Raw genomic sequence first — 57,671 nt, 5'->3', positions numbered from 1 at the left:
TTAGGTATTCATTACAGTACGTATATGTCTGAGGTTTATCGCTCTGGCATCGAGGCAGTTCCCAAGGGACAATGGGAGGCTTCAACTGCGCTAAACTTTAGCAAAGCAAAAACATGGTTTCGCATCATACTTCCTCAATCTATACCACCAACGATACCGGTGATGGGGAATTATCTCATCGTCATGTTCAAGGAAACCCCCGTGTTATCAGCCATTACACTCGTTGAACTACTTATGACAGCTAAGGAATTAGGTTCATCCTCCTTTAGATACCTTGAAGAGTTTACGCTGGTAGGGATCATATTCTTTGCACTTAGCTATCCATCCGCGCTGCTCGTGCGGGCTTTAGAGAAACGAATGCAAGGAAGGGAAAGGAGTGCAGCAACAAAATGAGTCAGAATATTTCGACAAATAACCATGCTGAAGCTACAGATTCAACAACTTCAACGGACCATACAACAACTGAACATACCGCAACGGATCATGCAACTACGGATTATGCAACAACTGATCATATCACAACGGATCACGACGCAAATGAACTTACCACAACAGATCATGCAACAACGGATCATACCGCAACAGATCATGTGTCCGAAAATAATCGTTCACCCATTAAAGATACAACCCAGGTTACGGCCATTCAGATTACAACCGAAGATACAGCTCAAGCTGCAGATATCCGGAATACAACCGAAGGTACATCTCAAGCTGCAGCCGTTCGAAGTACAACCGAAAGTCCATCTCAAGCTGCAGCCAATATGAATACAACAGAAAGTACACCCCAAGCTACACCTGTTCAAGCTTCACCAGATCAAATGAATAACCACTCTTCAGATACATCAATAGTGCAGCCTATTGTCCGCTATCGTAACGTTACGAAAGCATTTGGCGATCATGTTGTACTAAAGGAATTGAACCTAGACATTATGCCTGGTGAAAAAATCGCTCTTATCGGTCCGAGTGGTTCTGGTAAAACGACCATTGCTCGTTTATTGATGACGCTGGAACGACCAACCTCAGGAACGATCGAGGTTAACGGCGAAATGCTGTGGCATATGAAGCATAAAGGAAAGCTAGTTGCAGCCAATGAAAAGCATCTGCATCGGATGCGGGGCAGTATCGGGATGGTATTCCAGCACTTTAATCTATTTCCGCATATGACCATATTGCAAAACGTAATGGAGGGCTTAGTTCAAGTGCGTAAAATGCCCAAAGCACAGGCAGAGGAGCGAGCGCTCGAGCTATTAAGTCAAGTTGGTCTACAAGATCATACGAAGCATTATCCCGCTCAGCTGTCTGGCGGCCAAAAACAAAGGGTAGCCATCGCAAGAGCGCTTGTGATGCAGCCACAAATTTTGCTGTTTGATGAAGTCACCTCTGCACTAGATCCTGAGCTTGTTGGTGAAGTGCTTGATGTAATAAAAGGAATTGCAGCGAAAAAAGATACAGCGATGATGTTGATTACCCATGAGATGGACTTCGCAAGAGATATTGCAGATCGCGTCCTGTTCACAGATGGAGGAGTCATCGTTGAAGAAGGTCCTCCTGAGCAAATTTTTGGGAATCCGCAAAGCCCAAGACTGCAAAGCTTCTTAACGCGTTTTCTTAGTGATCGGCAGTATCAGCTGGCCGAAGAGCATGTCGCTACAGGTGTAGAATCATGAAGCAAATGATAAGCAGTCTACTTCGGTACCGAACGCCTAGCAAACGTGATGGTGCAAAACTATGGAAGCTAGTGAAAGACAGCGGCAAGCTTGATGTTAATAGTCCATATTTTTATATAACGATGAGTCATTGGTTCTCTAACAGCTGTATGATCGTAGAGGACATCAACAATGATCGAATAATCGGAGCCGTTATAGGCTTCAGACAACCTGAATATCGCAATCGACTTTTTATTTGGCAAATAACAGTTCACGAGGATTATAGAGGGCAAGGGATTGCGTTAAAGCTATTGGATGAACTGGCAAGTCAGTCTGGTACGGAGTATGTCGAGGCAACGATTTCTCCATCTAACGCAGCATCCCGTCGTTTATTTGAAAAGTGGTCAGCTATGATAAAGGCAGACATGATAAAAAGTGAAAGTGATGGCTTTGGTATAGAGTTGTTTCCCGAGCAAGCGCATGAACAGGAGGACTTATATATAATCGGTCCCCTGAAAAATATAGAGAGCAAAAAGGAGAGAAACGATAGATGACAAATTTTAACGTTCAAAACAACGACCTGCACGTTTTTGAATCACTAGAATCAGAGGTTAGAAGCTATTGTCGCTCGTTTCCAACAAAGTTTCAAAAAGCATCTGGCTACCAATTATGGGATGCCAATGGTCGATGCTATACTGATTTTTTCGCTGGCGCCGGAGCTTTGAATTACGGGCACAACGAGCCTCGTATGAAGGAGCAGCTGCTTCAATATTTAACTGGCGATGGCGTAACGCATAGCTTAGATATGGCAACAGAGGCAAAAGAAAAGTTCTTATCTGCCTTCCACGATATTATTCTGAAGCCGAGAAAGTTGAAGTATAAGGTGATGTTTCCAGGACCAACGGGTACCAATTCTGTAGAAAGTGCATTGAAGCTTGCAAGAAAGATTACTGGACGAGAGACAATCATGAGCTTCACAAACGCATTTCATGGGATGACGCTTGGAGCATTAGCGGTTACTGGCAACAAATTCAAGCGTAATGGCGCGGGTGTTCCACTAAATCATACCGTATCGATGCCATATGACGGCTATATGGGGAAGGATATCGATTCGTTGCAATTTATCGAAAATTATTTGCAGGATAGCGGTAGTGGCATGTCACTGCCAGCAGCTGTGATCGTGGAGACGATTCAAGGCGAAGGCGGCATCAATGTGGCGAGCACGGAATGGCTGCAGGGGCTGGAGCGCTTATGCCGAAGCTATGGCATGCTGCTAATCGTCGATGATGTGCAGATGGGCTGCGGCAGAACCGGAACGTTCTTTAGCTTTGAACGCAGCGGCATCGAGCCGGATATTGTATGTATGTCCAAATCCATAAGCGGCTATGGTCTGCCGATGGCGATTACGCTATTGAAGCCTGAGCTTGATAAGTGGACCCCTGGCGAGCATAACGGTACCTTCCGTGGCAACAATCTTGCATTCATCACGGCAACAGAGGCACTGCAATATTGGAAAACAGACAAATTTTCAACAGAAATCGCTGTAAAGGCAGAGAAGGTAGCGCAAGCTTTAGCAAGGTTGGTCAAGAAGTATCCCGAGCTTAAGGGCGAGTACAGAGGTCTTGGCTTGATGCAGGGCATCGCGCTAGAGCCAGGTATTGCTGATCAGCTCTCGAAGCTAGCTTTCGAAAGAGGATTGATCATGGAAACCTCTGGAACAGACAGTGAGGTAATTAAAATTATGCCGCCATTAACAATCGACATGTCAGCATTAGAAGCAGGTCTGCAAATTTTAGACGAATGTATGCAAGAGGTATTAGTTGAAGCAAACAATGAAGCACAGGTTGTAAATAGCTAACTTGGGATGGAGGAAAATGCCATGATCGTAAAACATTTAGAGGATGTTATTGGTACAGAATTTGATATTGATACACCTACGTGGAACAGTCGAAGATTAATTCTTAAGAAGGATGATGTCGGATTCTCTCTGCACGATACGATTATTAAAGCAGGTACAGAGACGATGATTTGGTATAAGCATCATATTGAAGCGGTTTATTGCGTTGAAGGGGAAGGCGAGATCGAGCTGATCGATACGCGAGAAACCTATAGCATTCGCCCAGGCACGTTATATGTGCTGAATGGGCATGAAAAGCACTGGCTGCGAGGAACGACAGATATGAGGATGATATGTGTATTCAATCCGCCATGCACAGGGCAAGAGGTTCATGATGAAGAAGGAGCCTACGTGGCAGCGGAATAATAGACTCCTGCGAGCGGTATACGTAGCAGCAGATTGGTAGGTTTTGCGTAGTGTATGTGTCAGCAGATTAGTTGGTTCTTGTGGAAAGTCTACGAGTCAGCAGATTAATGCATTATTACAGAACATCTACGTAGTTGCAGGATAATGCGCTTTTGCAGAAAGTCTACGAATCACAGAATAATGCGTTATTGCGGATCGTCTACGTAGTTGCAGGATAATGCGCTTTTGCAGAACGTCTACGTAGTAGCAGAATAATGCGTTTTTACAGAACATCTACGTAGTAGCAGAATAATGCGCTTTTGCAAAAAGTCTACGAGTCAGCAGAATAATGCGCTTTTGCAGATCGTCTACGTAGTTGCAGGATAATGCGCTTTTGCAGAACATCTACGAGTCAACAGATTAATTGCTCTTGTATGCAGTCTGTGGTGCAGGCAGATCGTTAGTATGCGATCTACAGAGTGCTGGATGAAGCTTCGTTATGAAGTTTGTGAGGGCTAACGAAACTCAATCATGACCGATTGTATATTGTACAGTTCGAATGAAGCTCGTGAGGAACCTAGTAAGTCTGCCAATCATTCCGTTTCAACTGTAATCGCGAAAGATCAAGTGTAAATAAATCCCGCATGATTAATTCGATTAATTTAATTAAAAGGAGTAATGTCGATATGAAGCAATTAGTTGATGTGTATCCTACACGTAAGTCAAGTGAACCAGCACTATTGGAGCGAAAGGACCCAGTCGTTTATCAATCGACGTTGAATCAAAGTGAAATTGGAACTGATGAGCTTAGCTTCTATGAGCAGAACGGCTACTTATTTCTAGAATCCTTCTTCCAAGAGGAAGAGGTCGAGGAGTTCAAGCAAGAGACAAAACGATTACTTACAGAGTCTAGAGGGGCCGACCGTCCAGAGGTTATATTAGAGCCTGAAGGTGAAGAGGTACGAAGCGTATTCGCCGTTCATAAAGATGATGTATTCTTTCAAAAATTAGCTAACTCACCACGCTTGATAGCGATTGTTAAGCAAATACTCGGAAGTGATGTGTACATACATCAATCAAGAATAAACTTTAAACCCGGCTTCACAGGTAAAGAGTTTTATTGGCATTCTGATTTTGAAACATGGCATGCGGAGGATGGGATGCCGCGTATGCGCGCACTAAGCTGCTCGATCGCGCTTGAAGATAACAACGTGTATAATGGCGCACTTATGATTATCCCAGGTTCTCATAAATGGTTCGTAAGCTGTGTAGGGGAAACGCCTGAGGATCATTTCAAAGATTCACTGCGCCGCCAAGAATATGGAGTACCTGATCAAGAGAGCCTAACGAAGCTCGTACAACAAGGTGGAATTAATATGCCAACTGGCAAAGCTGGATCTGTGCTTCTGTTCGACTGTAATGTCATGCATGGATCGAGCGCCAACATCTCACCGTATCCGCGCAGCAATGCATTTTTCGTATACAACAGTGTCGAGAATAAGCTGGAGGATCCGTTCGCAAGTCAAAAGCCTAGACCAGATTATATTGCAACAAGATAAGGTACGGCGCGGCAGGATGACAATAAAAGTCCACCATCCTTCTGGATTAAACGAATGCAGACTTGCTTAATAAGCGTAATGTAGGTTTGCTTAATAAAAGTAATACCTGCTAGTTTAATAGGAGTAATACAAACTTGCTTAATAGTCGTGGACTAATGTATCCATAACATTGAATAAGGAGCTGCTATAGGTACTGCACCCCAAAAGTTAGAATGAGAACCTAAAAATAAGCTAGAACATCATTAGCTCATTTTTTTATATTATACTTGGTGAATGAGTGGATCCAGAAGTCATTGAGAATTGACGTCTGGATCCACTTTACTTCGTGCTAGTGCGTGAAGATACGTTTGCACACATCCCGGTGTTCAGCCACTTTATATGAAAAACCACCTAAACCGCTCCCAAATGCTCGTGACTCAGCCGAATTGTATGAAAAATCACCTAAACCGCCGCAAAATGCTCGTTATTCGGCCCAGTTGTATGAAAAACCACCCAAACTACCGCAAAATGCTCGTTATTCAGCCGAATTGTATGAAAAACCACCCAAACTGCCGCAAAATGCTCGTGACTTAGCCGAATTGTATGAAAAACCACCTAAACTGCCGCAAAATGCTCGTGATTCAGCCGAATTGTATGAAAAACCACCTAAACTGCCGCAAAATGCTCGTGATTTGGCCGAATTGTATGAAAAACCACCTAAACTGCCGCAAAATGCTCGTGATTCGGCCCAGTTGTATGAAAAACCACCCAAACGGCGCCCCAAATGCCCCTGACTCAGCCGAATTGTATGAAAAACCACCTAAACTGCCGCAAAATGCTCATTTGTCGGCCCAGTTGTATGAAAAATCACCCAAACCGCACCACTATTGCCACAACACAGCCATTTCATGCAGCAAGCGAGGCTGCTGCAGACACATTAAACAAATCACAATATATTGTATGTAAAGCACGCTTGACATTTATTGTAGAATCATTTATTCTCATTGTAAAGTGAGCTTTACATTGAGGAGGTTCATCATGAATAATGTTATTCGTGAGCTGCGTTTACAATTCAATATGACGCAGGAGCAGCTTGCAGAACAGGTCGGCGTGTCGCGACAATCGATCATTGCGATTGAGAATCAGAGATATAAACCCTCTCTGGAGCTGGCTTATAAAATCTCAAAAGTTTTTCATAAAACAATTGAAGATGTTTTTATATTCGAATAGGAGGGACATAGATGGTATACGTAGGGATTTATGGTGGCTTGTTGATTGGTTTGCTAGGCTGGTATTTCGGTAGAGTAGCAGCACGCAAAAAAAGAGGCTTGGATGAGATGAACACCCATATTTGGAGCAAGGCACGTTCTACTTCATGGTACTTTACAGCAGCAGCGATTTATCTGTTAATGACATTGGAGGTGACTGGGATGAAGCTAAACCTTATTCCTGCGCTTTCTATCCTTCTACTTGTTCACTTAGCTAGTTGGGCGATAGCAGGCACTTTTTTCTCATTAAATTTTATTAGTCCAGATTCCCCTAACAATGTTGTTATATTGTCAGCTATTATTGGCGCTACCTTCTTATTAATTTTTGCGATCATATCAGTCTTAACGGGTAACTGGAAGTTTCTACTTACCGCTATCCCACCCGTTATCATGATTACGTTAATTTCGATTGCACAAGCTCGATTAAAGAAACATGCTAATCCAAAATAATTCATTCTAGCTCTTGAAATTTGACCTCATTGTGACATACTAGAAGCAACTAGTATAAACAATATGGCGAAGCACGCTCGGAATTCCTTTATGTGAAAAAGGAATGACCGGGCGTTTTTTTATTGCTTCTCATGATTACTTAGCAAATACTGCAATTCTTATGATTACAAACATTAACGCTACGCGTTACATTCACAGAAAAGGAGTGAGAAAGAGTGCGTTACATACACAGAAAAGGAGTGAGAAAGAGTGCGTTACATTCACAGAAAAGGAGTGAGAAAGAGTACATTACAAACACAGAAAAGGAGTGAGAAAGAGTGCGTTGCATACACAGAAAAGAAGTTAGATAGAGGGTTAGCTAGACCATTATATGAAGTGCAGCTTTAATGAAGTAAAATTTTTGCTGAACAGAGGTTATTGCCCTTCAATAATATAGTAGAGGTGAACAGTATGAGTTTAACGATTGAACAAGATAAGTGGCTTCAAAAACATTTGGCTAGTCGAAAAGGGGAACGAAGAGATGCATTGAAAAGAGGGCATGGCTACGGAAATCAATTGTTTATTGAGCAAATATGGTGGCCGCTTATGGGGCATTTCAATGGCTTACATCCGGAATATGAAGTGAAGGACTGGCGAGGTCGTGCTTACTATGTTGACTTCATGTGGAAGCTAGGAGGGTACCGCTTTGTATTTGAAATCATGGATTATGGTTCACATGGCAAGGAACGATCAAAATATCGCATGGATTTGAATCGAGGGTTATTTCTACAATCGCAAGGCTTTCATTACATAGAGCTATCGCTAGATGACCTGAAGGAAAATCCTATGTTTATACTAAATATGCTTCAAAGCATACTATCATCTTATTTAGTAGTAACGATCGAGCAGAATGGTGAAATCCTACGTAAGTTTACGAAGATTGAACGGCAATTAATGAGCTTTGCAATTCGCCATAATCGGATTCTAAAGCCAGTTCATGCAGCAAGAGAGCTAGAGCTTTATAAGGCAACCGTCATCAAGTATTGTCGTATTCTCGTAGAGAAAGGCAAGCTTCGCGCGGTGCCATCTGGAGTGTCGGGTCGAGTGTACCAATATGAATATATCGGATCGATTCAAAGTCCAGACCTGGTATAAGCGGACAGAACTTCGCAGAAGAACGAGAATCCTGTAGAAGAACGAGAATCCTGTAGTAGAACGAGAACCCTGTAGTAGAACGAGAACCCTGTAGTAGAACCAAAACTCCGCAGAAGAACCAAACCCTGTAATATAACCAGCTAGAACTATAACCAGAACCCTGCAGTAGAATCAGAACCAGAGCTCTAACGTTGAGAATTTACAACATAAGAATATGCAGCAATGCTGGGTAGCCGAGCTATATAACTAAATCTTTTTTCTTAGCATCCGCATCTAAGGCTGCTCCAATAGCTACGCCAACCCCAATCCCAAGCGGCAATCCTAGACCGATATTATCAAAAACAAGAAGTCCGAAAACTACACCTAAACTTGTGCCAAGAGACATATAAATACTTAAATAAAGTCCACTTGTCACCATTTTATGCTGCTTCATTAAATGAGATTTAATCGAGTCTATTAGCTGCTTATGGACCGAAACATCAGCACTTGAGAGCTGCGCTAACTGATCTCTGCGATGGACGAAGTGGTTCTCCAACTCAATGAGCTGTTGAACACATACTTCACAAACTGGAGCAAAGGAGCTCAGTTTTTCGATGATGCGATGACATCTCTCTAACTCTAGCTTAGCAGCTACTGGCTCATCAACTTGATGACTCAATTCGTAAACGATTGCCTTTAGGTTATCCATTCGCTGTTGATCCATTACATAAACCTCCTAAGTTTTGCTTAACGACATATAAATATTGCAATTCCTCTTCAGTAATTATCTTAACAAAATGCCATCCATTTGTGTTAACACTTTCCCTCTATTAGAAATATTACTCACGAGACGACTTACTCATAGACTCTATTTGTTGCTATCAAGTAGTTCAGTAGAAATGATGCTGAAAAAAATAGGTTGTTAGCGAAAAATGTTCCTGTTAGAATAAAGAAGAAAATGTAAATTAAAGTTAAAGGAGACTTTTAATGTTGCCTTTTCATTTTCGTCCTGCTGATCCTAAGGATGATAGTTTTTTATACGAGCTGTATGCCTCTAACAGACAGGAAGAGGTGGCATCCTGGGGATGGCCACTTGAACAACAGCAATCATTTCTACATATGCAGTGGCTTGCACAACGATCCTCTTACAAAGCTCAAGTTCCCAATGCGAAACAAACCGTCGTTATACTCGATCAGAACCCCATCGGACAATTTATTGTGGACTATACTCCCGTTCATCTTCACCTTATCGATATTTCGATCCTACCGTTATTTCGTAACCAAGGAATAGGGACCTCCTTATTACAAAGCCTTCAACAAGAATCCACTCAACTTAGGAAGCCCATTAATCTTAATGTGATGAAAGGAAATCCTGCTAGTCGTTTATATGAACGGCTGGGGTTTTCATATATTGGTGCCACGAATACGACGGATAATATGGATCTGTATGCATCTATGACGTGGCTGCCACCAAATTATATTTAAATGAAAGGAGCTAATCTATGAGTGATCAGTACGTAGGGGAAATAAGAATGTTTTCTGGTAGCTTTGCACCAGCAGGCTGGGCTTTTTGTGACGGCTCTAGGGTCAGCATTGCTGAAAACCAATTATTGTTCGCGCTTATCGGCACAACGTATGGAGGGGACGGTCAAACGTATTATAATCTTCCGGATCTGAGAGGACGTCTTCCAATTCATCGGGCTACAAACTATCCACTCGGACAAATGGGTGGGGTAGAACAAGTAACACTGGTTGAATCTCAGTTGCCTATGCATACTCATCCTGCTTATGCTAATAACTCTTCCGCAGCTACAACAAGCAGCTCTCCTGCCGGTCAAGTTTGGGGCTATAGTGGAGGCATAACGAATTACCAGACGTCGAATCCAGATGTAACGATGTCGCCTTACTCGCTCTCGAGCGTAGGAGGCAATCAACCTCATAACAATATGATGCCTAGCTTAGCGGTTAGTTATATTATTGCACTCCAAGGGATCTTTCCGTCGCAGTCGTAAAAGGAACACAGCTTGTGATGTGAGTATAATGAATCATTTCGTTTCAATAGGAATGAAATTACTTTATAAAAAGGAGGAATGGGGATGTCAGAACCGTTTTTAGGTGAGATCAGAATGTTTGCCTTTGGATTAATCCCTAAAGGGTGGCTTCCATGTGATGGTCAGCTTTTGCAAATAGCTTCAAATTCAGCTTTATATGCTATTTTAGGTACAGCCTATGGTGGCAATGGAACAACGACCTTCGCCTTACCTAATCTACAAGGAAGTACTCCAATTGATTGGAATAATGAGTACCCAGTGGGTTCTAGGGGTGGTGAGACGAACCATACGTTAATAATCACTGAAATGCCACAGCATAGTCATCAGGCTCAAGCAAGTACAAATGGAGCAAGCTTGCCTAGCCCTGCCGGTAACGTATGGGGGAAAACTCCTGATTCTCGTCCCATTTATGCTGCTACAGTCAACACTTCGTTGAATCCTTCAGCGCTTAGTGTCGCGGGTGGAAGTCAACCCCATACGAATATGCAGCCATACACAACATTGACATATTGTATTGCAATACAAGGCGTTTTTCCGTCAAGACCATAGGAGGTGTATTATGGAACCGTTCATTGGAGAGATTAGACTATTTGCTGGAAACTTTGCGCCGAGAGGCTGGGCACGGTGTGACGGTAAGATATTAAACATTCAACAGAACACCGCACTTTTTTCTATATTAGGAAATATATATGGCGGTGATGGAAAAACAACATTTGCTTTACCAAATTTACAAGGGAGAGCAGCGATTGGACAAGGTAGCGGTCCAGGTCTTACCCCTAGACAGCTTGGAGCTAGTATAGGACAGGCGACAGAGACACTAACCGTAAATCAGATTCCAAGCCATACACATATCCCTAACGGGACTAGTGTATCGTCATCAACGACAGCTACGGCTGATCCAACGAATGCGATATGGGGAAGTGAAAATGCGATATCCCCATACAAGCCTTATGATTCCACGCCTAATTCAGCTATGAGTCAACAAGCCGTTGGCAGTGCGGGTATTAGTCAGCCACATAACAACATGCAACCATATGTAGGATTAACCTATATTATTGCACTAGAAGGGATCTATCCACCAAGAAGTTAACTATAGAAAGCCGCCCTCACGATAGGTACGCAGGGTGGCTTTCGTCTGTGCATCATACTTAAATTCTAGGAGGTGAGCTTAAGGTATATGAAAACTAAGGTTATTTTAAGCCTTACAATTAGCTTTTTGTTGTTTTTTATTATTACTTCATCATTAACAAAACCAGTAATAGCGTCTGAAACAATTGCATTGCCCGCAACTGACATTACTGATGGGGCTGGTCCTAATATCCTCGTAGGTAAAGATGATACGTTAGAGTTTTTATCTGCATTGAAATTTTCAGGTATTGATACTGATCGATCCGTAACTTCGGCATATTTACAGTTGACTGGTGAAAGTGGAATTGCGAAGCAAATGAATGTGGCAGTAGCTGAAAATAGCTGGTCCAATGGAGCACCACTACTACCAGGGCTAACAGGTCCATCTGTGAACGTGTCTCTAGGCAGTCCAATAGAGTATTACCCTGAGAATGCAAAGTACAGTATAGATGTTAGCCCTTTATTAATGGATCCGAGCAATATTGGGCCACCAAGTGGAACCATTTCTTTCGTTTTATCCTCAGACGATTCATCATTCTTTTTTGCGAATAATGATCATCCTGAATATGCTCCTAAGCTTGTCATCGAATATGGGGCGCCTCTTGATGAAGATCCACCTGTTTTTACAGGTGCCTCGCCTAATATATTTAATGTTACTTCAAATAGTGCGACCTTGAGGGCTCAGTTGAATGAGCCAGGTACTGTCTATTATGTATTGGTAGCTAGCGAGTCTCAAGCTCCAAGTAATGAACAGGTAAAGGCAGGACAGCAAGAGACTGGTGAGCCAGCACTTTCTGGAAGCTTTAACGTAGATACTGCATCTACCGATGTGGACTATCTCATACCAGACTTGATAGGAAACACCGCTTATGATTTATATGTGGTCGCAGAGGATGAACTAGGTAATTTACAATTGACAGTTACAAAGCTGGCCGTACAAACGTTGAATAGCCTACCAACAGATTTACAACTAAGCGCTACGACCATTGGTGAAAGTGCTGGAAGTGGTGCAGATGTAGGGGTGCTGTCAACGACGGATCAAGATGTAGGAGATAGTCATACTTATGCATTGGTTAGCGGAGAAGGTGATGACGATAATAGTAAATTTCAAATTAGCGGTAATTTGCTTCGTACGAGCGAGAGTCTAACTCCTGGGACGTATTCCGTTCGTATACGAACGACTGACGAAGCAGGTGCTACGTTCGAGGGTCGATTTGCGATTAGTGTGGTCGATGATATCCGACCTGCTGCACCGGTTATTAATACTCCAGCTGATGGTACAATTACAACCAATACCAAGCCATATATTAGCGGCTCAGCAGAAGCAAGCAGTACAGTAACAATATTCATAAATGGTACCTCAGTAGGTACAGTAACAGCTACTTCTGGTGGAGACTGGGGGTTCAATCCATCTGTTGGTTTGATGGACGGAATGTATAGCATAACAGCTACCGCAACGGATGCTGCAAACAATACAAGTCTGAGCTCTACGGCGATATCCATAACTATAGACACGACAGCACCGACTTCACCGAACATTACATCTCCGAGCGCAGGAACGGCAACCTCTGACGTAACACCAACTATTATTGGTACAGCGGAACCAAGCAGCACAGTAACAGTAATGAGGAATGGTGAGTCACTAGGAACGACAACAGCTGAAGGAAGCGGAGTATGGTCGTTTACATCGGCAACTGAATGGTCTGAAGGGTCATATAACTTAACTGCCTATGCAACGGATGTCGCTGGGAATACAAGCGTTAACTCTGCTTCAGTATCCATAACCATTGATACGACAGCACCTGAGGCGCCGATCATTACTAGCCCAAGTGATGGTACAGTTATCTCAGCTGCATTACCAACGATTAGTGGTTCAGCTGAATCGGGCAGCATGGTGCATGTGTATAGAGATGGTGTTCTTTTAGGAACGACAAGAGCAGAGGTAAGTGAAGACTGGTCGTTTACAGATATAATCAACTGGACTGATGGGACATATACCATCTATGTAATGACAATAGATCCCGCAGGGAATACAAGCGTTGACTCTGCGCCAGTAACAGTGACGATTGATACAACAGCACCAAGTGCACCGATCATTATAAGCCCTATTGATGGTGCAATAACAGCCAATACACAGCCAGAAATTAACGGTACTGCAGAGCCGGACAGCACGGTAGAGGTGTTTAGAGAAGGCGATTCACAAGGTACAGCTTTAGTGGATGGAGAAGGGAATTGGTCCCTTACACCGGCAGATGAATGGCTAGATGGAGCATATAGAATAACCGCTAAAGCAACGGATAAGGTAGGCAATATAAGTGATGATTCGATAGAAGTAGCCATAACAATCGATACGATAGCGCCAGACGCACCGACCATTACTAGCCCGCTGACTGGGACACTAAGCTCCGATGCGATGGTGAGCATTAGCGGAAGAGCTGAAGCAGGCAGCACGGTAGAGGTTTATCGTGATGGTGTGCTATTAGACACGGCAACAACAGATGGAAGTGAGGACTGGACGTATTCTCCGACGAGCGCATGGTCGGATGGAACGTATAGTATTATGGCTAGAGCAATTGATGCAGCAGGAAATAGTAGTGTTGACTCTGCAGCAATATTGCTGACAATTGATGCAACAATTCCGGAAGCACCGACCATCACGAATCCAAGCTCAGCTATAGTAAGCGCTGATGCGAAGCCAACGATTAGTGGGACAGCAGAAGCGGACAGCACAGTGATTGTTTATAGAGGTGGCACGGAAGACGGATCGACAGTAGCAGATGGAAGTGGAAATTGGACCTATACGCCTCTAAGCAACTGGTCGGATGGAACGCATACTGTTACGGTTAAAGCAGTTGATGCGGCAGGCAATACTAGTGATAGCTCTACAGCAGTAGCCATTACAATTGATACGACAGCACCAATCGCACCAATCATTACGAGTCCATTACATGGAGCAGTAACTTCGGACGCGATGTTAAGCATTAATGGTACAGCAGAAGAAGACAGTTTAATAGAAATATTTAGAGATGGTGATTCACAAGGGACGACAACTGCAGATGAACGCGGCGATTGGACGTTTACAGCGTCCAGCGCATGGTCGGATGGAACGTATAGCATTACCGCTAAAGCAACCGATGCGGTGGGCAATACAAGCGACGAATCTGCAACAATATCGGTAATCATCGACACAACTGCACCGGCAGCACCGATCATTGACAGTCCAATAGATGGTACAGTAAGTCTAGAAGCGACGCCAACAATCAGCGGTACCGCTGAATCAGACAGCACAGTGGAAGTGTTCAGAGAAGGCGTGTCACAAGGGACGACAATAGCAGATGGAAGCGGCGATTGGACGTTTACACCGACAAGCGCATGGCCGGATGGAACGTACAGTATTACTGTAAAAGCAACGGATACAGCAGGTAATACGAGCGTCGATTCAGAAGCAGTCGTGCTAACGATTGATACGATAGCACCAAGTGCGCCAATCATTACAAGTCCAATGGATGGAACAGTAATCGCAGAAGCGACGCCAACGATCAGTGGTACGGCTGAAGCAGACAGCACGATAGAAGTGTTCAGCGATGGTATCTCCCAAGGGACGACAACAGCAGATGGGAGCGGCGACTGGACGTTTACACCGACAAGCGCATGGTCGGATGGAACGTACAGCATTACTGCAAAAGCAACAGATGCGGCAGACAATACAAGCGTTGAAGCTGCAGCAGTCATGCTAATCATTGATACGACAGCACCAAGTGCGCCAAGCATTGCGAGTCCAAGTGATGGAACGGTAAGCGCAATTGCGACACCTACGATCAGCGGTACTGCCGAAGCAGACAGTACAGTTGAAGTGTTCAGAGAAGGTACTTCACAAGGAACGACAATAGCAGATGGAAGCGGGAACTGGAGCTACACACCGACAAGCGCATGGTCGGATGGAACGCACAGTATTACCGTAAGAGCAATCGATGCAGCGGGCAATACAAGCGACGAATCTGCAGCAGTCATACTAGTCATTGATGCAACAGCTCCCAATGCACCAAGCATTACGAGTCCTACGGATGGAGCAGTAAGTAATGATACGACACCAACAATCATTGGTAATGCCGAAGCAGATAGCATAGTGGAAGTGTTCAGAGATGGCACTTCACAAGGAACGACAATCGCAGATGAAAGCGGCGACTGGACGTTTACACCGACCAGTGCATGGTCAGATGGAACGCACAGCTTAACTGCTAGAGCAACCGATGCAGTGGGTAATACAAGCGACGAATCTGCAGCAGTCATACTAGTCATTGATACGATAGCACCGAGTGAGCCAAGCATTGCGAGTCCAAGTGATGGAACGGTAACCATTGATGCAACACCAACGATCAGTGGTGCGGCTGAAGAAGACAGCATAGTGGAAGTGTTCAGAGATGGCGATTCACAAGGGACGACAATTGCAGATGGAAGCGGCGAGTGGACCTTTACACCGACCAGTGCATGGTCAGATGGAACGCACAGCATAACTGCTAGAGCAACGGATGCAGCAGGTAATACGAGCGCCGAATCATTGGCAACTACAATTAGTATTGATACAACAGCACCAAGTGCGCCAAGTATTACGAGTCCAAGCGATGGAAAAGTGAGTAATGAAGCAACACCAACAATTAGAGGTACGGCTGAAGAAGACAGCACAGTGGAACTGTTCAGAGACGGCGATTCACAAGGGACGACCACAGCAGATGGAAGCGGTGATTGGACCTTTACACCGACCAGTGCATGGCCGGATGGAACACACAGCATTACTGCTAAAGCAACGGATGCAGCAGGTAATACAGGCGTTGAATCTGCTGAAGTAACATTAGTTATTGATACAACAGCACCAAGTGCACCAAGCATTACGAGTCCAAGTGATGGTACAGTAAGCAATGAAGCTATACCAACAATTAGTGGTACGGCTGAAGGAGACAGCACTGTCGAAGTGTTTAGAGAAGGTGTCTCACAAGGAACGACAATCGCAGACGAAAACGGCGATTGGACGTTTATACCGTCCAGCGCATGGTCGGATGGACCGCACAGCATTACCACGAGAGCAACGGATGCAGCGCATAATACAAGCGATGAATCTGCAGTAGTCATGCTAGTCATTGATACGATAGCACCAAGTGCGCCGATCATTACGAGTCCAAGTGATGGAGCAGTAAGCACTGATGCGACACCAACGATTAGTGGTACGGCTGAGGCAGACAGCACAGTCGAAGTGTTTAAAGATGGTGCTTCACAAGGGACGACCACAGCAGATGGAAGCGGTGATTGGACGTTTACTCCAACCAGTGCATGGTCGGATGGAACGTATAGTATTACTGCAAAAGCAACAGATGCAGCGGGCAATACAAGTACGGACTCCACAGAGGTAACGCTAGTCGTTGATGCTACAGCACCAACCGCACCGATCATTACGAGTCCAATTGAAGGAACAGTAAATGCTGAAGCGACACCAACGATCAGTGGTACGGCTGAAGCAGACAGCGTAGTAGAAGTGTTCAGAGATGGCGACTCACAAGGAACGACCACAGCAGATGGAAGCGGCGATTGGACGTTTATACCATCCAGCGCATGGTCGGATGGACCGCACGGCATTACCACGAGAGCAACGGATGCAGCGGGTAATACGAGCGCCGAATCAGTTGCAACAACGATAATCATTGATACAATAGCACCAAGTGCGCCAAGCATTACAAGTCCAAGTGATGAAGCAGTAAGCACTGATGCGACACCAACGATCAGTGGAACAGCTGAAGCAGATAGCACAGTGGAAGTATTCAGAGACGGCACTTCACAAGGAACGACAGTCGTAGATGAAAACGGCGATTGGACGTATACACCAACCAGTGCATGGTCAGATGGAACGTACAGTATTACGGCTAAAGCAACGGATGCAGCGGGTAATACGAGCGATGAATCTGCAGCCGTTAAGCTAGTGATTGATGCAACAGCGCCAACCGCACCGATCATTACGAGTCCAAGTGATGGAGCAGTAAGCACTGATGCCACACCAACGATCAGTGGTACGGCTGAAGCGAACAGCACAGTGGAAGTGTTCAGAGATGGCGATTCACAAGGGACGACCATAGCAGATGGAAACGGCGATTGGACATTTACACTGTCCAGCGCATGGTCGGATGGAGCACATAGCATTACCGCGAGAGCAACGGATGCAGCTGGTAATACGAGCGATGAATCTGCAGCCGTTACGTTAGTGATTGATGCAACCGCACCAATTGCACCAAGCATTACGAGTCCAAGTGATGGAACGGTAAGCACAGAAGGGACACCGATAATCATTGGTACGGCTGAAGCAGACAGCATAGTGGAAGTATTCAGAGACGGCGATTCCCAAGGAACGACCACAGCAGATGAAAACGGTGATTGGACGTTTACAGTAACCGGCGCATGGTCAGATGGAACGTACAGTATTACGGCTAAAGCAACGGATGCAGCGGGTAATACAAGCGATGAATCAGCAGCCGTTAAACTAGTGATTGATGCAACAGCAGCAGGTGCACCAAGCATAGTAAGTCCAAGTGATGGAAACGTAAGTGCAGACACGACACCGACAATTAGTGGAACGGCTGAAGCGGACAGTGTAGTGGAAGTATTTAGAGATGGCCAGTCACAAGGGACGACCACAGCAGATGAAAACGGTGATTGGACGTTTATACCAACCATTGCATGGGAGGAAGGAACGCACAGCATTACCGCGACAGCAACGGATGCAGCGGGTAATACAAGCACAGATTCCACAGTCATAACACTAGTGGTCGATACGACATCACCAGTCATTACGTTAATTGGAGAATCTAGCATTCGAATTGTACTCGGTACAAATTATGCTGATGAGGGAGCTACAGCTCTGGATACTCGACAAGGTGATTTGACCTCTAGTATTGTCATCACCAATAATGTCGATACCGATGTCATTGGTGAGCATACCGTTACTTATTATGTTGAGGACGAAGCGGGCAACGCAGCGCTTGCAGTTGAGAGAACAGTCATCGTCATACCACCAGCTGTAACCGTAGCTGGAAGCACAGGGGATCGCACGATAGCGGTTAGTGATGCAATACCTGGCGCGACGTTGACGTTGTACGATGATAAGCAGGCTCAGGTTGGGGAGCAAGGCACGGCTGACCCTGATGGGATGTTCGTTTTCCAAGGAGTATTACCAGGTCAAGGCTATTATGTAACGCAAACCGTTAACGGTTTGACAAGTGATTCATCTCTTCCGATAGATGTATCCGAGCCGAGTATACCAACTCAGCCAGTACCAGTGACACCTGAAAATGCTCGCAAGGCCTCTATAATATTTGATGGGCATAGTAAAGATATTGTCGTGCAGGTCGACATCGTCCGTGTAAGAAACCAAGCAGGTAAAATCGAGGATATGGTTGTGCTGAATGGTAATCATGCAATGGATATTGTTGAAGAGGCACTGACAATAGAAAACAAACTTATACATGTACTCATTGATGATATACCGAACGAACCTGTAGATGAGGTTAATTTATCTATTGAGCGTGATTTTATCAAGAAGCTAGCTACAAGTGGTTTATCCGTAAACATTGTTACTGACTACGCTGCGATCACATTATCGCAACAAACATTGCAGCAAGTAGAGCAGCAAGGCAAAAGCTTGAGCTTCAGTATCGTTCCAAGTCGTAATGAGTCGGTAAGACGAGAAATAGCAAAGCGCATTGCCGCTAGTGAGCAAGTGAACGCTATTACTGGTGGAGGCGATATTAAACATGTTGGTACACCGGTGAATATTAATGCCATTACTCAAGCAAAAGCTACTATTCCGCTGCTAGGCATCGAGCTTCCACAGGACAAGACACAATTGCAGCAGCTGCTCAATTCCCTTGCTGTATATATGGAAAGTAGTGAAGGAGCAGTAAACGTACAGCGTGGAAAGCTAGTATACGACGTTAATGGTAAGCCTGAAGGCATCGAGATTGACATGAGCAGCTTCACCACATTTGCAATATTCAGCTTCGATGCAGGGAATCATACATCATATGTAAGTGGCTATGCGGACGGGACCTTTGCTCCTAATCGTAAAGTGACCCGTGGAGAGCTGGCGGCTATGCTTTCAAGATTATTATCTGATGAGCTTAAGTCCAATGCTCCTTCAACATCATATCGGGATGTAGCAGCTACGCATTGGTCGGCACAGTATTTGGCTAATGTTCAGCAGCTTGGCCTAATGAATGGTTATCCTGATGGCACATTTAGACCAGATCAGCCGGTTACTCGCGCAGAATTTGCTAATGCTGTCGTACGACTATTGGATGGCAAGCGAGGAGAGCATGCTTATACTGTGAACGATATCGAGGGTCACTGGGCATATGGAAGCATGCGAAGTATGCTGGAAAAAGGGGCAATGAAAGGCTATCCAGACGGCACCTTCCGTCCCAATGCAGCACTTACAAGAGCAGAAGCGGTTAGTGCATTAAATAGAATGTTTGAGCGTCAACCGTTAAAAGGACTCGAAAATCCATATTCTGATGTAGCTATGGATCACTGGGCTTATGGTGATATTCTTGAAGCTTCAGTAGAGCACTCACCATCAGAACACTAAAGTAAGCTTTAACTAACATGATTAGCTGTTAGAAAGTCAGTAATAATTGACTTTCTAGCAGCTTTTTTTTGCAATGCAATTTGGCAATTATATTATAAAAACGTGCAACTGTAGTGTAAGCTATTATCTACGCTTAGCTGTATAATAATGAACGGTAATGTAGCTATAAAGAATGCTATAGAGGTATGTGACAAATTTAACAAATGAAAACGGTTAATATGAGATATGTATTCGTGGCATGAATTGAAACGAATGAGCTCAGTTTTGAAGTGTATACCCTTCTTATTCCAATACCATAATAAGATGATTAGATTGAGTAGAATGCTTTCCAATCGTTTTAGCATTCAAGCACGAGTGTCAAGATGTTTAATTGGTTTACAGTAATTGCTTTTTATATAGACACTATTTATTAAGTAGCTAAGGAGTGAATTTTCATTGCAGAAGCAACCAGAATTAGTTGTAAGAAAAAAGCAGCTTATCGAACAAGAGGGATTAACCTTTAAAGATCTTAATAATAATGGGAGATTAGACCCTTATGAAGATTGGCGCTTAACGCCGAGAGAACGTGCAGAAAACCTTGTATCCTTAATGAATATGGACGAAAAAATAGGCATGATGCTAATTAACTCTCGAAAAATGGGGCTTGCACAGGAAGATAAAAGCAAGACGAGTCATGACGGAGTATTAGATGAAGGCATTATCGAAAAAGGCGAAACCATCTTTGCGACAAGCAAAGTATATGGAACGACCCATACAATAGAAAACAGAAATTTAAGACACTTTATTTTAAGAGATAACTTTAGTCCTGCTGATATGGCAGAGTGGATTAATGCGATGAATGAGGTTGCAGAGGGTACTCGTCTAGGTATACCTGTACTTGTGACGTCCAATTCACGTAATGAAAATGGGGAAGCTGTTTTTGGCATGAATGATGCGATCGGTATCTTTTCCACTTGGCCAGGAACACTTGGGCTAGCTGCAGCGGCGAAAGGCGATATTAAAAATGGAGGCGATGGCTCTTTAATTAGCCAATTTGCCAGCATTGCACGTAAAGAATGGGATGTGACTGGATTAAGAAAAGGCTATATGTATATGGCTGACGTTGTGACCGATCCAAGATGGCAGCGGACTTATGGAACCTTTGGTGAGGATCCAGAATTTATTGCGGATGCTATTGGTCGTATTATTAAGGAATTTCAAGGTGAAACAATAGGAAAGCATAGCATCGCGATGACGATTAAGCATTTTCCTGGTGGTGGCGCACGTGAAAATGGATTTGACCCGCATTATGAGGAAGGGAAATGGAACCTATACCCGACACCGGGAAGCTTAGAAAAGTATCATCTTCCACCATTTAGAGCAGCAGCAAAGCATGGAGCATCCTCCATCATGCCGTACTACTCTATACCAAGCATCAAGAAAAGTGTTGTTCAGCAATTTGAAGGCGAAGATATTCCTTTTGAAGAGGTCGGTTTTGCTTTCAATCACTATTTCTTGAATCATATTCTTCGCGGGGAGCTTGGATTCAAAGGCTATATCAATAGCGACAGCGGTATTATTAACAATATGAGCTGGGGCATGGAGAAGCATAGTGAGGCAGAACGTTTTGCCAAGGCAATCAATGCAGGTACGGATATTATTGCAGATACGAACGATATTGAAAATCTAAAACTAGCGGTTAGCAAAGGCTGGATTAGTGAGAAACGCATTAATGAAGCCAATGTACGACTGTTGACAGAAATGTTCGCGTTAGGCTTGTTTGATGATCGTACGTACAATGAGCCACAAAAAGCGACTGAAGTGGTTAGCACGAAGGAGCACTGGGAAGCTGCGTATGAAGCACATAAAAAATCAGTTACCGTATTGAAAAATTCTAACCAAACGTTGCCGTTAACGAAGGACAAGCTTGAAGGCAGAAGCGTATATATTGAAGTGTTCCATAAGGAAGCAGAGAGAGCTGCTGCTTATACAGAAAAAGCAAGAGATGAAGCGAAAGAGCTGGGCTTGTTTACCCTTACCAACAACTATGAAGAAGCAGATGTAGCTGTTCTGTTCCTACATCCGAAATCAGGCTCATATTTCAACGCTACACTTGGATTGTTAGAGCTTGAAATTTGTGAGGATAAAGTGGTATCTGGACTTGACGGTACGTTGTATCAGGAAACAACGCTTTCTGGCATGAAGCATCTTAAAGAAGTAGCAGATAGCATTCATAGCCGTGGAGGCAAAGTAGTGATGAGCGTGAATATTATATTGCCATGGATCTTAGGCAATATTGAACCGATGGCAGATGCGTTAATTGCAGGCTACGATACATTCTTTAATGCGCAGCTTGAGGTGATTGCAGGAAATCACAAGCCAACTGGTGTACTGCCGCTTACTTTGCCAGCCAATGAAGAGGTTATCGCCGTTTATCAAAATGGTGAGTCGGTATCGAGAAACGATGTGCCTGGCTACGACAAGGATAAATATATGCCGAATGGATTGAGCTATATCTATAAGGATTGCGATGGCAATCAGTACAAGCTTGGTCATGGCTTGAACTATGAATAGGTAGAATGTAGATCAAAAAAAGCTGTCGAGAGTCAGAGTAAGCTGACTATCTCGGCAGCTTTTTTAGTTACTCTATGCTTGTTGTATCCGATTTTTGCTTTGTGCAATCAACTTGCGCTGATTGTAATGACGGACTTGAAATATTATCCAGGTAAGGTTGAGCTAGCCGACAATTAAGAGATAAAGATGGAGGAACCTTTTGAATTTGTGTGAAAAATCATATAAAACATAATAGATATCTACTATTGTTGCAAGTTTATATGATTTTTCATATAACTGTAATAGCTAAAAGGGAAGAAGAGGGGGATTTGTATGATTTTTCATACAAATCCCTTAAATTAGCCCACGAAGAGCAGGTTTTATGTGAAATTTCATACAAAACGCCGCCCCAGCCTACGGGTCACCGCTCACTGCGAGGCTCAACTCGCCAACTTGTACCAGCCTACGGGTCACCGCACACTGCGACCTACTCAGAACTCGCTGACTCCGCCCCAGCCTACGGGTCGCTGCACGCTGCCTGCTCAATTCGCCAACTCCGCTTCAGCCTATGGGACGCCGTACGCAGCCTGTACAACTCGCATACTCAGCTCTCGCCAACTCCGCCTCAGCCTACGGGTCGCCGCTCACTCCGAGGCTCAACTCGCCATCTCGCCAACCCGCACCAAGCTACATGATCGCCCCTTAGTTTGATCACACAGCACGCAGCTACTCAGGGCCTACCACACTGAGCGCCTGCTGTCCGCTAATACTTAACGCCGACTACTATGAAACTGACGGTGTAGCTCATGCACTTGCTCTGCAAGCTCAGGAACGGGTCCATCGATGATCGTATCGCGAATAACCTCTTGGATCGGCAGGTTACGAACGCGGGACGGTGCAGCACCCAGCTCGCTCAACCACTGAGATAGCTGCTCACTCGAGCTGGCATAAACGATCCGTCCTAGCCCAACCCAGCCATGTGCGGCAGCACACATCGGACAGTGCTCGCCGGACGTATATACGGTAGCATTCGCTCTTTCATCAGGTGTCATATTCTCAGCTGCCCAGCGTGCTATGGCGAATTCAGGATGCTGTGTATGATCACCGCTTGCTACATGGTTGTGATCCTCAAACAGCACAACTCCACCTGAAGAAACGAGAATCGAACCGAATGGCTCATCACCTAGCTCAAGTGCAGTCTTAGCTAGCTCAACACAGCGTGTTAAATGCTTAATATCGATCTCATTAATCATAAAATCTCCTCCTAGCCATGATTCCAAAATTATACTTTATAGTAAATTGCAACAGCTCAATTAACACTCTTATACTATAAATACGCTACGGTAAACATTAGAAAGCTCTCATCATTTTAAGAGTCAAAAAATTGAATGAGTAGAAATCCGCATAACGTCGGTATTCAGCGTAATTTGATAGAATATCGTCTCTCATTATCCTTTATTTGGAACCTAGTTGACAAGCTATTTTGTCGTATAATGGTGCGAGATGAAGGAGGTGGAAGTGATAGCAAGTAAACGTTGGAAGTTACCAGTAGTGCTTATGCTCATGGTGGTATTAACTTGGCCAGCATTAAGCGTTTCGGCGCAAACACCTACTAGCACGACCGTATATATTGACAATGAACCAATTAAAACAACTGTAATCAATCAACATGGATATCAGCTTGTACCCGCGAGATTCTTCCAAAGATTAGGTGTAACCGTGAACTGGAGTCCAAGCTATCAAGCGGCTATACTAAGAAATGCTTCAATTGAAATCGGATATCCTGTAAGTAAGCGCTACACTGACTACCAGCATGTGGCGCAAGGTAGCTGGTCTAGAGATCATTTGGATACGGAGACCGTACTTGTTGGCGGTGTATCCTATGTTCCACTAGCTTATACGGCTAAAAAGCTGGGTTTGCATGTTAGATATGACTCGAAGCTTAGAGCTGCAATCCTCTCAACACAAGAAAGCAGTATCGTTGCTTTATCGAACACGAATACGAATCAACCAACAGAAGAAGAGCTTTACTGGCTAAACCAAATTACAGAGGCTGAAGCAGGTGGAGAGAGCTTCGATGGCAAAGTAGCTGTCGCTGCGTCTATTCTGAACCGAGTAGAGGATCCAGCATGGCCAAGCAATATTATCGATACGGTCTTTCAAGTAGAATATTATAATGGGAAAGCATATTATCAATATTCACCGGTGCTTGATAAACGAATACATACGGTGAAACCAAGTGAGGAAACGAAACGTGCCGTACAGCAAGCGATTAATGGTTTTGACCCTAGTATGGGCGCGGTCGTATTCTACAATCCGGATAAAACGGACAATGCTTGGGTGAGAAGTCGTCCAGTAACGACTAAAATCGGTAATCATGTATTCGCAAAATAAATAGAAAACTCCTGCGCACTCATATTCATAGAGTTAAGCGCAGGAGTTTTTTATAACTATTGTTGTGCTTTCATATTCAATTATATGTGTAGCCGCACTTAACTGCTTTTCAGGTCAGAAACAGTAACAAACTCATAGCCTTCATCTTGTAAATACTTTAATACTAATGCAACGGCCTCTACTGTAGTTTTATGAATATCATGCATAAGAATAATTGAACCATCCTTAACATTGCTTTTAACGATTTTCAGCACCGCCTCAGGATCATGGGACTTCCAATCCAATGTATCGATGCTCCATAACACGATAGGTAGATCAGTTGATGCTGCTTTTACTTTATCATTCATCGCACCGTAGGGCGGTCGAAAAGCAGTAGGCTCTTGGCCGATTGCTTGCTTAATAACAGTTATCGTCCGATTTATTTCTTCAATCATTTCCTCATGATCCAATGTCGTTAGATCTTTATGATCCCATGTATGATTCCCAATTTCATGTCCTTGATCTGCGACCTTCTTAGCTGTTTCAGGGTAAAAATCAACTCTATTTCCTAGCATAAAAAAGGTTGCTTTTGCTTCGTATTTCTCTAAAAGTTTAAGAATGCTGACGGTGTTGACTGGGTGTGGCCCATCGTCAAAAGTGAGTGCCACTCGTTTTTTGTTAGAGGGTACTTCTGTTGCAGGTTCTTTACCTTCAGAGGGAGTAGGACTTGGAACGATTGGCTTTTCAGGCATGTTATCAATATTAATTTTAAGCTTTTCTATCCATTCATCAGTAAAGAGCGTTTTAACCTTATCAATCGGGATAGAGATTTCAGGTGAACCGGCAGCACCGGCTGTCACTTGATATTTATCAAACTTAAACACGAGTGAATGGTTATTGAGATATAAATTAGAGAAAGGATGGTTATCATCAATCCATTGTTTTAAGTAGTCTTGGAAAAAGAAAATACTATACTCCTCAGATTGCTCAAACTCTTTAGATAGAAGCTTGTATATCGTAGCTCTATTTTCTATTGTGTCTTTTATGATCTCTAGTTGTGAGATATATCTGCCTTCATCAACATCAACAATTAAAACCTTTGAGCTTTGTGAACCATTTGCTCCAGAAACATAACTGTTGTTTGACAAAACAATAGAGTAAATATTGTTAATGACAGGGTAGATATCGAAGGATAGGTTTAGCTCTGCTATGTTCTCTTTTAGAAATGGTTTGTTGAGCTCAACCTCTTCCAAAAACTGTTGTTTAGAAACGGTTATATATTCTCGAATCGCTTCGTTCAGTGAAGTATTATCAAATTCAGGGTAATGAATTGCTAGTTTATATAGCGCTTCATCATGGATATCTGTAACGATATGAATTCCTCTATAATTGGATTGTTCAGTACTGGTATGCTCTTCTACAGCTGTAGAATCATTTTTCATATTGTTATTGGGGTTGGAGTCCTTATCATTCATATACAGAAGGGTTAGTAAAATGATCATACCTAGTAAAAATAAGATTATAATAGATGCTCGTTTCATAATATAGACTCCTTAGAATTTCATGCTGTAAGGTGTAATTATACACCTGTAAAATTAACGTTACAACGATATAAAGAACCAATATTACAGTTGTTTTTTTCCACATACGATAAAGAGCGTTGAACAGGCCATCTAGCCATACTTAATCATTTGCTAGCCTCTCTACGATCTAACTTGTCTATCATTATGTACGTATGGGCGATATTTACAAAAGCTTTACGTCACAATAATACTGCGTAAATGATTGAATAGTAAGTCGAAAACCAATGAAATAAGGGTAAAACCTATGAGAAAGCCCAATCTAGCTTAATGTAACGAGGATAATTCCTCATTAACGTTACATGCTAGATTGGGTTTTTATTTTACATATATTTCACACTACGTTAACATCGAAAAAATATGGAGGGGATATAGTTTAAAAAGTGAAAGGGGGATGCACCATGGTCGAACAACAATTAGAAGAGTTGCCTATTATCGCATCAATTACGAAGCAAGAGCAGATTGAAGCGGTATTGAAGAGCAAGGTGAAGCGAGTTAATTTGATGACCGGAGATATCATGACGCTTTCCTCGATCATCTCTGATTTACATAAGGCTGGTAAGCAGGTGCATGTGCATCTAGAGATGGTGAGCGGTCTTGGAAGAGATCTTTCCACCGTTCAATATCTTAGTAAAACCTTTGGAATAGATGGCATTGTCTCGACGAAATCGAATATGATTGCGGCTGCGCGACAAGTTGGAATTCGCTCGATTCAGCGCATATTTGGAATAGACACAGCAGCTATTGATACGGCGATTAAAATGATCGGACAGGTTCAGCCTGATGAGGTTGAGCTAATGCCGGGATTAATGCCAAGGGTCATTAAAGACTTGAAGCAGAAGATTAGCTGCCCATTAATTGTAGGCGGACTGATTCGGCACGAAGAGGAAATTCGTCAGGCGCTTGAATACGGTGCAGATTACGTCTCAATAGGCGATAAGCGGTACTGGCTATAGAGTAACGAATGTTCTAATACGGGTGGAGATGCTGAGAAAACCCACACATCAAGATGAAGCAAGCAAATCAATTTTCTCGAGAGGAGCATGACAAGCAATGAAGACGAAAAAGAAGTGGATGACTACGATGATGGCTGGTGGACTAGCCCTTGTCGTAACAGCATGTGGCAGTGGAGATGCGAATAACGGAGGGCAATCTAGCGCCAATGCTAACAATGCGCCAGCTCCAGTGGAGGCGGCGAAGGTTGTAGAGAGTACAGAGCCTATCACGATCCAATACTGGCACTCTCACGCAGAAGCTCAGATGGAGGGCTTGAACTACATGCTTGAGGAGTTCTCGAAGAAATATCCTCACATCACGGTTGAGCCTGTATTCCAAGGCGGTTATCCTGATCTTCACAAAAAGCTTCAAGCAGCTGTAGCTGCGAATGATGTTCCTGCTGTAACGAATGTTGAGGTATCTTCTCTGCCTACGTTCGGTGATAGCGGTGTGTTTACAGACTTGACACCATGGATACTACGCGACAACACAGCAATGGATGATTTCTCAGAGGGTATGATTAATGCCTATGCTTTCAATGGCAAGCAATATGGTTTCCCGCTAATCGTAAGTACTAGTGTATTCGTATATAACAAAACGTTGCTGGATGAGCTTGGTGTACAGCCACCGCAAACTTGGGATGATATCGATGCGTTTAACGAAGCCGTAACGCTAAAGGAAAACGGTGAAACGACTCGCTATGCGTTCTCTGTGCCTGGCTGGGATGCTTGGTACTTTGATCCATGGATGATCAATGGCGGTGGTCAAATCTTAACAGACGATCAATCTGCTTCTGCAGTAGAAACACCTGAATCGATGCGCTATATCGAAAACTTCTACAAATGGAAAACGGATGGCTACATGCATATCGGCTATGGTAAGGGCGCTTCTGATAATATGCGTCAAATGTTCCTAGGTGGCGAAATCGCTATGGTTCAGCATACATCTGCGAACATTAAAATGTACAGAGAGAACGCTGACTTTGAAATTGGTGTTTCCTTTGTTCCAGGTGATGTAAAACGTATCTCTAACATCGGTGGTGCAGGGATTGCGATGATGGATGGAGCAAGCGATGAGGAAAAAGAAGCAGCTTGGAAGTTTATTGAGCATATGACGTCGGCTGAACACAACATCAAGTGGGCAGAATCTGTGGGCTATCTTCCAACTCGTAAATCTGCCATCGATTCAGAGGAAGGCAAGCAATACTTTGAAAGATGGCCGCAATATGAAGCTGTGTTCGAGCATTTTGACGATGTAACGCCACGTCTACAGCATATTGCGTATCCAGAATTCAGAACACATTACATCGAAGTGATTGGTGAGCTTGCTCTGAACAATGTAGACCCTGCTATGTTAATGCCGCAGGCAGCAGAGAGAATTAACGAGATATTGGCAGATTATGAGTGATAAGCTTATGAACAATAACAATAAACAAGAATTGAAGCTAGCGGCGTCCACACGGACGCCGGTTTCTGTACGCAACTGGAGAACTGCGCTGGAGAAGTGGAAGGATTTTATGTTCGCTTTACCGGCCATAGCATTATTGGCTGTCTTTCTGTACTATCCTCTTGTCAACTCGTTCTATATTAGTTTAACGAACTGGAATATGACGAGACCGGTCAAGAAGTTTGTTGGTATAGATAACTATACGTATTTGCTAGGTCATGAGGATTTCTATCAATCACTTAAAATTACGTTTACGTATACGATTATGGATGTCGTATTAACATTAGCGATTGGCTTGTTGCTCGCTTTGTTGTTTAATGTATCGTCACGGTTCTATGCCTTTATGCGAGGCATTGTCTTTATGCCATACTATATTTCGATGGTTATAGCTGCCATGGTATTCGTATGGATTTATAACGGGAAATACGGCTTGCTGAACCGTGTTGTGGCGATGTTCGGCATCGATCCCGTAGAATGGCTCATTAATCCGAGTACAGTACTGCCAGCGCTAGTTGTCGTGTCGGTGTGGAAGGGAGTCGGCTTTGCAATGATCTTATTTATTGCGGGTCTACGCAGCATTCCTGCAGATTACTATGAGGCAGCTGCCATTGATGGAGCGAATAGATGGATGCTATTCCGTCATATTACCCTTCCATTATTGTCCCCGATGACGCTATTCCTTGTCATTACGACCTTTATATCATCGATGCAAGTATTCCAATCGATTGATATTATGACGAATGGTGGACCTTTGAATGCGTCCAATGCGGTTGTCTATTGGATCTATACGATGGCGTTCTCGCAATTTAGAACAGGCAGAGCATCGGCGCTTATTATGATTTTCTTTGTGATCATATTGCTTCTTACAGCATTGCAGTGGTTCATCAGCAGGAAGAAGGTGCATTATGAGGGATAGCAGAATGGCTGGACAAAAGAACAGTAAAGTGGTCAGCTTCATACGAGTCGTGTTAGCGGTGGCGGTCACCCTTATCATCTTATTTCCTGTCTATTGGATGGTTGTAAGCTCACTAAAAACACAGGCGGAGATGCGATTAGCTGTACCGACCCTATGGCCAGAAACCTTTTCTTGGGGAAACTATGCTGAGGCATTTCGCGTTATTCCATACGCTAAATACTTCTCCAATACCCTCATCATGTCTATTGGCTTAATAATTTTGCAGCTTAATGTTGCACTATGGGCAGCATATGCCTTTGCCAAAGGACGCTTCTGGGGGAAAGAGTTTTTGTTTCTGCTCGTACTGGCAGCCTTAATTGTGCCGGATCAAGTTACGTTCATACCTGTCTATGTGATGATGTCCAAGCTCGGTTGGCTGGATACGTTCTGGGCGTTAATCGTACCGAATGGCGCATCTGCTTTTGGTATATTCCTGCTGCGACAATCGTTCAAATCACTTAACAATGATGTGCTCGAGGCAGCGCGAGTAGACGGTGCTGGTCGTTTTGCACTCATTTATCGCATGCTTGTGCCTATGGCGATGCCAACGATCGTCACCTTTATCGTATTGATCTTTATTGCAGCGTGGAACTCGTATTTCTGGCCGCTTATCATGACAAATTCGAGTGATATGCGGGTTCTGACGATCGGTATCGCGTTCCTTCGCGACTCGATTGCTGGTGATGAATCATTGCATTTCCACATTATTATGGCTGCAAGTGTTATGGCGATATTGCCGATCATTGTCGTTTACAGCTTAATGCAAAAGCATATTGTAGCAGCAATGGCGAACTCAACATTTAAATAAGACACCGCTAATATATTAGTTGTAACGCTATAATAAGGAGCAGGTTGAGTACTGGAGAAAGCCTATGTTCCTTGGCGGCGGGCCGAGGAGGAAGGGAAAGTGGACAGCAATATTCGCAGTATTGTTAGCGATCTGGATGGCACATTGCTCGGGCCGGATCATTCGCTGCCTAATGAGGTAATTACGGCTATTCAAGCCTATAAAAAGCAGGGCGGCCTGTTCACGATAGCAACTGGCCGTCCTTTGCTTACAGCACAATCTATTATTGATCAAATAGGAATTGAGATACCTGTCATTCTATGCAACGGAGCAGTGCTGGCGGTATCAGGAAAGAAAATCGAACGGATATGTCTGGAGGCGGCAGTCATGGCAGAGATGGTGATCGATGCACATGCGCATGGACTGATGGTGCTGCTGTTCCGTGAAGACCACATCGAATGCTTTGCTAAGAACGAGGAGGTTGAGGCATTCGAGCATAAGGAGCGAATCAAGTGTAATCTCGTTGCCGTTAATGATTCAAGCTGGAGAGCAGGTGAGCTTGAGAAAGTCATATTGCTAGGCGAGATTGAGGCGATTGAAGAATTATGGAGCCGATGGTCACAGGAGCTTAATCATATCGTCGAAAAGTTCCAATCGGAGCCTAATTATATGGAGCTTATATCGGCACAGACGAGCAAGGGAAAGGCACTTGAGAGACTGTCGGATATGCTCGGTATTGATAAAGCCAGCATGATGGCGATAGGCAATCAGATGAATGATCTGCCGATGCTGGAAGCAGCTGGCGTTGGTGTCGCAGTTGCGAATAGTCCGGCTGAGCTAAAGGCTGCTGCCGACTATATTTGCTCTGCATCCTACGGTGCAGGCGTAGTAGAGGCGATAAACAATCTCGTGTATGGAAGGAGCATGATCACATGACAATACGAGGCTTAGCCCATCGAGGGTATCCACTTAAGCATCCAGAAAATACACTGCGCGGCTTTCGTGCAGCGCTTGAGCTGAAATTCACGCATCTGGAATTCGATGTTCATCTTACAAAGGACGGTGTACCTGTCGTCATTCATGATCCTACGGTGGATCGTACGACGAATGGAACAGGCGCAGTAAAGGATTTTACGTTGGAGGAGCTGCGTAAGCTTGATGCCGGGGGTGGAGAGCAGATTCCAACCTTGGAGGAAGCGCTGCTGCTTGTAAAGGATCGAATGCTCGTTGATATCGAGCTGAAGCAAACCGGCAGCATGCATGCTGGACTTGAAGCAGCAGTCATCGAGGTGATCAAGCTTGTGGATATGAAGGAGCAGGTGTTTCTCACCTCCTTCGATCATTACTCCATCATGCGTGCCAGGGAGCTAGATGCCGAGATAGAGCTAGGCCTCGTCATTTATGGTGCGACGCCAGCGGTATTTCCGTTTATGAAGCAGCTAGGAGTAAAGTATTTGTCATTAAAATATGTGTTTCTTACGCCAGAGTATGCTGAGGAGGCTAAGAAACATGGTATTCAGCTTATGGTTTGGACGCCGGATGACGAGAATCAGCTGCAGACTTTGAAGTCGAATTATCCAGATGTGCTCATCTGCACGAACAATCTTGAAGGCTGGGCGAAGGTGTATCAGGGCGCGTAGGAAGGAGCATAGATGTTGAATATTTAGAATAAGTAGCTACGTTATATAGTTTCGAGGGGAGCCAGTAAGGCTCCTTTTTTATTTACAGAGTATTTACTCATATATCGCTTGTAATTATGATATTAGTATTGCATTGAGGCTATCTAATTCTTTATATTAATATTGGAAACAATTTACATAACTAACGAAAAATTTTATAAAGCTTATACTGCTATTTAAGAAATAGGTGATGGGTTTGATAGAATATTACTTCCTCTGGGTATTGTTTATCGGTATTTGTGTTTATGCGTGGATTAAGAAAGATAAGGATTATTTAATACCTGCAGCTCTAGTGGGAATTTTTATTATTATTAATGCTCTCGATATTTCGTGGGACGTTAAAGTTTGGATGATCGTTGGTTTAACCCTGTTATTTTTTGTGAGTCTTATTATTAAAGTGTTGCTTTATGCCAGACGTATTAAATGATGTTAGTTTTGTCTTCGAATAATGTAATCAGAAAACTGTGCACATTAAATTTTTGATTGGATATGGAAATGTTGTCACAAAATGCAGCTCTCAATTGTCATCCTTATTGAAAGATATAATAATCAGGAGGAGATAAGTGATGACATTGAGATTGAATTATGGAACGGCAAGTCCTGAAGCGTATCAAATGATGGTAACGTTGGAGTCGCACGTTCGAAAGAGTGGACTGGATTATAATTTGTATGAATTGATAAAGCTTCGTGCATCACAGATTAACGGCTGTTCATTCTGTATTAACATGCATGCCAATGATTTATTGAAGTCAGGGGAGGAGCTCGATCGAGTACTGATGCTGAGCGTATGGCGTGAAGTTCCGTTATATAGTGACAAAGAAAAAGCCGTGCTAGATCTAACCGAATGTGTGACTCAGTTATCGGTGCAAGGTGTGCCTCAGCATGTTTATGAGAATGTACGTAGACATGTTGACGAGAAAGAGTATGTCAGTTTGATTATGGCGATCAATGTCATTAACTGCTGGAATCGGCTGGCAGTATCCACTGGAATGTTTCATGGTTGTATGAACTAGAACTCGCAAATAAGCTAAGGAGCCATAATTGGCTCCTTATTACAATGATGGATGGGGAGAGGGTTACGTGCAGAATACTGATACCAATCGGCTGGATGAGCTGTATCGGACGTATCGTGCCTATCTGTTCCGGATCGCGTATCGGATGTTGGGAACGATATCGGATACGGAAGATCTTGTACATGATGTGTTTATAGCAATGCAGTCAGTAGATATAGAATCTATTGAAAATATGAAAGCTTATTTGAGTAGATTGGTAATTAATCGTAGCTTGAACCTATTAAAGTCTGCACATAAACAAAGAGAGATGTATGTTGGGCCATGGCTTCCAGAAACGTTGGTCATGACCGAACGATCACCGTTAGCGGAGCTGGAACTCGATGAATCCCTCTCCTACGCATACATGGTGATGCTGGAACAATTAAAGCCAGTAGAAAGGGTTGTGTTCATTCTAAGAGAGGCACTAGATTATGAATACGCAGAGATTGCTCACTTGCTTGGAATTACCGAAGCTTACAGCCGTAAAGTTTTAAGTCGTGCTAGGAAGAAAGTAAGGATGAACGAAGGCCAGCAGCCCTCAAGCTTCTTCGCTCATGAGCAGGAGCGAGTTCAACGATTTCTAGAGCATTTTACTAAAGGCAACATTGAGCAGCTTACTGACCTCCTGTCTGAAGATGTAGTTATTCAAACAGATGGAGGAGGCAAGGTTCGTGCAGCCATCAACCCGATTTTTGGACGTACTCGTGTTCTAATCTTCTTGTCCGCCTTACACTCAAGAGGCTGGAAAGAAGCATCTGCTCGTGTTGTGACTGTTAACGGAGAGTCGGGTATCTTATTTGTGGATGAGCATGGCGTAAAGGCTGTTGTTTGCTTTCAATGGGCTGATAACACCGACCTGATCACGAACATATTCGCCGTATTGAATCCTGACAAGCTGACTTCGATTGTTTTATGAACCAAGTAGCATCCTCGGTTTACTTCGACTATAAAATTTAATAGGTGAGGAAATGAACAAAAAACAGCTGCTTTACCACGGCTCTCTCTTGGTTACAATATGGTTTGAGTACTTTATCGTTGTAAGTATAATTGCGATGTTTATTTACCATAAGGATTTAAAAAACAGAATAATTCAGGCTATATTGTTGGTTCTGGTATTCTATTTTCTCAGTAAGGATATCGAGGTAAGCAGCAAGGTTATAACTACGACATTCCTTATCGTGCTCATGTTTTTTTACGAGCCATTCAAGGAATGGAGAGATAATCGTAGCAAGTTGTGAAGGACTCCTAGCACATGGAGTCCTTTTTTTATTGAGAATATTTTCTCTATGCTATCGCCTAGTCAAGCCGCAGCTGCATATAGTGAAAAAACAGCAAGGAGAGGATGAATTTCACTCATCTTGCAATTACTTGGAGGGATAAGCATTGAATACTTCACAGTCTGCATTATTTGAGCATCGATTTTGGTTACAGATTTTAGGTGACCATGCACGATTCATTTTTAATACATTATCACCGGTGGAGCAAGAAGACATACGAGTAGCAGCTTCGTATATCGAAGCATTTGATCAGCTGCTAGGCGCTGCCAGAACAATTCAGTTAGAGTCAGAACTACATTCACTAGCCACACAAGCGCACAAGCTGACAGAGCAGTTTAGAGCATTTAAGCTTGATTTATTAAGCAGAGCCTTGCTTGGTAAAGTGAAGATCGGCTTAACACCAACCTTTATTAATCACATGGTCAATGAGCTAGAGGAATATTTGCGTATTTTAAATGAACTCGTGCAAGGAAGGCCTGTACCTACCTTCGATGCGTTGCATCACGATTTTTTGTGGCTTCCTGATGCAGTGGGCCACGCGGCTACTATTGCAAGTGATCTAGATAGCGTAGAGAAACGGTTAATCAAGCAAAGCAAAGAATTCCAAAAGCATTTTGAGCAGCTTTATATGAAGAGTATCGAAATGGCAGGATACATGAGAACGAATCTTAAGGATTTTCCAGCGTTCCGCAAGCTTCATCATGAAGTTGATATTGAGATGAAGTTATTTGTGGGATTTCTAAATGAATTAGAGGAAATGCAATTCTCAGCTGAAGTTTTAGACAGAATTAGTCCTTTAATGCCTGATCATATGATGCGGGAGGAATGTTACTACCTAACGAAATTAGCTCAGCTAGGATTAGTTTCTCAGCCCGATTGCGAAGCGGATAAACCGCGGGTAGAGGATTAGATACCGCAGCAAATGTAGAGGTTATACGGTTGAAAGATAGGGGGAACTCATATCAGCTTTCACTGATACAGGTTCCCCTGCTTCATGAATAATTCCATTTTATCCCACGAATTCATGCTCTTCCTTAAAAACCTGCACTTGATTTCGGCCAGCTCTTTTGGCAGCATAAAGTGCTTCATCAGCTTTTTGAAGAAGTTGATAGATTGTTTCCTCCATAGCTCCTGTCGTTACCGATACTCCAAAACTGGAGGTAACGGATACAAATCGGTCATTTTCAACTAGAGGCTTCTGTTCAATGCATAATCTAAGGTGATTAGCGAAGTTTTCCCCTTCCACTAGTGTATAACCAGTTAAAGCGAGAACAAATTCTTCACCTCCATATCTCGCAAATAACATATGTTCTCCCAGCTCTGCCTTACATATTTGAGCCACATGTAGTAGCATTTGATCTCCGGTATGATGGCCATACGTGTCGTTCACTTTTTTGAAAAAATCAATATCAAATAGAATAATCGTAAAAGCTGACCTATTATCTTTTGCTTTTATTAGGCTATGCTCACTTTGATGGAAAAAGGCATGACGATTGTATATTTGCGTAAGCTCATCATAATAGGCTAGTCTCTCTAACTTTTGTTGTAAGGTATGTAGCTCTGTTATATCTGTAAAAATAATTAATATGCCGGAGTTATTATTTGATTGCTGAAGTATAGAGATACGTAGTTGATACAAGTAACCAGCATGATGTATCGTAGTATTCAATTTATCTGTTATCGTAACTAGCTGAACAGGAAATGATTGATTCGTTAGCTTATACCAAACTAGATCAAAAGGGGTCCCAAGCATGGACCGATCCAATATACTAAACATATTTTTACATGCTTGATTATATTCAATTAATTGATAGCTGCCATTAAGTACGATAACACCATCATTCATATGATTAAAAATCGTTTCCTTTGCAATAGGCATAATGGATAGCATCCGGGAAGAAGTAATAGACCAGAGGTACAACACAGAAGAAACCCAAATGACCATCGGTACAGGATCGATACCATCGGGTGTCACGCCTATGAATAATAAAAATGCAGTTACTATTGGAAGCAATTGACCACAGATGAGAGCAAATATTTGAGGTTTATATACTTTACTCGTTTCCTTCCAGCGAAACAGAAGCAATAATAACGCAGCAAGCATACAGCTAAAAATGTAAATATTATGTGCTGCAAACCAAGCCCCATATTGAATCTCACTAAATGGAGCTCCAAGCACCGGATGGATAACGTAAAGTTTATAGAAAAGATGGTGAAATTCGTTTGTTATATTGATTAGAAAGGTAAGAAGAGGAATGCTAAGTATAGCAATGATTCTTTTTCTTGTTGCGCTATAACCTAAATATTGCATGACAAACAATAAGCCTAACGGAGGGAAAAATGGAAGTCCTACATACTGTACAATATTCCAAAATCTAAGTTGTTCTATAGAAGTGGATGTTAAGCTAAAGGCATAACCAAAACAATAAATCACTGTAAATAATATATTCCACATGAACAATTTTGAGATGCTTGTATAATGATGTCTTTTCCAATAAGTGTAGACTAGAATAGACAAATTCAATACAACCGAAGTACACACTAATGTTACAAATGCCTCTAGCTTCGATTCCAATGGTTTTACCCTCTTTCATAGGATATGTCTACATTATGTTAACACGATTGAGAAAAGTTGTTAATGTATAGATTCGCAAGGCGATTGCAGAAGCCTACTATGATGAGCACCTTCCCTGTAGACAGTAACAAACTATTATTCACATGTAATGTAACAAAAAAATCTGGCTAGCTCGTCAACTTTGTCCGCATAAATGGTCAAGTCCCCTCATAGTATGTATCAGCCAGTAAAAACCAAGTTGTAGAGGGGATGATTTCATGCGTCGCATGACATGGATCGCGGCAATTATACTAAGCTTTGCACTAGTGTTATCTGCTTGCGGTACGAAGGACGCCGAATCCGTGGTGAAGGATTTGGACAAATTTTTGAATAGTATGGAAGGCTATACGGGAACAGGCACGATGACGCTGCATAATGGGCAGCAGCCTCAGGTATATCAAGTTGAGGTAGCTTATCAGAAGCCAGAATCTTATCGCATCCAGCTAACGAATGTTGAGAAGGATATTACGCAAATCGTGCTGCGCAACGACGAAGGGGTGTTTGTTCTAACACCGAAGCAAAAGAAAATGTTCCGTTTCCAAAGCGAATGGCCTCAGAAGCAAGGTCAAGTGTACTTGTACCAAACATTAGTCCAAAGCATACTTCTTGATGGCTCTCGCGAATTCACGACAACCGAGGATGCTTACGTCTTTGATGTCATGGCACAATACAACAACACTTCACTTGCTCGCCAAAAAATTTGGCTAAGTCAGGATGATTATCATCCACTTCAGGTTGAGGTCAGCGACACGAACGCAATGGTACTGGTTGATGTGAAGTTTGACACATTCCAATTCAATCCAAGCTTTGCAGAAAATTATTTCTCCACAGATGCGAATATGAGCGCTGGTGCTGCGATAGCGCCTGAGCAGGAGGTCGATCCGAATGCTTCCGAGCAAGAAAGTGTTGCGCCGGGCGATGACGGTGTAGGCACAGGCGATCTCATGAATCCAGATGAGGAGAGCGATGAGCAGCAAGCAGATGACGAGCATAATGCTCAAGCACCTGCCGAAGAGGGCGTGTCTAGTGATGAGGAAGATGGTGCTGTAGAGCCAGGAACCGATGCAGCAAGTGAGGAACCAACATCTGCAATACCGGGGCAGCAAGCAGGCTTCGTTGCATTGGAGCCAACATATTTCCCTCCAGGTGTAAATGAGAAGGACATGACAGATATTGAATATGCAGGCAGCCCAGGCTTAATGATTCGCTACGAGGGCACGTACAATTATACCCTTATCCAAACGGCAGCTAAAGATATGGCAACGTCGCTAGTACCTGGTGACTTTAAAGATCTTGGCTTTACCTATGGTGAATTGACAGCTGGAGATAATATTCAAACGTTAAGCTGGACTTACAATGGAAATATGTACCGTCTAAGCAGTGCGGATCTTCCTGAACAAGAGCTAGTTAAGATCGCTCAATCCGTGCAAGCTGAGATTTCCAAGTAAGTAAGCTTCCTATACATGGCAGGCGATTGCACTGGCGAATGACGATTCGCTGGAGCAATCGCCTTTTGCTAATTATACGTGTTGAATTCACCTCGGATCGGCATTGACACGCGATATGAGGAGGGGGTAACATTACAACTATTGGCGCAGCAATTAGGAAGTAGGTGGATCAATTTTGAGTACGTTTTATCGACCAACATGGGCAGATATTTCATTGGATGCCCTTTATTATAATATAGAAGAAGTGCGCAAGGGCTTAAAGCCTGGAACGCGAATTATGGCTTCGGTTAAAGCCAATGCGTACGGGCATGGCGTAGTAGAAATCGCTCGTGCAGTGGAGCGCTATGGTTTGGATTACTTAGGCGTTGCCTTCCTTGATGAAGCGCTTAGATTGCGTGAGGAAGGTATTCAGCTGCCTATTCTCGTGCTCGGCTTTGTTGCTCCAGAGCATTTGGAGCTGGCGCAGCAGCATAACGTTACAATCGCGCTGTATCGCGAGGATCAGCTGCAGGCTGCGCGTGCATTAAGCATTGATGAGCATGCACCACTGAAGGTGCATATTAAGCTTGATACCGGTATGGGCCGTCTTGGTGTGCTAGGCATCGATGCTGCGATAGATTTTATCGAACGCTCCCTTCAGGTCGAAACGCTCGATGTGGAAGGAATTTTTACGCATTATTCGAAGGCGGACGAAGCAGACAAAACATACACGAAGCTGCAATATGATCGTTTTCATGCAGTAGAGCAGCACGTGAGAACGCAAGGCTGGGATATACCGATTATTCATGCTGCGAATAGTGCAGGGAGCATGGATACGCCGGAGTGGTCAGGAGATATGATCCGACTTGGAATTGCGATGTATGGATTATATCCGTCTGAGGAGGTTAGTAAGAAGATTAAGCTAAAGCCAGTGCTAAGTTTGAAGACAAAGCTTGTGCATGTGAAGCAAGTACCGGCAGAGTGGGGAATTAGCTATGGTGCGCGTTATTATTCGGAAGCAGATGAGTGGATCGGCACATTGCCAATCGGCTATGCGGACGGCTTCAGTCGCATGCTGACGGGCAAGGCAGAGGTGTTGATTAGAGGCGAGCGTGTTCCAGTAGTTGGCGCGATCTGTATGGATCAATGCATGGTTTCCTTAAATAAGCTTAAGCAATACGAGCTGTCTGACCTTCTTGATGAGGAGGTTGTTCTTATCGGACAGCAAGGCAGCGAAGTGATTACGACGAACGAGCTTGCTGACCAATTAGGTACAATCAACTATGAGCTAACTTGTATGCTTGCCAGCCGTGTACCTCGTCGATATATAGAGAAGGATCAATTGATTGCGGTGAGCAATGGTGCATAAATAACAGGTGAATGCAGCTACAATCTGCATTCACCATACATAGGCAGCATAAAGGGATATACTGGAATATATTCTCTTTAATTAGATGTGGCTAATCAACAAGATGTAGTGTAATATAGAAGTAATGTGGAAAGCTAGGCCCAAATATATGTATGTTGGCAGGAATTACATATCGTTTTTTGTTTTAACAAAAAAGGATTAAAACGCTATATCTAGAAACCAATATGTAATGGGTATAGCATACTTGATATATATGCTTCATATATATTGAAGTATAGAATAGATATAAAAATGTCATAATGTGTAGTATAGTGTTGGAAAAGTTTTGGAGGTGCGAATTCTGTGGCCAATATTCATAATACGAAGCGAATCATGATCAGCTTGCCAGATCAACTGTTAGAAGAAGTAGATGGAATTGTCGCAACTGAAAATTCAAATCGCAGTGAGTTCATTCGCCAAGCAATGAAACTGTATCTTCTCGAACGTAAAAAACGTCAAATTCGAGAAAAAATGCAGAGAGGCTATATGGAAATGGCAAGAATTAATCTTAATATTGCCTCAGAAGCTTTTCAAGCGGAGGAAGAAGCAGACCATACTCTAGGTCGTCTTGTTAGCGGGGTGTAGGGATTGATCGTAAAACGCGGAGATGTATTTTTTGCGGATTTATCACCGGTAGTCGGCTCTGAGCAAGGTGGAGTTAGGCCTGTTCTCGTCATTCAAAATGATATTGGTAATCGATTCAGTCCAACAGTTATCGTCGCAGCAATTACCGCACAGATTCAAAAGGCAAAGCTACCTACGCATGTTGAAATGGATGCAGAAAGACATGGCTTTGATCGAGATTCTGTCGTTCTGTTAGAGCAAATACGCACGATCGATAAGCAGCGTCTGACCGACAAAATTACGCATCTGGATGATGAAACGATGCGCAAGGTAGACGATGCTTTATTAATTAGTGTTGGTTTAATTGATTTTTAGCAATAGACAATAGATGGTAAGTTTGTTATAATATGTCTAACCGCATATGAACGTGTGAAGAACGCAGCGTTTTCGTCCAAGTGACGAGGGCACTGCGTTCTTTTTTTGTTTCTATGCTGGAAGAGCATTAGCAAGCAGCTTAAGCACTACAGCTGCAGATTGAAGAAAGAACGGGATTGAGGTGAGTGCAATGATAAGTAAACGAAGAATGCTGCTATCTGTATGTGCAGCCTTGCTTGCCGCCCTTGCGGTATACGGATTGTATTATGTTCAGCTCGAACGTGTTCAGCAGGAAGAAAGGGTTAACATTCTTACACCTAGCAGCTGGATTGATGCGGGGCAGCCCATTACGCTCCAGCAGCTGGTATGGCAATCGATTCCGAGCTCAATGGCAACTGATGATATGTTGTATGAGCTGGACGAAGTGGTGGGGCAGGAGGCGGTGATCCCACTTGGCACAGGAGAGCCGATCCTTAAGTGGAAGCTGAATAAATTTTCACTTCATCCGAATGCGCAGCAGGCAACATTTCAGATTCCGAAGGATTATATTAAATCCATCTCTAACGGTATTCGAGCCGGTGACGAGGTATGGTTTTATCTTTCCTCAGATGAAGGCGAAGCAGAGAGGCTATTCACGGAAGGAATCGTTGTGTCCTCAGTGAAGACAGGCTCTAATAATGAAGTGGACGTTCCGAATGAAGCAGAGAAGCATGCCATTGTGCGAAGCAATGCAGAGCAGATGTATGCTTCACGCAGAGATGCAAACGGCATGATTGAGTACATCAATGTTAATCTTACGGAAGCGCAATGGCTGGAGATTGATCGTCGCTGCAGCGGTGGGCAAAGCAAGCTTGTTATCGCATATCATTCACTGCCAGCTCCGGTGAAGGGACAGATGAACAATGCCGACGCCTACTGAACAGCAGAGCAGACTGTTAACCTTTATCGGTACGACTCCGAACATCGGGACAACGCTGTTAGCATTAGCCGCTAGCGTTCGGATCGCAGAGCAGACAGGGAAGCGAATTGCATACCTATGCTTGAATCTAAAGTCATCAAAGCTGCATCGTTATGTTGGTGTTGATGATCCGCATGCTAGCCTCGATGAGCTGTTGCCTACATTGCGGAATGAAGATCTATCTCAGGAGCAGCTTCACCGTGCAATGCATCGCTATCACAACCAATCGGAGCTATATATTTTATTCGGAAACCGTTATCGAGAAACAGCGGAGTATTACGGCGTCGAGGAATTGACGCACCTAATTGATACGGCTAGAAAAGCCTACGATTACGTCATTCTAGATGTGAATGCTTACTGGGACAATGCTGGAACAATCAGTGCTTTGCTTGAGACGGAAGCAGTTATTCTCACAACAACTGGAGCGCTATCCCATTTTCAGGATGATTATATTGCCTGGGCAGGCATGATGGGTAAGCATATTCAGCTAAGCAGTAAAAAGCTATATCATTCTGTCATTAAGCATCGTGGTGGTGGTTTATATCAAAGTCGTGATTGTCGCGAGCAGCTGCCTGGTGAAGCACTGCCTGAGGTAACGATCCCGCCGACGCTGTATGAAGCTCTTGACAGAGGGGAACTGAAGCAATGGCTGCAGACTGGTGAAGGAAGTAAGTGGCTAACTCATTATTGCAAAGTATTCCTACCAGAGCTTAAGCACATAGAAAAATCGAAAATGAAAGGCTATAAGCTGCGCTGGCTGCACGCATTTACAGCTGGCTTAACGAAGACGAAATGAAGGTGATGAATCGTAATGGATGAACAACATAATGTTAAACGCTTCTCAGCTCTTGATTATATGTCGCGTCGACGCAAGCAGCAGGAGCAGGAGCTAGAGGATGAACGTGCTGGCATAGAACAATTCCAGAAGCTATGTCATGAGCTGCGGGGATTTCTGGCAACGCCACGTGGCTACAACGAGGAGGAGCGAAGGCAATATAGTGAACAGCTCAATCGTGCTGTATTGGGCTATCCAGATGCACGCCGTTATATATTACATCTTATATCAGATCGACTGCTGCAGCTGCATGTTCAGGATATAGCAAATTATACACATCCCTATACAACACTAGCTGAAGCGATTTTTGCTGAAATTGTTGGACTGCATGTCCTTGAAGCAATCATTGCCGAAACGGAAGGACTTGAGGAAATTCAGGTCGTCGGCACGCAAATATTTACGGTCATTCGCGGCGAAGTAACACTATCCAATTATCGCTTCGAGCATGTCAAGGAAGTCGAACGGATCCAGCAAAACCTTGTGCTTTTCAACAATGATCAAATCAATATGAAGAAAAGATGGGCAGAGGTCATGCTTCGGGATGGATCACGCGTCACCATCACCGGAAATGGCTATACTTCCTTGCCCACCCTCACGATACGCTTCTATACCCTTCGCAATATTCCACTGCAGCAGCTAGCAAACGCTCCTTACCGCATGATGTCTCCATTTATTCTAAAGCTTCTCCAAGCGATATTAGCGTCAAGGTACAATCTTGTTCTCATAGGACAGACGAATACAGGAAAGACGAATTTGTTAAAAGCACTAATTGCTGAGCTGCCATCGTCCGAACGGTTAGTTACGATTGAAGGTCGCTACGAGATGATGATTAGCCGTGATTACCCCGATCGGAACATTATTGAATACGAGATCAATGAGGATGATTATTTACATAGCTCTAGGCAAGCATTCAAGCTTGCACTGCGTCAATCACCACAGCGGATTATTCATGCAGAAATTCGTGATGATGATGCCAATATCTATGTGCGTGCCTGTACGCGAGGACATCGCGGGAGCATGACGACCGTGCACGCGAACGAGCTTGAGGATGTGCCTGAAGCGATCGTTGATATGTGTATGCTGGATGGAAGAGCCATGGATCCTCATCGATTGGTGAAACGGATTGCACAGTATGTAACAGAGGTTGGGATTCAGCTTAAGTACATAAACGGAAGACGAGTAATCGCACGTATTGCACATTTGAGCTGGAGCGATGAGAAGGTAACGGTTAAGGATTGGGCGAGCTATGACGAGCAGAAGGATGACTGGGTAATACATTGGTCGGAGCTAAACCGTCATTTTCCACAGCTTCAGGAGGCTGATTGCTTTGCTAATTAGCGGAATGATTGTTGCATTGCTTGGCATCATCTTTCTACTGTTGTTTGTTGCTATTGAATGGACCTTGCAATGGCTTGTGCAGCGTAAAACGCTGCGTGCACGCTTGAAGGGTGGTAACAAGCATACCCCTTCGGTCCAGCGACCAAGCAGCTCGACTAAGCTTATGCTTTCAGTTATGAAACATCTCGAGCAGCTATTGCATTCCCTTCAAATCCCGCTAAAGGGCAATCAGTTGTTCAGTACTTTGCTTGGGCTTTTAATTGGCGGCATGCTGCTAGGCAGCTGGCTGCTCGGCACCTGGAAAGGGGCGTTGCTGCTCGGTGCGATGGTTGCTGCGCTTCCATATTTGGTGCTGAGATTTATACTTGTCCATCGAAGGCTCGAGGCTCAGATCGACTTCCTTCCTGCACTTGAATCGTTTTATCAATGCTATCTCATTACAGGTGAACGGCAAATCAAGGTGGCACTTGCCCGCTTAATTGAGGAGAAGGTGATGACGGGTGCAATGAAGCGCATATTCGAGCAGCTGTATCGTAACTTATCGGTACTGGAGGACGATGATGAGAGCTTAGAGCTGTTCGCTCATGCGCTGGGCCATCTATGGGCGGATTATTTTGTGCAAATGCTGAAGGTTGCGATGAGTGAAGGCGTGAGCATAAGTGGCAGTCTTAAGGAGCTTATCAGTGATATGAGAGCAGCTCGTCGTGCCAACGAGCAGGAGCGTCATCGATTGCTGGAGATTCGTATTGCCAACTTTACACCGCTGTTGTTTTTAGCGTTATTTGTTGGTATTAATGTGTACTACAATCGTGAGCAATCGATTCAATATTATGTTCATGATCCGAACGGTCGAGAGATGCTGCTGCATATGTTTGTGATGATATTTTTATCCTTTCTAATGGGATTATATCTGTCACGCAAGAAATTGAACGATTAAAGGAGGGAGCAGGCGTGCACCAATATATCGATTACGCGGTTTTACTTGGTCAGTTTTGCTTGAGCTTCATAGCGCTGCTTATGCTGCTTTCACTCCTTCCAGCAGCAAAAACAAGCGTGGTGTACAAACGAATATGGGGATGGCAAAAGCACGAACCATCTGCCAAGCTGCTGCGACTTCTGCGAATCGATCGAGAGCAGCTGCAGAATAGCGAGCGTGCGATACTGCTGGCTGGCTGCGGCTTCGAGCTGTCTGTTTTAACGTATTATACATGTCGCCGTTTATTGCTTGGCGGGTGCACCTTGTTGCTGCTAGCGCTGACAGCAGGCATTTATTATCGTATATTGCATGCTTCTATGGCGGTCGTTAGTGTGGCTGCCTGTATCATCGCAGCATTGTGTATGCTTCTATGGGATCAGTATTGGCTAAAGCTATACCGCGAGCTAAGAGCAGTAGCAATTACCCGAGAGATCTATGCAATTAGTCATCAGCTGCTGTATTTTGAAGACTCGTCACTGCATATCCACAATAAGCTCAGGCGCTGCTTACCGTATTGCAGGCTGCTGCGCAGAGACATGGAGACGTTGCTTGCTGAATGGTATCACGATCCTGCATTAGCGCTGAATAGCCTTAAGCTAAGGATCGGTACAGCGGAGGGAATTAGCTTCGTAGAGTGCATCGATGCACTTCGGCAGCAGCATAATGCCAGCTTTTATGAGCTGCTGCGAGCCCATCTTCGTGACTATAAGGAAAGGCTGGAGCTCGCTAAGGAAAGCCGGAAGGAGACAGGCTCCTACGTTCTTTTTGTCATCGCCGGGATTCCGATTCTATACACGTTCCAAGTGTTTTTATATCCATGGGTGCAGGAAGTGAATAAGCTGATGTCGCTAATGAACTAGCTAGCTCATTTGAGAGGAGGTGATGAGATGAAAAATATTCTAATGACCGTTATGCTGCTTGTCGTCGTTGTTCTACTTTTCAACAATATTGTTGCCAAGGAGGGAAACGGAACAAAAGCGCAAATCCAAACACAAGGTGATGCGGCCAACCTCCGCATTGGCACCATTAATCCGTAATGTTGCATTGTTGAATGAATATTGTAAACGTTATCTTTATTCACAAATTTATCCACAATATCCACTATCCACATCTGAATAGTTATATTTAACAGATGAGGGATTCAGAATGAGAGCAAGGTGGTGAATATATGCAGCAACTGCTTATAACGGGCCTACTAGTTATTTGTCTGCTTCTCGTATATATAACGACAATTAGCGGTGAGCAAGGAATGAAGAAGGAACAGCAGCGTGCCCATCAGAAGGTCATTGAGTATGTAAAGGATATTGACGCATGAAGCAGCTTTTAATCTTCATATTGCTAGCAACAACGCTGTGCTGGATGATGTTTGCACCTGTGTATAAGCATGTCTATATTTTACGACAAGCGCTGCTCCAGCAGGAGGTTGACTATTTGCTAGAGGTTGGCACAAGTGGGCAGTACGGCTACATTAGTCAGATGCTAATTGATCAGTCTCGTGAGCGGCTTAAGAGCTTCGGATTAGAGCCATCACAGCTTGTTTATGAAGCAAAGAGCACGCTAGGCCAATCCGTGCTTACATCGAGTGAGCGGGTGCCACGTGGTGAAGGGATAGCTCTGACAATCAGCTACCCTGTGGAAGGGTTATTCGCCATTGATGAGCTTATTGGTGTTCAAGCTCCTGATAAACAGCGAATAACCGCTTATGGTGTACAAATGAGCGAGTATGTTCAACCATAGGGAGAGATGCTGAATGTACAAGCTGTTAATTATTCCACTCATGCTCATTGTATGGTTGTCGTTATATGCTGGCGCAATTGATCAGGAGCTCGCGATGAAAAGCTACTATAAGGGCAAGCAGGCGGTTAATCGAGGGGCGCATGCAGCGGCGCTCCAGCTGGATTCACTTGCTCTTGCAGAAGGGATATTTCAGCTTGACCCCATTCAAGCAAGAGCAGAGGCTGAGCGAATGATTTATCTTAATCTTTTGCTTGATGAGGCAGGCAATCCAACTGCGCAATCCTTTATTCGTAAGCCTGTTCAGATCGTTCACTTTGACGTGCTTGATGCTTCTCTTTCGTACCCCTATCACTATAAGCTTGATAGCTACGACTTCCAGACAACCTTTGAACGTCCTGCTGTAATCGTTGTTATTAAGATTTCATATCCCCGTATATTTTCAATCAATAATCCTGTAGAATGGAATATAATTGGCAGCGCACAGCTTGTGCCGCTATAATTTTCTGCAGGAGGATTGGTTTAATGCAACGAGAACTTAGTCAGAAACTTCATCCTGACTACATTAAAGCTTCAAAGGTGTCCAGCATAATCAGTCATGTGGTCACACTGCTGCTTGTATCAGGTTGGCTCGGTTTCGCGCTTTGGAAGGATTGGACGCTTATTCCCGTTTGGATCGCTTACGGAATAGTGCTGCTATCATTTATCGTTTTCACTTGGATCGTGCCGATCTATGAATATCGCAGCTTTAAGTTCGATGTATTTGAGGAAGAACTAGAGATTTACTCAGGTATTTTATTTCATTCCAATAAGCTTGTTCCGATGGTTCGAGTGCAGCATGTAGAGGTTGGCAGCGGACCGATTATGAGGAAATACGAGCTGGCAAGCTTGAGTGTCGTTACTGCTGCGACGAAGCATGAAATTAAAGGCTTGCATAAAGAGGATGCTGAAGCATTGAAGCAGCGCATTGGTGAGCTTGCTAAGGTGGATGAGCAGCATGACTAATCCAAGACATTTATCGAAGCTCGATATTTTGATTAATTTTATTAAAAACATCCGTGCGTTCATTGCACTTATCGTCATTGTAATCATTAATATCGAAAAGCTAGAATTTTTGAAAAGCATCTGGGGAATCGCAGCAGTCATTGCCCTGGCTGTGCTTAACTTCGTTCTATCTTATTTGCCTTGGAAAAAGTTCCTGTTCTCATTGGAGCAGGATCGTCTAATCATACACAGAGGAGTATTAAAGCGTGAGGAGAAAACGATCTATTATAATCGTATTCACTCTGTAAATGTGCAACAGCCGCTTTTGCTTCGGATATTTGGTCTAGCTAAGCTGCAGATCGAAACGCCAGGTGGCACACCAGGTGTTCCTGAAGCTGAGCTGAGAGTGCTTAAGCATAGCTATGCGTTAACGCTTCAGCAGCAGCTTAAGCATTTGCGTACGACTAGTCTTGCTAAGAAAAATGAAGCTGTTAACGAAGCGTCCTCACTTGCAGCAATGCCGCAAGTAGAAGGCGTGGCTACGACGTCTGATCCTAGTGAGCAGCATCTAGCTTCCGGGCAATCTACTGAACCGGTGCAGCGGACAGAGGTTGACATAGAAGAGGGTGCGCTTACTGAGCGGTCATCACATGTGGGTGAACCGATCATCGAGGAGCCTGACTATCGCTTCAAAATAAGCGCAGGTCAGCTGCTTAAAGCTTCCTTAACCTCGATGAATATGAATGTCGCCATTATTTTTCTACTCGGGATCTATTCCTTCGCGGATGATGTGCTAGAGCTCGTATTTCCGGATCTCTATGATCAAATGTTAGATGTATTCCCTAGCTTGTACGATAATGTCGTTGGGGACGTCTCTCAGCAGTTTTCAGCCGTAACGATATTCGTTATTGCGGCTATTACAGCTGTCGTCCTTGGATTCGTATGGCTGCTTTCGATCATACTTTATCTGATCAAATTTGGAGACTATCAGATTAGTAGAAGTCAAGAGCAGCTGTCCGTATCCTATGGATTACTTGAGAAAAAGAGCTTCATCTTCGATATGAATAAGGTTCAGGCTGTCATCATGGATGAAAATCCGCTTCGTCAATGGCTTGGTTTTGCAGAGCTTCGGGTTCAGGTCATTACGTCTAATGCGATGGAGCAGCTTGTCATCCACCCGTTTGTTCGAAAGAAAGATATCCCTTCGATTATGAATGAGCTGATGCCTGATCGACCGCTTAATTTGCGAACACAGCTTCATGCGCCGCCTACTACATCATATCGGATGTATGCCATGCTTCCGACATTGCTTGTCCTAGCTATATGCGGTGCTGCCGCTTGGCTGTGGAAGTGGAATGCTCTGTGGTTTCTGCTGCTTATACCTGTAGTACTTGCTTGGACATGGCTATGCATGCGTTCTGCTGGTGTGTGGCTTGAAGATGGTGAGCTGGTGCTGCGTAAGCGAAGCATCAACCGTGTTACGTATTTCGTTCGCCGTAAGCATATTGTAACGCTGGGAATGAAAACATCACCGATGCAGCGTAAGCGGCAGCTCCGTACCATTAACGTTCAGGTATTAGGCAGTGTATTTCCTTATCGTGTGAAAAGTATTGCTGATGAACATCTCCTTCCGATCTGGCAATGGTATTCAAGGAGCGGGAAGAAGCAGTAGTTCCTTAGCCGATTTGGTAGATTAAGCGATGCATGGAGAGGATGGAGCAGTATGATCAGTCGTGAGCTTGAGCAATGGATTCAATCAACGTGGAAGGAAAATGTTGAGCTGATCCATGTTGAAAAGCTTATAGGGGGGATATCCTCCTCTATTTTTCGTATAGATATACGTAATCAGGCCTGGGACAGTGCGAAAAGCTTCGTGCTTCGTGCCGTGCTACCAACCGATAGCTTGAATGAGGATAACGGCATTCTTGGGAAGGAAGCTATTGTTCTTAAGCAGCTTGCCTCATTAAAAGATGCTGCATTGCTCAAGAACTTTCCACGCTGTATTCCTCGTTGTATAGCATATGATGCAACTGGGGAATATGCAGGTGTACCTGCGCTGTTAATGACCTATGTCAATGGGAAGGTTAGCTTGCCTCCTGAACAATCACAGCATTGGCTGCAGGAGCTTGCACGCGCCATTAGTCCAGTGCATCGGGCTTCTGCCCATCGTGCTGTTGTTCCGTGGAACTATTATCGATATGCTGCAAGTCATTTAGAACGCCATCCCGCATTCGAGTGGTCAAAGCATCCGGACCGTTGGGCAGCGATAATCGACCATGTATCACAACGGGAACCAAGCTACGTCCCTTGCTTGATTCATAGAGATTACCACCCAACCAATGTTCTCTGGGATGAAAGCCAGCAGCAGGTGCTCGGCATCGTTGATTGGGTAAATGGCTGTATGGGGCCAGCTGGAGTCGATGTTGGACATTGCCGGAGCAATCTTGTCCAGCTCTATGGCTTGCAGGCAGCCAACGCTTTTCTTGAAGCTTATATTGAAGATCATCCAGAGTTTAGCTATGATCCTTATTGGGACATATGCAGCTTGCTCGATATGACGTACTTTGGACCTGTCGTAGTGTACGAAGGCTGGCTAATGCTGGGCTTTCAAGGGCTGACGGCAGAAGGAATTGAGCAAAGGATTGAACAGTATGTCGAGGATTTGGTACAATTAATGCACACCAATCGTTACAGCAAGAATTGAGGTTTCTAATCAACGTTGAACACAAGCAACATGAACGTATACAAAGGGGTGTGCAGAACGATGGCGTTAATAGTTGATAAGCCAGCAGCAAGCTGGTACAAATCAGAGATGGAGCTTAAGCAAGGCGATCATGTTCGTATTTATGTACGGCTTGGCGGTTGCGGCAGTGTACATCCTGGCCTTTCACTTGGTGTCATGCAGGATGAGCCTCGCGACATCGGTGTAGAGGACCAAGTAGAGGGCATACACTTTTTTATTGAACAAGATAATATGTGGTACTTGGAACAAAAAGACCTTCATATATCCTTCGATTCCGAGAAGGAAGAAATCATTATGGAAGTTAAATAAGTGGATGTTAGCCGTAAGAAGAAAGCCTGTTTCCTACTGGACATGTTACCTGGGGTGCATACCCCTTGGCGACTGTAACTAGGAAACAGGCTTTTTTTCATTTTGTTGATTATCGTATTGCCAATTAATAAATACTGTAATATATCAAATCAATATACCGTATACGACGATATGAACTATACTTAGCTATTTTTGTAATATTATTATACTTACACGCCAGCGTAGGACATGAAGCCGCCATCCACGGGAACTGTAATTCCTGTGACAAAGCCGGAAGCTTGATCGTCACACAGCCACAGCAGTGTACCAAGTAGATCCTCAGGCTTACCGAATCGACGCATCGGTGTATGTGTAATAATTTTATTGGAGCGTTCCGTGAGTGATCCGTCCTCGTTAACTAATAGACGGTGGTTCTGCTCCGTCAGGAAGAACCCTGGTGCGATGGCATTGACGCGAATACCAGCGTTCGCCATATGAACCGCTAGCCATTGTGTGAAGTTATCAATTGCCGCCTTCGCAGCACTGTAGCCAGGTACCTTCGTCATAGGAGAAGGTGCACTCATCGAGGACAAGTTTATAATAACAGGACTTTCTGCTTCAAGCATTTGCTTCGCGAATACTTGAGAAGGAATTAACGTACCTACAAAATTCAGATCCATTACTTGGCGAATACCTTCAGGCTGAAGATCGAAGAAGGACTGCACCTCAGGGTTTTTCCAATCCTCCATGCTAAATGTTTCGTTGGTAGTGTTGGCACTTGCCTGATTGCCGCCTGCACCATTGATGAGGATGCTACACAGCCCAAGCTGTTCCTTGACTGCTTCTGCTGCAGCTTCAACACTGGCAGTATCTGTCACGTCACATGAGATGCCAATCGCCGTTCCGCCACTTGCTTGAATGCTTTCAACAACAGCGTCCACCTTTGCTGCTGTTCTTCCTAATATCGCTACCTTTACGCCTTGACGTGCTAGCTCAGCTGCCATAGCGCTGCATAGGACACCTGAACCACCTGTAATGACCGCGACTTTGCCAGCTAGTGCTGGATGAATTGCTTGTGTATTTGACATCGTATTGCCTCCTCTAAATCGTGTATAGTATAGTAAACCTAAGATAGCTTTCCTTTATCGGCATAGCGGTAAGCATCCCACAGTCCTAGCAGATGCATAATGCCCATACCACGGTCATACAACCCATAGCCTGGACGACATACCTCATCCCATACATGACGTCCATGATCTGGGCGTGCATATCCGGTAAAGCCAACATCATAATACGCTTTCATAATACCTGCGATATTTACCGTTCCATCCTCTGTTCGATGGGATGTTTCAATAAAATCTCCGTTCTCTTCTAAGCGAACATTACGAATGTGTGCAAAAGGGATGCGATCAGCAAATTCATGGATCATTGCGATGATGTCATTGTCTGGTCTAGCCCCAAGTGAACCGCTGCACAGTGTAATGCCGTTGGATGGATGATCAACCAGCTTAATAAGACGACGTAGGCTCTCCTGACTGTTAATAATTCGCGGCAATCCAAACAATGGGTACGGAGGATCATCTGGATGAATAGCCATACGAATTCCGTGCTCCGCTGCAACAGGTACGATCTGTTCTAGGAAATATGCTAGATTATCCCATAGCTTTTCTTCGTCAACAGACTGATATGCCTCAAGCGTCACGGAAAGCTGAGCAAGACGCTCCGGCTCCCACCCAGGCAGCTGAAATTCTGAATTGCTTTGGAAGAAAGCAACAACCTCATGCGGTGTTAGGCTTGCAACCTTAGCCTTCTCATAAAACATAGCGGTAGAGCCATCCTCTAATGGCCCGTACAAATTCGTTCGTAGCCAGTCAAAGACAGGCATAAAGTTATAGCATATTACCTTTACTCCAACAGTTGCCAAAGAAGCAATGGTCTTTTTGTAGTTCTCAATGTAACGGTCGCGTGATGGCAGACCTAGCTTAATATCCTCATGAACATTAACGCTTTCTACTACATCGATATGGAAGCCGGCTTCATCTGCTTGGCGCTTAACCTCTTGAATACGCTCAAGCGGCCATTCTTCACCAGCAGCTATATCGTGTAGCGCCCATACAATGCCTTCAGTCCCTGGAATTTGTTTAATATGCGAGAGTGGAATCGGGTCATTGCCTTCTCCAAACCAGCGAAATGTCATACGCATTTGATTGTTCCTCCTAATATGATATGGGTTTGTAAAATTAATAGATCTATGCAAAATAATGAGGATACTTTTCATTTAGCATCGCTAAATCGTCAATTCCGCGATTGAGATGCTGCTTCATAATCGCAACAGCTTTTTCGTTATCCTGTGCTTTAATGGCTGCAATAAGCTGCTCGTGCTGCTCGACAATTAGCTTCCAATCGTGGTTATCAAGGAGTCGTAATTTTCGACTGCGGTCAAGATGAGCAGTCAATAGGCTCATTGTATTCCACGTATGAATTTTGCTTGTGCCTGTGAATAGCAATGCGTGATATTGCTGGTCGAGGGTAAAAATCTGATCAACGTCCTCACGAGAAAGGCATTCCTTCTGCAGTAGAACATTTTGCTCAAGCTGTTTAAGTGAAGCTTCGGGAAACGATTGACACGCCAGCTCAACGATGGCACATTCAAGCTGACTTCTCATAAATCTTGCTTCTTCAACTAGCGAGCTGTCGATAAGCGATACGAGCGTACCGCGCTGTGGCAGCACTTGGACTAGCCCTTCCTGTGCCAAGCGCACAAAGCTTTCTCTGATCGGGGTTCGACTAACCTTGAACTGCACGGCCATTTCATTTTCAGATAGTGCAGTGCCAGGTAAAATCTCCAACGAAATAATTTGCTGCTTTAATGAATCATACACCTGATCTCGAATTGAGCGAGCGCTTACATTTGATAATAGAATAAGCTCCACCTCACTAAATAATTTAATATTTACATACTACCATACAAGTTAGAGTTTGAGAATATATTTATACTTTTTTTTGCAATTTATAGATATGAGGAGTAAAATTAATAGTGCTCGTTTACATTAAAAGGTTTTTAGCTATGTATTTTTGTCTATACTTTTCTTAGTGAAGTTTGATAACAATTCCAAAACAGAAGTGGCATATGCATGGATAAGACCAACTTTTCACCGAAGGGGAGTACCACTATGTCTGTTGGAGAGATAATTAAACGCTATTTCTTTATTACAATTGGAGCTATTCTAATGGGGATTGCTCTAGAGAAATTTCTAGTACCCTATGAAATTATTGACGGCGGAATTGCCGGGATCTCGATTATGCTATCCCATCTGACGCCTGTGCCTCTGAGCGTGCTGCTATTTGTACTGAATGTCCCTTTTCTTATTATCGGCTATAAGCATTTAGGTAAAGGCTTTGCCTTTTCAACGCTATATGCAATTGCGGTGATGTCGCTAACAACAGCTATGCTGCACCATTCTGGACCGTTCCCTGATGATAAGCTGCTTGCTGTACTATTTGGCGGCATGCTGCTAGGTATGGGAGTTGGCTTAGTTATCCGTTACGGTGGCTGCCTCGATGGTGTAGAAACCGTCTCTATATTAATCTCTAAAAAGTTGAAAGCATCTGTAGGCAACATCATTATGGTATTTAACGTGATTATATTTATCATTGCTGGCTTTGTTTTTGAATGGAGCTCCGCTATGTACTCGATCGTTACGTATTACTTGGCAAGTAAAGTGATTGATATCGTTGTGGAAGGCCTAAACGAATCGAAGTCTGTAACGATCATCTCACAAAAATACGAAGAGATCTCACAAGAAATTGTAGAAAGACTAGGGAGAACAACGACGTTGATGCACGCAACTGGCGGCTTCTCAGGCCAAGAGGTTAAGGTCATCTATTGTGTCGTATCTCGGATTGAGCTATCCAAGCTGAAATCAATTGTGCAGCTAAAGGACGCGCAAGCCTTTATTGCAGTCGAATCGGTGGCCGATGTTGTAGGCGGAAGCTTCAGCCGACAAAGTGCACATTAAATATAGCTTCACTGTAGCAACCTAGCAAAAACAAAAATCTCAAGTTCTGGGTGAACCTCACCCAAGAGCTTGAGATTTTTTCAAAGCCGCAAGCAACGCGGCGACCAAACACGCAGCCGCACCAGCGGAGTAAGTGGAGAGGTAGCCCAACGCAGCGACGCCCCCAAACCGCCCCAGCGGAGTGATGGTGATGCTATCCAACGCAGCGACGCCCCCAAACGGCTCCAGCGGAGTAGCAGTTGAGGTTACCCGACGCAGCGACGCCTACAAACCGCTCCAGCGGAGTAAATGTTGAGAGTGAAAAAGTGAAGCGGTTGCCTTTGTCCTCTGATTTCTACAATTAATATTCCTCAAGAAATCAGAGGGCAACAGCAATTGTAACCTCACCATCTACGGAGCGTACCAACAGCAATCATTGTGCCAACGTTACAGGCTTAGACGGACGCTGCTCTCGAATCGAGATGATGCACAGAAGGGCAAGCACCATGCCGAACGAAGCGACATAGAACAGAGAAGAGTACCCTAGAATGTCCATAAACAAGCCCATGAGCGGTGGCGACGATAATGCGGCGAGTGAAGATGCAATATAGTAGATGCCAGTTCTCGTACCAATGCTGCTTTCCTTGCCTAACGAAATAACATAAGGGTAGGAATTAATGTTAATGAATGCCCAGAACACTCCGCCAACTAACAATAAGCTGCGAAGCGTCGTCATATCTTGCACGAAGGAGATCATCGCGAACAAGATGATCAAACCGATAATCCCTAAGGTAATAACCTGCTTCTTACCAAATTTAGCGCCGAGATAGCCTGCTGGTATCGCCGTTACGACAAAGGCGACACTAAAGTAAGCTAGAGACATGGAGGCTTGAGAATCGCTAAGCTTCAGCTCATCGGTTGCATATATCGTGAATAATGCCTCGATGCCCTGATAGGAGAAAAACCAAAAATATATAGCAGCGAGCAGTAAAACTGTTGGTAATGTCCATTCCAACGCATATGGCTTCAGCTCACGCTTAGCCTGTGCCAGTAGGGTATGTGCACGTCCCCAGACACGTGGCCGATCTGCTGCTTGATCTGCTATAGTATCTATTTGGCTGCTCGTAGGCACATATTCGAGCGCGTCACGTCTTTCTCGAATGAAAATTAGTAGAATGCACAAGCTGAGCAGCGTCAACACAGATGAAGAGAAGAAGGGAAGTGCAATGTGCTGGTCGTACAGCTTAGAGCCTACTGTAAAGGCAAGGATAGAGCCTAGCCCTCCCATTAGATTGATGATGCCATTGGCTTGTGTTCGCTTATGTGCAGGGGTGAGGTCGGGCATGAGCGCTACAGTTGGCGAGCGATATAGGCTCATGGATAAGTTCATCAGCACCATAAAGGTAATGAGTAGCGCATAGCTGGTATGTAGTGGGATAAGTGCACCGAATATAGCGGCAAGCGGCATGCCAACAAGTAAATAAGGCATGCGCTTACCTAGTTTAGTGTCCGTTTTATCGCTTTTTCGACCGATGTACGGCTGGAGAAAAAGACCGAAATAATTGTCCAGCGTCATTAAAAAACCAATAATTGCTGCACTATCAACGAACTTTTTTAGAAAGAGAGGAACGAACGCATTGTACAGTGCCCACACTAAGCTAATGCTAAAAAAACCAAACCCAAGCAGCCAAGTTTTTTTCATCCCGTTACTCCTTTGCTAATAATTGATGAAGCCGATCTGGATAATCTGTTATGATGCCCTCCACACCTGCTTTAAGACAAGCCTCCATCTCATGTACTTCATTTACCGTCCACACATTGTAGATCACTCCGTTACGCTTTGCCTCTGATACCCATTCACTATTCACAGCATATTTAGGAGCATGCAAAGCTGTAGCACCTAACGTTTTTGCATAATTCCAAGGTTGATATAAGCCTTCCATATACAGAATTCCAGTTGCTACCTTAGGATCAATAGCTTGGCACGCAGCAAGTGCATAATGGTTGAAGCTAGATATGATGCATTGCTGTTTAAGACCATGCTTTTCAATCGAATTCAATATTTTGCGCTCAATACCAGGATACTGAACGATGCCACTTTTGATCTCAATATTAAGGATTAGCCCGTGCAGCTTAGCTAGCTCCAGAAGCTCATCCAGCGTAGGGACTTTCTCTCCAGTGAACCGATCACTGTACCAAGAGCCCGCATCTAACGCTTTAAGCTCACTTAGCGTTACATCCTTTACTAGTTTATTCACACCTGTCGTACGTAGAAGGCTTTCATCATGAATAAGTACGAGTTCACCGTCTGCAGTCATTTGTACATCTGTTTCAATGCCAGTAGCTCCTAGCTCCACAGCATATGTAAAAGCGGCCATAGTATTTTCTGGGCAATATCCGCTAGCCCCGCGATGTGCGTAGTTCACCGTCATAATTCTATCTCCTTGTTTGAAAAATATGGTTCCTATACCTTCGATCGTATCATACAAATTTCCATGTTCCTAGTTATATTTTCGTAAAATGAAAGGGTTTACAATTTTATAGATTACATAGCTCGTAAACCGCCTATTCTTCTTATCTAGTAAAAACGGCGTATTAGTTTTTGATAAATGGCTAAGCTAGTACTGGAGGGATAAATGATGTTTATGGACATATTATTGATTAGTGGAAGGACCATAATTGCTATTGCG

General features: G+C 43.9%; 54 protein-coding genes (2 of these 54 running past the window's edge). 45 read left to right on the top strand and 9 right to left on the bottom strand.

From position 1 onward, the window contains the following. The 10 genes from ehuD to M3180_RS15240 all read left to right on the top strand — a co-directional run. A protein-coding gene (gene ehuD, locus M3180_RS15285; RefSeq protein ID WP_251669037.1) for an ectoine/hydroxyectoine ABC transporter permease subunit EhuD crosses the window boundary here: on the top strand, window positions 1-393 show its 3' portion. It extends 282 nt beyond the left edge of the window; 393 of the gene's 675 nt are visible here — the last part of the coding sequence; the start codon falls outside the window, past its left edge; its stop codon occupies window positions 391-393. A gap of 425 nt (window positions 394-818) precedes the next feature. Next, a complete protein-coding gene (gene ehuA, locus M3180_RS15280) occupies window positions 819-1,667 on the top strand; it encodes an ectoine/hydroxyectoine ABC transporter ATP-binding protein EhuA (RefSeq protein WP_285855754.1) in 849 nt (282 codons plus the stop codon). Further along, complete coding sequence (gene ectA / locus M3180_RS15275; RefSeq protein WP_251669035.1) at window positions 1,664-2,200, top strand: diaminobutyrate acetyltransferase; 537 nt, start codon at window positions 1,664-1,666, stop codon at window positions 2,198-2,200. The genes ehuA and ectA overlap by 4 nt, the downstream gene beginning before the upstream one ends. Beyond that, window positions 2,197-3,504: a diaminobutyrate--2-oxoglutarate transaminase gene (gene ectB, locus M3180_RS15270; protein ID WP_251669033.1), complete on the top strand. Its 1,308-nt coding sequence runs from the start codon at window positions 2,197-2,199 to the stop codon at window positions 3,502-3,504. The genes ectA and ectB overlap by 4 nt, the downstream gene beginning before the upstream one ends. 21 nt (window positions 3,505-3,525) lie before the next feature. After that, on the top strand, window positions 3,526-3,909 hold the full coding sequence (locus tag M3180_RS15265; RefSeq protein WP_251669031.1) for an ectoine synthase: 384 nt from the start codon (window positions 3,526-3,528) through the stop codon (window positions 3,907-3,909). 665 nt (window positions 3,910-4,574) lie between these two features. Further along, window positions 4,575-5,447 carry an ectoine hydroxylase gene (gene thpD / locus M3180_RS15260; RefSeq protein ID WP_251669029.1) on the top strand — a complete coding sequence of 291 codons (873 nt, stop codon included), beginning with the start codon at window positions 4,575-4,577 and terminating at the stop codon, window positions 5,445-5,447. 425 nt (window positions 5,448-5,872) lie between these two features. Continuing rightward, window positions 5,873-6,220: a hypothetical protein gene (locus M3180_RS15255; protein WP_251669027.1), complete on the top strand. Its 348-nt coding sequence runs from the start codon at window positions 5,873-5,875 to the stop codon at window positions 6,218-6,220. Between the two features lie 244 nt (window positions 6,221-6,464). After that, a complete protein-coding gene (locus M3180_RS15250) occupies window positions 6,465-6,656 on the top strand; it encodes a helix-turn-helix transcriptional regulator (protein WP_251669025.1) in 192 nt (63 codons plus the stop codon). Between the two features lie 11 nt (window positions 6,657-6,667). Then, a complete protein-coding gene (locus M3180_RS15245; RefSeq protein WP_251669023.1) occupies window positions 6,668-7,144 on the top strand; it encodes a hypothetical protein in 477 nt (158 codons plus the stop codon). A 450-nt stretch (window positions 7,145-7,594) separates the two neighbouring features. Then, the gene (locus tag M3180_RS15240; RefSeq protein ID WP_251669021.1) at window positions 7,595-8,278 is read left to right on the top strand and encodes a hypothetical protein; all 684 of its coding nucleotides are present in this window, start codon (window positions 7,595-7,597) and stop codon (window positions 8,276-8,278) included. A gap of 238 nt (window positions 8,279-8,516) precedes the next feature. Here the strand turns inward: M3180_RS15240 and M3180_RS15235 are convergent, their stop codons facing one another. Continuing rightward, on the bottom strand, window positions 8,517-8,981 hold the full coding sequence (locus M3180_RS15235) for a glycine zipper domain-containing protein (protein WP_251669019.1): 465 nt from the start codon (window positions 8,979-8,981) through the stop codon (window positions 8,517-8,519). A 263-nt stretch (window positions 8,982-9,244) separates the two neighbouring features. Between M3180_RS15235 and M3180_RS15230 the strand changes: the two genes are divergently transcribed. The 6 genes from M3180_RS15230 (at window position 9,245) to M3180_RS15205 (ending at window position 22,615) form a co-directional block, all read left to right on the top strand. Continuing rightward, on the top strand, window positions 9,245-9,742 hold the full coding sequence (locus M3180_RS15230) for a GNAT family N-acetyltransferase (RefSeq protein WP_251669017.1): 498 nt from the start codon (window positions 9,245-9,247) through the stop codon (window positions 9,740-9,742). Between the two features lie 17 nt (window positions 9,743-9,759). Beyond that, window positions 9,760-10,269, top strand: a complete 510-nt coding sequence (locus M3180_RS15225; protein WP_251669015.1) for a phage tail protein — start codon at window positions 9,760-9,762, stop codon at window positions 10,267-10,269. Window positions 10,270-10,353: 84 nt separating this feature from the next. Beyond that, complete coding sequence (locus M3180_RS15220; RefSeq protein WP_251669014.1) at window positions 10,354-10,857, top strand: phage tail protein; 504 nt, start codon at window positions 10,354-10,356, stop codon at window positions 10,855-10,857. 10 nt (window positions 10,858-10,867) lie between these two features. Then, window positions 10,868-11,398, top strand: a complete 531-nt coding sequence (locus M3180_RS15215) for a phage tail protein (protein WP_251669011.1) — start codon at window positions 10,868-10,870, stop codon at window positions 11,396-11,398. 87 nt (window positions 11,399-11,485) lie between these two features. After that, on the top strand, window positions 11,486-20,062 hold the full coding sequence (locus tag M3180_RS15210) for an Ig-like domain-containing protein (protein ID WP_251669002.1): 8,577 nt from the start codon (window positions 11,486-11,488) through the stop codon (window positions 20,060-20,062). Window positions 20,063-20,497: 435 nt separating this feature from the next. After that, window positions 20,498-22,615, top strand: a complete 2,118-nt coding sequence (locus M3180_RS15205) for a glycoside hydrolase family 3 protein (RefSeq protein WP_251669000.1) — start codon at window positions 20,498-20,500, stop codon at window positions 22,613-22,615. A gap of 749 nt (window positions 22,616-23,364) precedes the next feature. Here the strand turns inward: M3180_RS15205 and M3180_RS15200 are convergent. After that, window positions 23,365-23,847: a nucleoside deaminase gene (locus M3180_RS15200; protein WP_251668998.1), complete on the bottom strand. Its 483-nt coding sequence runs from the start codon at window positions 23,845-23,847 to the stop codon at window positions 23,365-23,367. 265 nt (window positions 23,848-24,112) lie between these two features. On the opposite strand from M3180_RS15200, the gene M3180_RS15195 reads away from it, so the two are divergent. Beyond that, window positions 24,113-24,988: a cell wall hydrolase gene (locus M3180_RS15195; RefSeq protein ID WP_251668996.1), complete on the top strand. Its 876-nt coding sequence runs from the start codon at window positions 24,113-24,115 to the stop codon at window positions 24,986-24,988. A gap of 98 nt (window positions 24,989-25,086) precedes the next feature. Here M3180_RS15195 and M3180_RS15190 read toward each other — a convergent pair whose 3' ends face one another. Beyond that, on the bottom strand, window positions 25,087-26,508 hold the full coding sequence (locus tag M3180_RS15190) for a polysaccharide deacetylase family protein (protein ID WP_251668995.1): 1,422 nt from the start codon (window positions 26,506-26,508) through the stop codon (window positions 25,087-25,089). 440 nt (window positions 26,509-26,948) lie between these two features. On the opposite strand from M3180_RS15190, the gene M3180_RS15185 reads away from it, so the two are divergent. From M3180_RS15185 to M3180_RS15145, 9 genes are all read left to right on the top strand, one after another. Further along, window positions 26,949-27,503 (top strand): glycerol-3-phosphate responsive antiterminator, encoded by a 555-nt coding sequence (locus M3180_RS15185; protein WP_251668994.1) that lies wholly within the window; start codon window positions 26,949-26,951, stop codon window positions 27,501-27,503. 97 nt (window positions 27,504-27,600) lie between these two features. Further along, window positions 27,601-28,950, top strand: a complete 1,350-nt coding sequence (locus M3180_RS15180) for an ABC transporter substrate-binding protein (protein ID WP_251668993.1) — start codon at window positions 27,601-27,603, stop codon at window positions 28,948-28,950. Further along, complete coding sequence (locus M3180_RS15175) at window positions 28,943-29,905, top strand: carbohydrate ABC transporter permease (protein ID WP_251668992.1); 963 nt, start codon at window positions 28,943-28,945, stop codon at window positions 29,903-29,905. The genes M3180_RS15180 and M3180_RS15175 overlap by 8 nt, the downstream gene beginning before the upstream one ends. Further along, window positions 29,895-30,752 carry a carbohydrate ABC transporter permease gene (locus M3180_RS15170; RefSeq protein ID WP_251668991.1) on the top strand — a complete coding sequence of 286 codons (858 nt, stop codon included), beginning with the start codon at window positions 29,895-29,897 and terminating at the stop codon, window positions 30,750-30,752. Before M3180_RS15175 ends, M3180_RS15170 begins: the two co-directional genes overlap by 11 nt. A 99-nt stretch (window positions 30,753-30,851) precedes the next feature. After that, complete coding sequence (locus M3180_RS15165) at window positions 30,852-31,667, top strand: HAD family hydrolase (RefSeq protein ID WP_251668990.1); 816 nt, start codon at window positions 30,852-30,854, stop codon at window positions 31,665-31,667. After that, on the top strand, window positions 31,664-32,371 hold the full coding sequence (locus M3180_RS15160) for a glycerophosphodiester phosphodiesterase (RefSeq protein WP_251668988.1): 708 nt from the start codon (window positions 31,664-31,666) through the stop codon (window positions 32,369-32,371). Before M3180_RS15165 ends, M3180_RS15160 begins: the two co-directional genes overlap by 4 nt. Before the next feature lie 605 nt (window positions 32,372-32,976). Beyond that, window positions 32,977-33,423 (top strand): carboxymuconolactone decarboxylase family protein, encoded by a 447-nt coding sequence (locus M3180_RS15155; protein ID WP_251668986.1) that lies wholly within the window; start codon window positions 32,977-32,979, stop codon window positions 33,421-33,423. Window positions 33,424-33,490: 67 nt separating this feature from the next. Further along, complete coding sequence (gene sigJ, locus M3180_RS15150; protein WP_251668984.1) at window positions 33,491-34,378, top strand: RNA polymerase sigma factor SigJ; 888 nt, start codon at window positions 33,491-33,493, stop codon at window positions 34,376-34,378. Between the two features lie 467 nt (window positions 34,379-34,845). Beyond that, window positions 34,846-35,649 carry a DUF2935 domain-containing protein gene (locus tag M3180_RS15145; RefSeq protein ID WP_251668982.1) on the top strand — a complete coding sequence of 268 codons (804 nt, stop codon included), beginning with the start codon at window positions 34,846-34,848 and terminating at the stop codon, window positions 35,647-35,649. A gap of 99 nt (window positions 35,650-35,748) precedes the next feature. Here the strand turns inward: M3180_RS15145 and M3180_RS15140 are convergent, their stop codons facing one another. Further along, complete coding sequence (locus M3180_RS15140) at window positions 35,749-37,314, bottom strand: histidine kinase N-terminal 7TM domain-containing diguanylate cyclase (RefSeq protein ID WP_251668979.1); 1,566 nt, start codon at window positions 37,312-37,314, stop codon at window positions 35,749-35,751. 257 nt (window positions 37,315-37,571) lie between these two features. Between M3180_RS15140 and M3180_RS15135 the strand changes: the two genes are divergently transcribed. From M3180_RS15135 to M3180_RS15055, 17 genes are all read left to right on the top strand, one after another. Next, window positions 37,572-38,801 carry a DUF4367 domain-containing protein gene (locus tag M3180_RS15135; RefSeq protein ID WP_251668977.1) on the top strand — a complete coding sequence of 410 codons (1,230 nt, stop codon included), beginning with the start codon at window positions 37,572-37,574 and terminating at the stop codon, window positions 38,799-38,801. A gap of 175 nt (window positions 38,802-38,976) precedes the next feature. Beyond that, complete coding sequence (gene alr, locus M3180_RS15130) at window positions 38,977-40,149, top strand: alanine racemase (RefSeq protein ID WP_251668975.1); 1,173 nt, start codon at window positions 38,977-38,979, stop codon at window positions 40,147-40,149. Between the two features lie 342 nt (window positions 40,150-40,491). Beyond that, a complete protein-coding gene (locus M3180_RS15125) occupies window positions 40,492-40,773 on the top strand; it encodes a CopG family ribbon-helix-helix protein (protein WP_213514969.1) in 282 nt (93 codons plus the stop codon). A 3-nt stretch (window positions 40,774-40,776) separates the two neighbouring features. Then, window positions 40,777-41,127 carry a type II toxin-antitoxin system PemK/MazF family toxin gene (locus tag M3180_RS15120; RefSeq protein WP_251668965.1) on the top strand — a complete coding sequence of 117 codons (351 nt, stop codon included), beginning with the start codon at window positions 40,777-40,779 and terminating at the stop codon, window positions 41,125-41,127. Window positions 41,128-41,317: 190 nt separating this feature from the next. After that, window positions 41,318-42,046, top strand: a complete 729-nt coding sequence (locus M3180_RS15115; protein WP_251668962.1) for an SAF domain-containing protein — start codon at window positions 41,318-41,320, stop codon at window positions 42,044-42,046. Further along, a complete protein-coding gene (locus M3180_RS15110) occupies window positions 42,030-42,881 on the top strand; it encodes a CpaE/TadZ family protein (protein WP_251668960.1) in 852 nt (283 codons plus the stop codon). Before M3180_RS15115 ends, M3180_RS15110 begins: the two co-directional genes overlap by 17 nt. A 15-nt stretch (window positions 42,882-42,896) precedes the next feature. After that, on the top strand, window positions 42,897-44,258 hold the full coding sequence (locus tag M3180_RS15105; protein ID WP_251668959.1) for an ATPase, T2SS/T4P/T4SS family: 1,362 nt from the start codon (window positions 42,897-42,899) through the stop codon (window positions 44,256-44,258). Next, window positions 44,248-45,195, top strand: coding sequence for a type II secretion system F family protein (locus M3180_RS15100; RefSeq protein WP_251668957.1), 948 nt, complete (start codon window positions 44,248-44,250; stop codon window positions 45,193-45,195). Before M3180_RS15105 ends, M3180_RS15100 begins: the two co-directional genes overlap by 11 nt. 14 nt (window positions 45,196-45,209) lie before the next feature. After that, window positions 45,210-46,094: a hypothetical protein gene (locus tag M3180_RS15095; RefSeq protein ID WP_251668955.1), complete on the top strand. Its 885-nt coding sequence runs from the start codon at window positions 45,210-45,212 to the stop codon at window positions 46,092-46,094. Between the two features lie 27 nt (window positions 46,095-46,121). Further along, window positions 46,122-46,271 (top strand): hypothetical protein, encoded by a 150-nt coding sequence (locus M3180_RS15090; RefSeq protein ID WP_251668953.1) that lies wholly within the window; start codon window positions 46,122-46,124, stop codon window positions 46,269-46,271. A gap of 131 nt (window positions 46,272-46,402) precedes the next feature. Continuing rightward, the gene (locus M3180_RS15085; protein WP_251668951.1) at window positions 46,403-46,549 is read left to right on the top strand and encodes a hypothetical protein; all 147 of its coding nucleotides are present in this window, start codon (window positions 46,403-46,405) and stop codon (window positions 46,547-46,549) included. Beyond that, window positions 46,546-46,971: a hypothetical protein gene (locus M3180_RS15080; protein ID WP_251668949.1), complete on the top strand. Its 426-nt coding sequence runs from the start codon at window positions 46,546-46,548 to the stop codon at window positions 46,969-46,971. The genes M3180_RS15085 and M3180_RS15080 overlap by 4 nt, the downstream gene beginning before the upstream one ends. A 13-nt stretch (window positions 46,972-46,984) precedes the next feature. Further along, on the top strand, window positions 46,985-47,470 hold the full coding sequence (locus tag M3180_RS15075) for a hypothetical protein (protein ID WP_251668947.1): 486 nt from the start codon (window positions 46,985-46,987) through the stop codon (window positions 47,468-47,470). 23 nt (window positions 47,471-47,493) lie between these two features. After that, window positions 47,494-47,973 carry a PH domain-containing protein gene (locus tag M3180_RS15070; RefSeq protein WP_251668946.1) on the top strand — a complete coding sequence of 160 codons (480 nt, stop codon included), beginning with the start codon at window positions 47,494-47,496 and terminating at the stop codon, window positions 47,971-47,973. Beyond that, on the top strand, window positions 47,966-49,624 hold the full coding sequence (locus M3180_RS15065) for a PH domain-containing protein (RefSeq protein ID WP_251668943.1): 1,659 nt from the start codon (window positions 47,966-47,968) through the stop codon (window positions 49,622-49,624). The genes M3180_RS15070 and M3180_RS15065 overlap by 8 nt, the downstream gene beginning before the upstream one ends. Window positions 49,625-49,675: 51 nt before the next feature. Continuing rightward, a complete protein-coding gene (locus M3180_RS15060) occupies window positions 49,676-50,656 on the top strand; it encodes a phosphotransferase family protein (protein ID WP_251668941.1) in 981 nt (326 codons plus the stop codon). A 60-nt stretch (window positions 50,657-50,716) separates the two neighbouring features. Continuing rightward, window positions 50,717-51,004, top strand: coding sequence for a HesB/YadR/YfhF family protein (locus M3180_RS15055; protein ID WP_251668939.1), 288 nt, complete (start codon window positions 50,717-50,719; stop codon window positions 51,002-51,004). A gap of 209 nt (window positions 51,005-51,213) precedes the next feature. On the opposite strand, the gene M3180_RS15050 is transcribed toward M3180_RS15055, so the two are convergent. The 3 genes from M3180_RS15050 to M3180_RS15040 are packed head-to-tail and all read right to left on the bottom strand — an operon-like array spanning window position 51,214 to window position 53,865. After that, on the bottom strand, window positions 51,214-52,071 hold the full coding sequence (locus tag M3180_RS15050) for an SDR family oxidoreductase (protein ID WP_251668937.1): 858 nt from the start codon (window positions 52,069-52,071) through the stop codon (window positions 51,214-51,216). A gap of 38 nt (window positions 52,072-52,109) precedes the next feature. Further along, window positions 52,110-53,186, bottom strand: coding sequence for a mannonate dehydratase (gene uxuA / locus M3180_RS15045; protein WP_251668935.1), 1,077 nt, complete (start codon window positions 53,184-53,186; stop codon window positions 52,110-52,112). A gap of 46 nt (window positions 53,187-53,232) precedes the next feature. Next, entirely contained in the window at window positions 53,233-53,865 is a 633-nt protein-coding gene (locus tag M3180_RS15040) for a GntR family transcriptional regulator (RefSeq protein WP_251668933.1), read from the bottom strand. Window positions 53,866-54,156: 291 nt separating this feature from the next. Between M3180_RS15040 and M3180_RS15035 the strand changes: the two genes are divergently transcribed. After that, entirely contained in the window at window positions 54,157-55,002 is an 846-nt protein-coding gene (locus tag M3180_RS15035) for a YitT family protein (RefSeq protein ID WP_251668931.1), read from the top strand. A 412-nt stretch (window positions 55,003-55,414) separates the two neighbouring features. Here the strand turns inward: M3180_RS15035 and M3180_RS15030 are convergent, their stop codons facing one another. Both M3180_RS15030 and M3180_RS15025 read right to left on the bottom strand, forming a co-directional pair. Next, on the bottom strand, window positions 55,415-56,683 hold the full coding sequence (locus M3180_RS15030) for an MFS transporter (RefSeq protein WP_251668930.1): 1,269 nt from the start codon (window positions 56,681-56,683) through the stop codon (window positions 55,415-55,417). A 4-nt stretch (window positions 56,684-56,687) separates the two neighbouring features. After that, the gene (locus M3180_RS15025; RefSeq protein WP_251668929.1) at window positions 56,688-57,413 is read right to left on the bottom strand and encodes a glycerophosphodiester phosphodiesterase; all 726 of its coding nucleotides are present in this window, start codon (window positions 57,411-57,413) and stop codon (window positions 56,688-56,690) included. A 204-nt stretch (window positions 57,414-57,617) separates the two neighbouring features. Here M3180_RS15025 and M3180_RS15020 point away from each other — a divergent pair, with 204 nt between their 5' ends. Further along, on the top strand, window positions 57,618-57,671 hold the beginning of the coding sequence (locus tag M3180_RS15020; protein ID WP_251668927.1) for a DUF421 domain-containing protein. The gene runs 762 nt beyond the window's last position; 54 of the gene's 816 nt are visible here — the first part of the coding sequence; the start codon lies at window positions 57,618-57,620; the stop codon falls past the right edge of the window.

It is taken from the genome of Paenibacillus camelliae, from assembly GCF_023715345.1.
Taxonomy (GTDB): Bacteria; Bacillota; Bacilli; order Paenibacillales; family Paenibacillaceae; genus Pristimantibacillus; species Pristimantibacillus camelliae.
Note: the sequence above shows the minus strand (reverse complement) of the source record. Positions and strands in the feature narration are given on the sequence as shown.

What these genes read in the sequence shown, in the direction of transcription:
- ectA (WP_251669035.1), top strand. Translation starts at nt 1,664, where the DNA reads ATGAAGCAAATGATAAGCAGTCTACTTCGGTACCGAACGCCTAGCAAA.
- M3180_RS15230 (WP_251669017.1), top strand. Translation starts at nt 9,245, where the DNA reads ATGTTGCCTTTTCATTTTCGTCCTGCTGATCCTAAGGATGATAGTTTT.
- M3180_RS15155 (WP_251668986.1), top strand. Translation starts at nt 32,977, where the DNA reads ATGACATTGAGATTGAATTATGGAACGGCAAGTCCTGAAGCGTATCAA.
- M3180_RS15180 (WP_251668993.1), top strand. Translation starts at nt 27,601, where the DNA reads ATGAAGACGAAAAAGAAGTGGATGACTACGATGATGGCTGGTGGACTA.
- M3180_RS15175 (WP_251668992.1), top strand. Translation starts at nt 28,943, where the DNA reads ATGAGTGATAAGCTTATGAACAATAACAATAAACAAGAATTGAAGCTA.
- M3180_RS15170 (WP_251668991.1), top strand. Translation starts at nt 29,895, where the DNA reads ATGAGGGATAGCAGAATGGCTGGACAAAAGAACAGTAAAGTGGTCAGC.
- ehuA (WP_285855754.1), top strand. Translation starts at nt 819, where the DNA reads ATGAATAACCACTCTTCAGATACATCAATAGTGCAGCCTATTGTCCGC.
- M3180_RS15235 (WP_251669019.1), bottom strand. Translation starts at nt 8,981, where the DNA reads ATGGATCAACAGCGAATGGATAACCTAAAGGCAATCGTTTACGAATTG.
- M3180_RS15265 (WP_251669031.1), top strand. Translation starts at nt 3,526, where the DNA reads ATGATCGTAAAACATTTAGAGGATGTTATTGGTACAGAATTTGATATT.
- ectB (WP_251669033.1), top strand. Translation starts at nt 2,197, where the DNA reads ATGACAAATTTTAACGTTCAAAACAACGACCTGCACGTTTTTGAATCA.
- M3180_RS15035 (WP_251668931.1), top strand. Translation starts at nt 54,157, where the DNA reads ATGTCTGTTGGAGAGATAATTAAACGCTATTTCTTTATTACAATTGGA.
- M3180_RS15225 (WP_251669015.1), top strand. Translation starts at nt 9,760, where the DNA reads ATGAGTGATCAGTACGTAGGGGAAATAAGAATGTTTTCTGGTAGCTTT.
- M3180_RS15060 (WP_251668941.1), top strand. Translation starts at nt 49,676, where the DNA reads ATGATCAGTCGTGAGCTTGAGCAATGGATTCAATCAACGTGGAAGGAA.
- M3180_RS15065 (WP_251668943.1), top strand. Translation starts at nt 47,966, where the DNA reads ATGACTAATCCAAGACATTTATCGAAGCTCGATATTTTGATTAATTTT.
- M3180_RS15085 (WP_251668951.1), top strand. Translation starts at nt 46,403, where the DNA reads ATGCAGCAACTGCTTATAACGGGCCTACTAGTTATTTGTCTGCTTCTC.
- M3180_RS15080 (WP_251668949.1), top strand. Translation starts at nt 46,546, where the DNA reads ATGAAGCAGCTTTTAATCTTCATATTGCTAGCAACAACGCTGTGCTGG.
- M3180_RS15160 (WP_251668988.1), top strand. Translation starts at nt 31,664, where the DNA reads ATGACAATACGAGGCTTAGCCCATCGAGGGTATCCACTTAAGCATCCA.
- M3180_RS15185 (WP_251668994.1), top strand. Translation starts at nt 26,949, where the DNA reads ATGGTCGAACAACAATTAGAAGAGTTGCCTATTATCGCATCAATTACG.
- M3180_RS15050 (WP_251668937.1), bottom strand. Translation starts at nt 52,071, where the DNA reads ATGTCAAATACACAAGCAATTCATCCAGCACTAGCTGGCAAAGTCGCG.
- M3180_RS15030 (WP_251668930.1), bottom strand. Translation starts at nt 56,683, where the DNA reads ATGAAAAAAACTTGGCTGCTTGGGTTTGGTTTTTTTAGCATTAGCTTA.
- M3180_RS15200 (WP_251668998.1), bottom strand. Translation starts at nt 23,847, where the DNA reads ATGATTAATGAGATCGATATTAAGCATTTAACACGCTGTGTTGAGCTA.
- thpD (WP_251669029.1), top strand. Translation starts at nt 4,575, where the DNA reads ATGAAGCAATTAGTTGATGTGTATCCTACACGTAAGTCAAGTGAACCA.
- M3180_RS15055 (WP_251668939.1), top strand. Translation starts at nt 50,717, where the DNA reads ATGGCGTTAATAGTTGATAAGCCAGCAGCAAGCTGGTACAAATCAGAG.
- M3180_RS15210 (WP_251669002.1), top strand. Translation starts at nt 11,486, where the DNA reads ATGAAAACTAAGGTTATTTTAAGCCTTACAATTAGCTTTTTGTTGTTT.
- M3180_RS15025 (WP_251668929.1), bottom strand. Translation starts at nt 57,413, where the DNA reads ATGACGGTGAACTACGCACATCGCGGGGCTAGCGGATATTGCCCAGAA.
- M3180_RS15245 (WP_251669023.1), top strand. Translation starts at nt 6,668, where the DNA reads ATGGTATACGTAGGGATTTATGGTGGCTTGTTGATTGGTTTGCTAGGC.
- M3180_RS15250 (WP_251669025.1), top strand. Translation starts at nt 6,465, where the DNA reads ATGAATAATGTTATTCGTGAGCTGCGTTTACAATTCAATATGACGCAG.
- M3180_RS15190 (WP_251668995.1), bottom strand. Translation starts at nt 26,508, where the DNA reads ATGAAACGAGCATCTATTATAATCTTATTTTTACTAGGTATGATCATT.
- M3180_RS15135 (WP_251668977.1), top strand. Translation starts at nt 37,572, where the DNA reads ATGCGTCGCATGACATGGATCGCGGCAATTATACTAAGCTTTGCACTA.
- M3180_RS15110 (WP_251668960.1), top strand. Translation starts at nt 42,030, where the DNA reads ATGCCGACGCCTACTGAACAGCAGAGCAGACTGTTAACCTTTATCGGT.
- M3180_RS15075 (WP_251668947.1), top strand. Translation starts at nt 46,985, where the DNA reads ATGTACAAGCTGTTAATTATTCCACTCATGCTCATTGTATGGTTGTCG.
- M3180_RS15115 (WP_251668962.1), top strand. Translation starts at nt 41,318, where the DNA reads ATGATAAGTAAACGAAGAATGCTGCTATCTGTATGTGCAGCCTTGCTT.
- M3180_RS15240 (WP_251669021.1), top strand. Translation starts at nt 7,595, where the DNA reads ATGAGTTTAACGATTGAACAAGATAAGTGGCTTCAAAAACATTTGGCT.
- uxuA (WP_251668935.1), bottom strand. Translation starts at nt 53,186, where the DNA reads ATGCGTATGACATTTCGCTGGTTTGGAGAAGGCAATGACCCGATTCCA.
- M3180_RS15215 (WP_251669011.1), top strand. Translation starts at nt 10,868, where the DNA reads ATGGAACCGTTCATTGGAGAGATTAGACTATTTGCTGGAAACTTTGCG.
- M3180_RS15090 (WP_251668953.1), top strand. Translation starts at nt 46,122, where the DNA reads ATGAAAAATATTCTAATGACCGTTATGCTGCTTGTCGTCGTTGTTCTA.
- M3180_RS15105 (WP_251668959.1), top strand. Translation starts at nt 42,897, where the DNA reads ATGGATGAACAACATAATGTTAAACGCTTCTCAGCTCTTGATTATATG.
- M3180_RS15070 (WP_251668946.1), top strand. Translation starts at nt 47,494, where the DNA reads ATGCAACGAGAACTTAGTCAGAAACTTCATCCTGACTACATTAAAGCT.
- M3180_RS15220 (WP_251669014.1), top strand. Translation starts at nt 10,354, where the DNA reads ATGTCAGAACCGTTTTTAGGTGAGATCAGAATGTTTGCCTTTGGATTA.